This is a genomic window from Chryseobacterium sp. JJR-5R (genome assembly GCF_034047335.1).
In the GTDB taxonomy this organism is placed as follows: domain Bacteria; phylum Bacteroidota; class Bacteroidia; order Flavobacteriales; family Weeksellaceae; genus Chryseobacterium.
Genome location: NZ_CP139137.1, coordinates 346,027 through 403,697 on the forward strand (window position 1 = coordinate 346,027; position 57,671 = coordinate 403,697).

Annotated in this window: 51 protein-coding genes and 3 tRNA genes (2 of these 54 only partly in view); 22 read left to right on the forward strand and 32 right to left on the reverse strand. The window is 38.6% G+C overall.

Annotated features, from left to right (window positions below; genetic code table 11):
• The 4 genes in view from SD427_RS01605 to SD427_RS01620 are tightly spaced (at most 8 nt apart) and all read right to left on the reverse strand, a layout consistent with a single transcriptional unit that may run on beyond the window.
• Positions 1–238, reverse strand: partial view of a glycosyltransferase gene (locus tag SD427_RS01605; RefSeq protein WP_320559582.1) — the beginning only. 914 nt of this gene lie to the left of the window's left edge; 238 of the gene's 1,152 nt are visible here — the first part of the coding sequence; its start codon is at positions 236–238; its stop codon lies beyond the left edge, outside the window.
• Between the two features lie 8 nt (positions 239–246).
• The gene (locus tag SD427_RS01610; RefSeq protein WP_320559583.1) at positions 247–810 is read right to left on the reverse strand and encodes an acyltransferase; all 564 of its coding nucleotides are present in this window, start codon (positions 808–810) and stop codon (positions 247–249) included.
• Between the two features lie 2 nt (positions 811–812).
• The gene (locus SD427_RS01615; RefSeq protein WP_320559584.1) at positions 813–1,970 is read right to left on the reverse strand and encodes a glycosyltransferase; all 1,158 of its coding nucleotides are present in this window, start codon (positions 1,968–1,970) and stop codon (positions 813–815) included.
• A complete protein-coding gene (locus SD427_RS01620; protein ID WP_320559585.1) occupies positions 1,970–2,809 on the reverse strand; it encodes a glycosyltransferase family 2 protein in 840 nt (279 codons plus the stop codon). Before SD427_RS01620 ends, SD427_RS01615 begins: the two co-directional genes overlap by 1 nt.
• A 156-nt stretch (positions 2,810–2,965) precedes the next feature.
• On the opposite strand from SD427_RS01620, the gene SD427_RS01625 reads away from it, so the two are divergent.
• Positions 2,966–4,009, forward strand: a complete 1,044-nt coding sequence (locus SD427_RS01625) for an acyltransferase (protein WP_320559586.1) — start codon at positions 2,966–2,968, stop codon at positions 4,007–4,009.
• Between the two features lie 94 nt (positions 4,010–4,103).
• The gene (locus tag SD427_RS01630; protein WP_320559587.1) at positions 4,104–4,991 is read left to right on the forward strand and encodes a glycosyltransferase family 2 protein; all 888 of its coding nucleotides are present in this window, start codon (positions 4,104–4,106) and stop codon (positions 4,989–4,991) included.
• On the opposite strand, the gene SD427_RS01635 is transcribed toward SD427_RS01630, so the two are convergent.
• The 21 genes from SD427_RS01635 to SD427_RS01735 all read right to left on the reverse strand — a co-directional run bounded on the left by SD427_RS01635 (position 4,983) and on the right by SD427_RS01735 (position 26,361).
• The gene (locus tag SD427_RS01635) at positions 4,983–5,927 is read right to left on the reverse strand and encodes a glycosyltransferase family 2 protein (RefSeq protein ID WP_320559588.1); all 945 of its coding nucleotides are present in this window, start codon (positions 5,925–5,927) and stop codon (positions 4,983–4,985) included. The two genes, SD427_RS01630 and SD427_RS01635, sit on opposite strands and share 9 nt — an antisense overlap.
• Before the next feature lie 4 nt (positions 5,928–5,931).
• Positions 5,932–6,882 carry a glycosyltransferase family 2 protein gene (locus SD427_RS01640; protein WP_320559589.1) on the reverse strand — a complete coding sequence of 317 codons (951 nt, stop codon included), beginning with the start codon at positions 6,880–6,882 and terminating at the stop codon, positions 5,932–5,934.
• Complete coding sequence (gene asnB / locus SD427_RS01645; RefSeq protein WP_320559590.1) at positions 6,879–8,675, reverse strand: asparagine synthase (glutamine-hydrolyzing); 1,797 nt, start codon at positions 8,673–8,675, stop codon at positions 6,879–6,881. Before asnB ends, SD427_RS01640 begins: the two co-directional genes overlap by 4 nt.
• Before the next feature lie 121 nt (positions 8,676–8,796).
• Positions 8,797–9,756: a glycosyltransferase family 2 protein gene (locus tag SD427_RS01650; protein ID WP_320559591.1), complete on the reverse strand. Its 960-nt coding sequence runs from the start codon at positions 9,754–9,756 to the stop codon at positions 8,797–8,799.
• 20 nt (positions 9,757–9,776) lie between these two features.
• Positions 9,777–10,718: a glycosyltransferase family 2 protein gene (locus SD427_RS01655; protein WP_320559592.1), complete on the reverse strand. Its 942-nt coding sequence runs from the start codon at positions 10,716–10,718 to the stop codon at positions 9,777–9,779.
• The gene (locus SD427_RS01660) at positions 10,715–11,518 is read right to left on the reverse strand and encodes a glycosyltransferase (protein WP_320559593.1); all 804 of its coding nucleotides are present in this window, start codon (positions 11,516–11,518) and stop codon (positions 10,715–10,717) included. The genes SD427_RS01655 and SD427_RS01660 overlap by 4 nt, the downstream gene beginning before the upstream one ends.
• Before the next feature lie 14 nt (positions 11,519–11,532).
• Positions 11,533–12,201 carry an NAD(P)-dependent oxidoreductase gene (locus SD427_RS01665; RefSeq protein ID WP_320559594.1) on the reverse strand — a complete coding sequence of 223 codons (669 nt, stop codon included), beginning with the start codon at positions 12,199–12,201 and terminating at the stop codon, positions 11,533–11,535.
• Between the two features lie 65 nt (positions 12,202–12,266).
• Entirely contained in the window at positions 12,267–13,082 is an 816-nt protein-coding gene (locus tag SD427_RS01670; protein WP_320559595.1) for a hypothetical protein, read from the reverse strand.
• On the reverse strand, positions 13,079–13,981 hold the full coding sequence (locus SD427_RS01675; RefSeq protein WP_320559596.1) for a glycosyltransferase family 2 protein: 903 nt from the start codon (positions 13,979–13,981) through the stop codon (positions 13,079–13,081). The genes SD427_RS01670 and SD427_RS01675 overlap by 4 nt, the downstream gene beginning before the upstream one ends.
• A complete protein-coding gene (locus tag SD427_RS01680) occupies positions 13,974–14,849 on the reverse strand; it encodes a glycosyltransferase (RefSeq protein ID WP_320559597.1) in 876 nt (291 codons plus the stop codon). Before SD427_RS01680 ends, SD427_RS01675 begins: the two co-directional genes overlap by 8 nt.
• Positions 14,849–15,685: a glycosyltransferase family A protein gene (locus SD427_RS01685; protein ID WP_320559598.1), complete on the reverse strand. Its 837-nt coding sequence runs from the start codon at positions 15,683–15,685 to the stop codon at positions 14,849–14,851. The genes SD427_RS01680 and SD427_RS01685 overlap by 1 nt, the downstream gene beginning before the upstream one ends.
• A complete protein-coding gene (locus tag SD427_RS01690) occupies positions 15,686–16,810 on the reverse strand; it encodes a glycoside hydrolase family 99-like domain-containing protein (protein ID WP_320559599.1) in 1,125 nt (374 codons plus the stop codon).
• A gap of 37 nt (positions 16,811–16,847) precedes the next feature.
• Positions 16,848–17,726, reverse strand: coding sequence for a glycosyltransferase family 2 protein (locus SD427_RS01695; RefSeq protein ID WP_320559600.1), 879 nt, complete (start codon positions 17,724–17,726; stop codon positions 16,848–16,850).
• A 9-nt stretch (positions 17,727–17,735) separates the two neighbouring features.
• Positions 17,736–18,416, reverse strand: a complete 681-nt coding sequence (locus SD427_RS01700) for a dTDP-4-amino-4,6-dideoxyglucose formyltransferase (RefSeq protein WP_320559601.1) — start codon at positions 18,414–18,416, stop codon at positions 17,736–17,738.
• A 68-nt stretch (positions 18,417–18,484) separates the two neighbouring features.
• Complete coding sequence (locus tag SD427_RS01705; RefSeq protein WP_320559602.1) at positions 18,485–19,567, reverse strand: DegT/DnrJ/EryC1/StrS family aminotransferase; 1,083 nt, start codon at positions 19,565–19,567, stop codon at positions 18,485–18,487.
• Complete coding sequence (locus SD427_RS01710) at positions 19,551–20,834, reverse strand: glycosyltransferase family 4 protein (protein WP_320559603.1); 1,284 nt, start codon at positions 20,832–20,834, stop codon at positions 19,551–19,553. The genes SD427_RS01705 and SD427_RS01710 overlap by 17 nt, the downstream gene beginning before the upstream one ends.
• 49 nt (positions 20,835–20,883) lie before the next feature.
• On the reverse strand, positions 20,884–22,080 hold the full coding sequence (locus SD427_RS01715; RefSeq protein WP_320559604.1) for an ABC transporter ATP-binding protein: 1,197 nt from the start codon (positions 22,078–22,080) through the stop codon (positions 20,884–20,886).
• 1 nt (position 22,081) lies between these two features.
• Positions 22,082–22,921, reverse strand: coding sequence for an ABC transporter permease (locus SD427_RS01720; RefSeq protein WP_320559605.1), 840 nt, complete (start codon positions 22,919–22,921; stop codon positions 22,082–22,084).
• A gap of 160 nt (positions 22,922–23,081) precedes the next feature.
• Entirely contained in the window at positions 23,082–23,945 is an 864-nt protein-coding gene (gene rfbA, locus SD427_RS01725; RefSeq protein WP_320559606.1) for a glucose-1-phosphate thymidylyltransferase RfbA, read from the reverse strand.
• 16 nt (positions 23,946–23,961) lie between these two features.
• Complete coding sequence (gene rfbB, locus SD427_RS01730) at positions 23,962–25,041, reverse strand: dTDP-glucose 4,6-dehydratase (RefSeq protein WP_320559607.1); 1,080 nt, start codon at positions 25,039–25,041, stop codon at positions 23,962–23,964.
• Between the two features lie 6 nt (positions 25,042–25,047).
• Positions 25,048–26,361, reverse strand: coding sequence for a UDP-glucose/GDP-mannose dehydrogenase family protein (locus tag SD427_RS01735; RefSeq protein WP_320559608.1), 1,314 nt, complete (start codon positions 26,359–26,361; stop codon positions 25,048–25,050).
• A 219-nt stretch (positions 26,362–26,580) separates the two neighbouring features.
• On the opposite strand from SD427_RS01735, the gene rimP reads away from it, so the two are divergent.
• The 11 genes from rimP (at position 26,581) to pckA (ending at position 45,427) form a co-directional block, all read left to right on the forward strand.
• Complete coding sequence (rimP, locus tag SD427_RS01740) at positions 26,581–27,048, forward strand: ribosome assembly cofactor RimP (protein WP_320559609.1); 468 nt, start codon at positions 26,581–26,583, stop codon at positions 27,046–27,048.
• Between the two features lie 15 nt (positions 27,049–27,063).
• Complete coding sequence (nusA, locus tag SD427_RS01745) at positions 27,064–28,299, forward strand: transcription termination factor NusA (RefSeq protein ID WP_320559610.1); 1,236 nt, start codon at positions 27,064–27,066, stop codon at positions 28,297–28,299.
• A 76-nt stretch (positions 28,300–28,375) separates the two neighbouring features.
• Positions 28,376–31,420 (forward strand): translation initiation factor IF-2, encoded by a 3,045-nt coding sequence (infB, locus tag SD427_RS01750; RefSeq protein WP_320559611.1) that lies wholly within the window; start codon positions 28,376–28,378, stop codon positions 31,418–31,420.
• Between the two features lie 302 nt (positions 31,421–31,722).
• A complete protein-coding gene (locus SD427_RS01755) occupies positions 31,723–34,572 on the forward strand; it encodes a SusC/RagA family TonB-linked outer membrane protein (RefSeq protein WP_320559612.1) in 2,850 nt (949 codons plus the stop codon).
• Positions 34,573–34,584: 12 nt separating this feature from the next.
• The gene (locus tag SD427_RS01760) at positions 34,585–36,156 is read left to right on the forward strand and encodes a RagB/SusD family nutrient uptake outer membrane protein (RefSeq protein ID WP_320559613.1); all 1,572 of its coding nucleotides are present in this window, start codon (positions 34,585–34,587) and stop codon (positions 36,154–36,156) included.
• A gap of 141 nt (positions 36,157–36,297) precedes the next feature.
• Positions 36,298–38,229: a putative porin gene (locus SD427_RS01765; protein ID WP_320559614.1), complete on the forward strand. Its 1,932-nt coding sequence runs from the start codon at positions 36,298–36,300 to the stop codon at positions 38,227–38,229.
• 12 nt (positions 38,230–38,241) lie between these two features.
• Positions 38,242–39,828, forward strand: coding sequence for a bacillithiol biosynthesis cysteine-adding enzyme BshC (bshC, locus tag SD427_RS01770; protein WP_320559615.1), 1,587 nt, complete (start codon positions 38,242–38,244; stop codon positions 39,826–39,828).
• A 37-nt stretch (positions 39,829–39,865) separates the two neighbouring features.
• The gene (locus SD427_RS01775) at positions 39,866–41,818 is read left to right on the forward strand and encodes a LysM peptidoglycan-binding domain-containing protein (protein WP_320559616.1); all 1,953 of its coding nucleotides are present in this window, start codon (positions 39,866–39,868) and stop codon (positions 41,816–41,818) included.
• A 64-nt stretch (positions 41,819–41,882) separates the two neighbouring features.
• Positions 41,883–42,758, forward strand: a complete 876-nt coding sequence (fabD, locus tag SD427_RS01780; RefSeq protein ID WP_320559617.1) for an ACP S-malonyltransferase — start codon at positions 41,883–41,885, stop codon at positions 42,756–42,758.
• Positions 42,759–42,773: 15 nt separating this feature from the next.
• Positions 42,774–43,679 carry a GYDIA family GHMP kinase gene (locus SD427_RS01785; protein WP_320559618.1) on the forward strand — a complete coding sequence of 302 codons (906 nt, stop codon included), beginning with the start codon at positions 42,774–42,776 and terminating at the stop codon, positions 43,677–43,679.
• A 128-nt stretch (positions 43,680–43,807) separates the two neighbouring features.
• Positions 43,808–45,427: a phosphoenolpyruvate carboxykinase (ATP) gene (gene pckA, locus SD427_RS01790; protein WP_320559619.1), complete on the forward strand. Its 1,620-nt coding sequence runs from the start codon at positions 43,808–43,810 to the stop codon at positions 45,425–45,427.
• A 91-nt stretch (positions 45,428–45,518) separates the two neighbouring features.
• On the opposite strand, the gene SD427_RS01795 is transcribed toward pckA, so the two are convergent.
• Positions 45,519–45,929: a type II 3-dehydroquinate dehydratase gene (locus SD427_RS01795; protein ID WP_320559620.1), complete on the reverse strand. Its 411-nt coding sequence runs from the start codon at positions 45,927–45,929 to the stop codon at positions 45,519–45,521.
• Positions 45,930–46,026: 97 nt separating this feature from the next.
• On the opposite strand from SD427_RS01795, the gene SD427_RS01800 reads away from it, so the two are divergent.
• The 6 genes from SD427_RS01800 to SD427_RS01825 all read left to right on the forward strand — a co-directional run bounded on the left by SD427_RS01800 (position 46,027) and on the right by SD427_RS01825 (position 50,958).
• Positions 46,027–46,446 carry a Fur family transcriptional regulator gene (locus SD427_RS01800; protein WP_320559621.1) on the forward strand — a complete coding sequence of 140 codons (420 nt, stop codon included), beginning with the start codon at positions 46,027–46,029 and terminating at the stop codon, positions 46,444–46,446.
• Between the two features lie 45 nt (positions 46,447–46,491).
• Complete coding sequence (locus SD427_RS01805; RefSeq protein ID WP_320559622.1) at positions 46,492–48,459, forward strand: heavy metal translocating P-type ATPase; 1,968 nt, start codon at positions 46,492–46,494, stop codon at positions 48,457–48,459.
• Between the two features lie 183 nt (positions 48,460–48,642).
• Positions 48,643–49,005 carry a hypothetical protein gene (locus tag SD427_RS01810; protein WP_320559623.1) on the forward strand — a complete coding sequence of 121 codons (363 nt, stop codon included), beginning with the start codon at positions 48,643–48,645 and terminating at the stop codon, positions 49,003–49,005.
• Between the two features lie 230 nt (positions 49,006–49,235).
• Positions 49,236–49,511 carry a YHS domain-containing protein gene (locus SD427_RS01815; RefSeq protein WP_320559624.1) on the forward strand — a complete coding sequence of 92 codons (276 nt, stop codon included), beginning with the start codon at positions 49,236–49,238 and terminating at the stop codon, positions 49,509–49,511.
• Positions 49,498–50,178 carry an SCO family protein gene (locus SD427_RS01820; RefSeq protein WP_320559625.1) on the forward strand — a complete coding sequence of 227 codons (681 nt, stop codon included), beginning with the start codon at positions 49,498–49,500 and terminating at the stop codon, positions 50,176–50,178. The genes SD427_RS01815 and SD427_RS01820 overlap by 14 nt, the downstream gene beginning before the upstream one ends.
• 105 nt (positions 50,179–50,283) lie before the next feature.
• The gene (locus SD427_RS01825; protein ID WP_320559626.1) at positions 50,284–50,958 is read left to right on the forward strand and encodes a superoxide dismutase; all 675 of its coding nucleotides are present in this window, start codon (positions 50,284–50,286) and stop codon (positions 50,956–50,958) included.
• A 792-nt stretch (positions 50,959–51,750) separates the two neighbouring features.
• On the opposite strand, the gene SD427_RS01830 is transcribed toward SD427_RS01825, so the two are convergent.
• The 6 genes from SD427_RS01830 to SD427_RS01855 form a co-directional block, all read right to left on the reverse strand.
• Positions 51,751–51,822: transfer RNA gene (locus SD427_RS01830), tRNA-Glu, on the reverse strand.
• Positions 51,823–51,920: 98 nt separating this feature from the next.
• Positions 51,921–51,992, reverse strand: a tRNA-Glu gene (locus tag SD427_RS01835).
• Between the two features lie 11 nt (positions 51,993–52,003).
• Positions 52,004–52,258, reverse strand: coding sequence for a 30S ribosomal protein S20 (rpsT, locus tag SD427_RS01840; protein WP_027387243.1), 255 nt, complete (start codon positions 52,256–52,258; stop codon positions 52,004–52,006).
• Between the two features lie 66 nt (positions 52,259–52,324).
• On the reverse strand, positions 52,325–52,645 hold the full coding sequence (locus SD427_RS01845; protein WP_320559627.1) for a hypothetical protein: 321 nt from the start codon (positions 52,643–52,645) through the stop codon (positions 52,325–52,327).
• Positions 52,646–52,984: 339 nt separating this feature from the next.
• Positions 52,985–53,056: transfer RNA gene (locus SD427_RS01850), tRNA-Glu, on the reverse strand.
• Positions 53,057–53,112: 56 nt separating this feature from the next.
• On the reverse strand, positions 53,113–54,399 hold the full coding sequence (locus tag SD427_RS01855; RefSeq protein WP_320559628.1) for an N-acetylmuramoyl-L-alanine amidase: 1,287 nt from the start codon (positions 54,397–54,399) through the stop codon (positions 53,113–53,115).
• A 66-nt stretch (positions 54,400–54,465) separates the two neighbouring features.
• On the opposite strand from SD427_RS01855, the gene SD427_RS01860 reads away from it, so the two are divergent.
• The 3 genes from SD427_RS01860 to SD427_RS01870 form a co-directional block, all read left to right on the forward strand.
• Positions 54,466–57,054: a putative LPS assembly protein LptD gene (locus tag SD427_RS01860; protein WP_320559629.1), complete on the forward strand. Its 2,589-nt coding sequence runs from the start codon at positions 54,466–54,468 to the stop codon at positions 57,052–57,054.
• 67 nt (positions 57,055–57,121) lie between these two features.
• Complete coding sequence (locus SD427_RS01865; RefSeq protein WP_320559630.1) at positions 57,122–57,502, forward strand: RidA family protein; 381 nt, start codon at positions 57,122–57,124, stop codon at positions 57,500–57,502.
• Positions 57,502–57,671, forward strand: partial view of a hypothetical protein gene (locus SD427_RS01870; RefSeq protein ID WP_320559631.1) — the start only. The gene runs 280 nt beyond the window's last position; only the first 170 of its 450 coding nucleotides appear in the window; it begins with the start codon at positions 57,502–57,504; its stop codon lies off the right edge, out of view. The genes SD427_RS01865 and SD427_RS01870 overlap by 1 nt, the downstream gene beginning before the upstream one ends.

Below are 57,671 nucleotides of genomic sequence, written 5' to 3' on the forward strand. Positions count from 1 at the left end.
CCGCCTTTTTCGGGATTTCATGGGGGCGATTCGTGGTAATCATCTCGCCTTTATGCAGATACAGGATATTAATCCATTTCGGAACTTCAGGTAAGTATTTTCCGGAGTATAGGTTGAGCAGCAGATCGATTTCATACTGATCTTCCGGAAGGTTTTTTAAGAATGTGACCAGAACTTTCTCTGCACCTCCATGCCGGAGGGACCCGATGCGGATAAGTAATTTCTTCTTCTCAGCCATGCCATTCATTACTTTTTTACCGGTTTATACGTATGCGGAAGATGTTCGCTGATGTATGCTTCAAGCTTAGGCCTGTCCTGTTCCAGTTCACGTGGATACATTACATTGTTTGCCAGTAGTTTATCTCCGTATTCTTTAACTGTACAGATATATTTTGCAGGGACCCCGGCGTATACCGTTCCGGCCGGCATCGAAGTCGTCAGGATGGAACCTGCTCCCAGTACACAGTTATCACCCATTTCCACGCCCAGCATAATAATGGTGTCAGCCCCGATCAGGCACTGCCTGCCGATCTTTATTCTTCCGAAAGTCCGGACATCTTTATATTCATCAAAAAAATGCAGTGCGTTCTGCCCGCCGTCATGATTGACAAATCTTACATTGTTTGAAAATGTGGATTCATCACCGATCTCAATCAGGAAACATTCCGTTCCGAACTGTGGGACTTCTACAAAACGGACGTTTCTGCCCACTTTCAGGCCTTTGGATAGACAGATTTTAAGGTAAATCTGCTGTATCATAAAATGATACATGGTATGGATTTTAAGGATTGCCCGGTATAATAGAATCATGTTTATTTTTTTGATAGTTTAGTGATAATATCTTCAACAGCATTAAAAATCTTCTGATTGTCGAACTGCCTGTCAATATCTTTCAGGTTTTCTTTTATATCTGAAACCAATTCACGGTTAGTAATAAACAGTTTCATGGCTTCATACATTTCATCGGTTTCATAGTTGATCAGATATCCGTTCTCTTCATGGATAATCATTTCAGGAACGCCTCCGACATTGGTGGCAATAATAGGCTTCTGAAGGATAAGTGTATCGGCAATAATTAATGGCCAGCCCTCTGATTCCGAAGGAAGGATATAGTAGTCGGCATTTTTCACATATGGATAAGGGTTTATGAGAGAACCTAAAAACTCAAAACTGCCGGTAACGCTCAGCTTTTCAGCCTGTTTTTTAAGATTTTCTCTTTCTTCCCCGTCACCGATAACCACAACATGGTGGTCAAAGCCTTCTTTTATCAGTCTTGCATGGGCATCCATCAATTTATGGAAACCTTTCCTGGTGTGTAACCTGGCAACGGAAGCAAAGACAGGCTTATCCGGGAAATCAGGTTTAAAAGCCTCTGCTTTCTGTCTTATTTCATCAATCGGGATCGCATTGAGGATTACCTGGTTTTCCGGTAATTTCAGGTCAGGATAAGTCTTTACCAGGATGTCTTTGGTCTGCTGGGAACCGAAAATAAAATAATCAAACTGAGGGATCTGTTTCAGAATGGCAGGAATTAGCGGTTTGAATTTGGGAACCGTAATATCAGAATGGAACCATCCTATCTTTTTGGAGTTCCGGTTGCCGGAATTTAAAACAGGGGCAAAAACAGAGTAGGTTGGGGCAATTTCCACATCATAGGTTTCCTGAAGAATTTTATCCGAAATTTTCGGATTGGTTTCAGACCGCTTGAGCTTCAGCCTTCTTTTTGCAAGCTGGAGTTTTTTAATGACTGCGTTTTTTGATAAATCTTCTTTTCCTTCCGTAAGATAAACCTTGCGGACATGGGAAGGGATTTCATTACGGAGTTCTCCCTGGTTCATATTAAGGCAGACCGTAAGATCAAACTTTTGGCGGTCCAGATGGTTAAGCATGCTTAGAACTACTTTTTCAACACCACCCATTTCCATGGAACGGTGCCTGAAGAGAACTTTTATTTTTTTGTTGTCTGGCATTAATTAAAAATTTTCTGTACAAAGATGATCAGCTTTTTATTCACTTTAAATAAAAACCTATTCTGGTATTCCAACAGATCATAGATTTCTTCCGGATTGGTATATACCTTCGGTATTGTTTTTCCGTTTATGATTTTCAGATTTCTGCGCCTGAATGCATTAAAGATAACCTGTGCAAAATATTCTTTTGATTTCGGTTTATTGCTATTCTGCGAGATACCTCCAGAATGCAGCCTGTACAGATAATGAACTTTATTAATAAACTGGACTTTTCCTCTCTCATACATTTTAAGGTAAAGATCCTGATCCTCCGCTATTTTCATTTCCGTATTCATTTTTTCGGTTTTCTCATACACTTCTTTTCTGAAAGATACGAAATGTACAATGTTTACCGGACAATTAAAAAAAAAAGGTGAGCTGTTAACAACCTGATCAGTCATTTTGGAAATTTCGATTGGTTTTAGATATTCATCACATTTTGCAAACTTACTATAGGTAAGAACAATATCTTTTTTCTGTTTGAAAATCGCCACGGCGGATGAGAGTGCGTCAGAAGCCACAGCGTCATCAGGATCTACAAAACCGCAGATCTCTCCATCTGCAATTTCTATCAACTTACTTTTAGTGATTCCGACACCGCTGTTTTCAGCATTTTCAAAAATTCTGAAACGGGGATCACTTCCAATGATTTCCCGGATTATTTCCAATGAGTTATCTGTAGAAACATCATCCAGAATAACAGCCTCCCAGTTGCTGTATTCCTGGGCAATAATAGACATGTAGCAGTCCTTAAAGAATCTGCCATTGTTGTAATTGGCAATTAAAATGGAAAATTTCATCTTATTTGTGTTAATAAATTTCCACAAAGATAATTATATCCTGAAAATAATTGAAAAATCTTTATTTTTGTGCACTAAATTTAACACAGTGGCCAAAGTATGTATGTCGTATGCAGGTATTGATCCGGATCCGGTAAGAAAAATCATTGTATTTCTGTGAAAATTCCCCAGATCACTTTTACCCGGTTTATCGCTGCATTAGCGATTGTTGTTTCTCATTTTAAAAAAGATTTATTTTTATATAAAATCAATTACCTCTCCGATATTTTCCTCAGGGCAAATGTGGGCGTAAGTTACTTCTTTATCCTTTCCGGATTTATTATGATTGTCGCTTATCATAAAAGAGAAAAAATTAGCTACGCCGATTTTTATAAGAACAGGTTTGCAAGAATTTATCCTCTGTATATTGCGGGGATGCTTCTGCTTCTTTTTACCAAGTATTCCGGGTTCAGTTTTTACAATATATTCCTGTATCTGTCCGGGCTTCAAAGCTGGGTTCCGGGCGATGCCATGGTCTTGAACTTTCCCGGATGGTCTATTTCTGTGGAATTTCTGTTCTACCTTCTTTTTCCTTTCCTGTACAATTACCTTTATATAAAAGGGAATAAGCATATTTGGGTAATCGTTATTCTGATCTGGCTGGGAACGCAGGTTTTTTCAAATCTTTATATCAGTTCCTCAGCATATAAAGGGCCTCATACGGTAAGTTATGAGTTTATCCATTATTTTCCGTTGTTGCATCTTAATGAATTTTTGGTGGGTAACCTTGCGGGAATCCTGTTTATGAAAAATTTCAGGCCAGGGAATTACGACGGCATGATCATCTTACTGTTTACAGCCGTTTTATTGTCTTTAATCTTTATTCCCTTAAACTTTCACAATGGTCTGATGGCTGTTTTATTCATCCCTGTAATTTATCTGATTTCATGCAATAACGGGGTCCTGACAAAACTCTTCTCCTGGAAGCCGCTGGAATATTTAGGCGAAATCAGTTATGCCGTATATATTGTACATATTCCCGTTCTGTATATTTTAAGAAAGATATTATGGGAAAGTCTGGAAATTTATAGGAGTGATATTGTCTTTCTGATCTATATTCCGTGCCTGCTGCTGGTTTCTGCATTCCTGTACGAAGCTGCGGAAAAACCATTGCGGAATTATTTAAAGAAGGTAAAAATCAGAAAAAAGCCTTACTTTTGACCCCATGTAAAAACATAAACAGTGAAGCGTCTAAAATGTTGAGATACAAAAGTTTCACTAATTGAAATTAATTTATTAACAGAACCAATCTATAATGACAAAGCCCTTAGTGAGTGTTTGTACCCTGACATATAACCAAAAGGATTATATAAAACAGACCGTAGAAAGCCTGCTTATGCAGGAAACTTCTTTTGAATATGAGGTGGTGATTTCAGATGACGGATCTACAGACGGTACTGTGGAAATTATTGAGGAGATCATAAAAAACAATGAGAACGGACACCGGATCAGGCTCTTGGCACATGCAAACATGGGTGTTTTACCGAATTACATCTATACTTTTCCGCAATGCCACGGTAAATATATTGCTTTTTGTGAAGGGGATGATTATTGGACAGATCCTAAAAAACTGGAAACCCAGGCCCGTTTTCTGGAAGAAAATCCGGATTTTTCCATCTGTTTCCATCAGGTAAACAGAATTCTTGATGATAAAATATTAGGCCAAGGACCCAAAGAGAATGAAGAGGCTACCTATACGCTTTCAGATATTGCAAAAGGACCTCTTATGTATACGCCCTCTGTTATGATGAGAGCAGAGCATATGAACCTTCCGGATTGGTATGTTGAAAGCCCTCTTTTCGATTATCCGCTGCAGATGATGGTCGCCAGGAAGGGCAAAATAAAATATCTGCCCATTAATATGGCTGACTACAGGGTAGGGACGGGAATCTGGACTACGGATAACGGGACGGCACAAATAAAGAAACTGGAAAAACTGCTGTCGCTGCTCCAAAAAGAATTTGCAGGCTATGATGAAGTGTATGAGACGCTTACCCGCAGGAAAAATGAATATACCTTCGTTATTACCGAGCATGAATTTTATATCCGCCTGTATAACCAGACCATAGATTTCTCCAAAATCAGTTTTTCAACCACGCTGAAGCTCGTGGTTAATAAATTAAAATCAAAACTGCTAAAATAAATATTTCCTGAAATTAATATTGTAAAGTCCTGATCTGATACTAGGATAATCCGTAACCAGGTATTTTATAATCATCTGCCATTTCTTTACCGGAGCGGCCAAGGCAATTTCATAGCTGCGGAGCATTCTCCGGATATGCAGTTTTACCTCTTCGGGAATGGTATTTTCGCTCTGTGCCCAGGTATTTACCTCTCTCCATAACAGGACTCTGCTGGCAGCCGGATTTACTTTTTTTGAATCTACGGCTGTAATTCTGTTGCTCTCATGCACTCCTCTCACTGCCACAGCCTGATCAAGAATGCCCGGATACAGGTTAAGATAATAGGACAGCCTGAACAGGAATTCCGTATCCTGGTGCAGCCTGAGATGGGTTTTGAAAAGAGGGTTCAGTTTTTTTACCATAGCTCCCCGTCTTACGGTCAGGCAGTCAATACTGAAAAGGCCGAAGCTGCCTCTCATGTTAAGCTGCCCCGGAAAAACATCTTTTGGGTCATGCCTTTTGTAAACAGTTGTCAGGCGGTCGCCGAAGATATAATAATATTGCTCTTTCGCTTTGTCAGAATAGTAATGAACACCTAATGCACCGTATATCCCTTCTATATCAGGATTTTTGAACAATTCTTTTTCCGCATCAAAACGGTTGGGCAGGTAATAATCATCGGCATCAAGAAATGCGATAAAATCACCGGTGGCTTTTTCCAGTCCTAAATTCCTGGTCGGGCCAGCTCCGTGATTTCCTTTGTCAGGATGCTGAAAGAGCTTTACCCTTTCATGCTTCATTTCAAGGTTCCGACAGACTTCAAGGGCATTATCCGGAGACTGGTCTTCAATCAGGATCACCTCGCTTACTTCCTCAAACTGCAAGGCGGATTCTACAGCCTGGGTAACAAATTTTTCAGCATTATAGACCGGAATTATTACGGAAATGTTCATCATTTTATTAAGATTGATTAGTATGGCTAAAAGTAAACCGGTACTTTGTTTTTAATATTTTAGGATTTTTCATTACTGCTGAAACTAATCCTATCAGTTTTTTTAAACCCTGTTTCTGGGAGAGTTCGAAAGCTTTTCTTTCCAAATAAAATTTTTCTTTTTCGTCAGATTTTAAAGGTAAATTTTCAGACCATCTGTACAGAGAATCCCAAAGCAGGTATTGACGCTCATTGTATTTTTTTGAATACCGGATAATCTTTGTGATCCTGTTATTGTCATGAACGCCTCTTATTGCAATGGCCTTATCAATAATCCCTGATCTCAGATGGCAGAAATAGGCGAGTTTAATGATAAAATCAGAATCCTGGTGTACTCGGAGGTCAGGATTGAAGCGGAGTTTGTATTGAACGACTGCAGATTTTCGGACGGTAAGTGTATTCAAATGAAAAAAAGTACCGAACGTTTTAGGGGTAAGGCCCAGCAGCCCTCTGAAAACTTCTTCTCCTTGCGCAGTATACTGCACGGTGGTAAGTAATGAACTGTTAAATTTAGCTTCGTATTCCTGCTTTCCTTTTTCAGAAAGGTATTCCACGCCCAGAGCACCGAAAATACCGTCAGTTTCCGGATCTTCAAGCAATTTTTTTTCAGCATCGAAACGGTTGGGCAGGTAATGGTCATCAGAATCCAGGAATGCAATAAATGCTGATGAAGCCTTTTCCATGCCTAAGTTTCTGGTAGCCCCTGCACCGTGATTGCCGTTGTCCGCATGGCGGTACAGCCTGATCTTCGAATTTTGGGAAACCAGTTTTTTACAAAGTTCCAGTGACTGATCTGTTGATCCGTCTTCAGCCAGGATAATCTCTTTCACATCATCAAACTGAAGAGCAGACAGTACGGCTTTTTCCAGGAATTCAGCAGCATTATATACGGGAATGATAACCGATATTTCCAGCATCATAAAACAGTTTGGTTGTTATGCGCCCAAAGTGACAGCTGCAACAGGTTCCAGTGCTTATGGTCTTTATTCAGGAATTTCTGTGCAGATGAAAAATCAATATAATCAAAGATTTTCTGATTTCTGTCTTTAAGGAGATCATTGGATAAAGTCATCAGGCTTTCCTCTTCGAACCAGCTTTCAACACTCATCCCGAAGCCCTGCTTATTACGGTTCCTGATGGTTTCCGTCCAGTATGACTGCATGGATTCACGAAGGATGATTTTATCATGGCTGTTATCCAGTTTCAGCTGTTCAGGAAGCTGGATACAGAATTCTGCAAAATCAACATCCAGGAAAGGGGTCCTTACTTCCAGCGAATTGGCCATGGCCATCCGGTCGGATTTCACCATCATATTGCCCGGAACAAATTTTTCCAGGTCTACCCTCATAATATCATTCAGGGAATCCGGATCCGGCGTAAAGCTGTAAGGCTGCTGATAATTTTCAAAAATGCCCAACCTGTTTCTCTCCTCTTTGCTGAATGTATTCCGCACAAAATTCTGATGAAAATCCAGGATATTTTTATGCCGGATGTTCTTCTGGGTGATGAATGAGGTCTCTTTCATTTTATGATAGAGCTTCATCCCGAATTGAGCAATTATATTTTTATAGCTGAAATGGTTTCTCAGCTGGTTTTCAATCTGATAGAAATTATATCCGCCAAAGAGCTCATCACCCGCATCGCCGGATAGCACAACCGTAAGGTTTTCCCCGGCCGCTTTACAGATTTCATAGTGAGGAATAAAAGAGCGGTCTGCAAAAGGCTCATCAAGAAAAGGCGTTACCTGAAGAAGGGAGGCTGACAGGTCTTTCTTCTGTTCGTTAATTTCTATGTGGTTGGTTTTGTACTTATCCGCTATTTCTTTAGCATACTTAAGTTCGCTGTCTTTATGATCATACCCGAAGCTGATGGTGGTCTGGTTCGGCAGAAATTCCGCAACCAGTGCTACAATGGATGAAGAATCCAGGCCGCCGCTCAGAAAGCTTCCTACTTCTACATCGGCCACAAGCTGCTTCCGGACTGCTTTTTTAAGAAGATAAGTGAATTCTTCTTTGGCATCAGACAGGCTGACTACCCGGTCTTTCTGAGGCAGGCTGTAATATCTTGATACGGAAAAGCTTCCGTCTTTCCAGATCAGCTGATGTGCAGGTGGGAGGGTATGGATATTTTCATAAATGCTATGGTAAGTGCTTACATACCCGTATTGCAGGTAATGGGAAAGCGCTTCCTTGTTCACTTTCGGGCGGATCAGCCCTGAGGCTAAAATCGATTTTATTTCAGAGGCAAAAATAAATTCGTTATTGCTGCCGATGGCATAGAAAAATGGTTTCTCCCCGAAACGGTCCCTGGCGCAGAAAAGTTCCTGCTTTTCATCATTCCAGATGGCAAAGGCAAACATTCCCGGCAGGTCATGAATAAGCTTTTCCTGCTTTCTCTGGTACATGGCCAGAATCACTTCCGTATCTGAGCTTCCCTGATAAGGGTAGTCAGAATAATCTGTTTTTATGCTTTGGTAACCGTAAATTTCACCGTTCAGAACGATGCATTCATTGCGCGTACCGGAAAACATCGGCTGTTTACCGTTTTCGGAAAGATCAATAATGGACAGCCTCCGATGGCCTAGAGCTGCGTTCTCGTAATACTCGGTATGGGCAGCATCCGGACCGCGGTGTGCCAGTGAATCGGTCATTTTTTTCAATGCTTCTTGGTAATTCCGGGCATTATCGGCTATAATTCCTGCTATTCCGCACATAATATTTTATTTTTCATCACTTGCTGTATATTGTATTTGCTTATTTCTTCCTGATCAGGTCCTTCTAGGGACGTATAAATTTATAAAATAATAAGCAGAAGTTCAGTATGCTTTCTTGGCTTTAAGTTCTGTGAATACTATATTTCACAATCTTTAATAACTGAACTAAACATGTTTTAAGGTTTTTTGAAATTAAAAAACGGTTATATATTGCTGAATATAGCTTTTTATTGATTACAGGTATTTTAAATTCTTTTTTATAGTAGTATATATTAATAAGCTGATCCATATCTTTAAGTATCTGTTCATCAGCCCTTCCATCATTGTTTACATTTTTGATGTTTGTAAAAATGCCTATCGATGTCAGGTATTTATGTTCATTTTCAAGAGAACTGAACACACCACCGTCATGAAGGCGATACACTCCGATTACTTTATTGTAGCATCTGCCTCTACCTAATTCAAGAAGGTGATAGAAATAGTACAGATCCCTGTAATCAGGATAGATATCTATCCATTTTTCATCCAGCCACTTTTTCCTGATCAGATAAGTAAAAGTCTGGGTAGGCCTCTGCCTGAAGAAAGTATCCAGCGTATAATCTATATATTCTTTACCGTGGAACATATATTCTTTGCCGTCATTGGTAATTTTATGGTCATTCTGATAAAGAAGAAGATTTCTGGCAGTCACCATACTGTATTCAGGGTTTTTTTCCAGAAAGTCAAACTGAAACTGTAACTTATTTTCATCGGTCCAGTAGTCGTCTCCTTCACAGTAGGCGATATAATTTCCCCGTACTTTAGAAAATGCAAATCTCTGGTTTTCTACAAAGCCGATATTCTTCTCATGTTTAAAATAACGAATGATATCAGGATACGCTTTTGCCAGTTCATTAATTACGTCATCGGAATGATCTGGAGAGTGGTCATTGCATATAATCAGCTCAATATTAAAATCTGTTTTCTGAGCGAGTATGCCTTCAATAGCCTGTTTTAAATAATCAGCATGATTATAGGTAAGCATGATGACAGAAATTTCTGTTATGCCGGGACTTACGCTTTTAACTTCCTGTGTATTCATGTTGGTAAAGTTATCATGGATTAATAATTATTTTTTAAAGCATAATACCTGTACCTTGTCTTAAGAAGCTTGGGATTGAATAAAGAATACCGGATAAAATTAAAATATTTTAACAGCCCTTTATCACTTGCCACTTTAGAAGAAAGGGATTTGTACTTAAAAAGTTCCCTGGCTTCTTCTGGAATATCTCTGTGCTTTTTAGCCCATTGGTATAGAGAAGAATACAACAAATAATTATGATGGAAGAATGCTCCCGAATTATTCTTTATTTTGGTGATGGTATTGTTTTCATGCCCTGTACGTATAGCTACCGGAACATTAATTAATCCGGATTTCAGATGGGTATGATAAGATAATTTTATGATAAATTCCTTATCTTCGCCGATCTTCATCTTTTCACTGAGCCGGAGGCTGTATCTGTCCAATGCTGATTTTCTTACGGTAAGTGCAATCATAGAAAAAAAGGTCCCGAAATCTTTAGTAATTCCTGTCAGCCCAAGAAATATTTCTTTCCCTTCACCTTCTTTACGAACGGTTGTAAGGCCGTCTGTTGCAAATTTTTCCATGTACTGCCTTCTGCCTTCATCACTGATGAATTCTGTGGCCAGAGCCCCGAATACCCCGTCAATCCCCGGGTTTTTTAAATATTCCTTTTCTGCATCAAAACGGTTGGGAAGGTAATAATCATCTGCATCCAGAAAGGAAATGAACTCCTGGGAAGCCAGATCAATCCCCAAGTTTCTCGTAGCGGAAACCCCATGGTTCTTTTTGTCAGGATGCTGCATAAACTTTATCCGGGAATCTGTTGCTGCGATAGTTTTGCATATTTCAGCAGAATTATCTTGAGACCCGTCATCTATTAGCAGTATTTCTTTTACAATATCAAACTGCAGGACAGAACGTACCGATTTTTCTACATATTCAGCAGCATTATATACGGGGATAATTACGGAGATATTCATGATCTTTTCGGGATTATAAAATTGAGGTATCTTTTTAGATTGTAGGTAAGTGTTTTGAAAAAAGATATTTTAAAATGATTTTCGCCTTTCAGCCCATAATCATTAAAGTTGATATTATAAAACCGTTTATTATTAAACGTCTTATTGGCCAGATTATTCTGATGGATAAACTGAATGTAAAGCGGTTTCTCATCAAAAACAGCAATATCTTTAAAATTGCGGTACTGATGATGAAAATGATGGGTAACCGTTTTGAAATCCTGTACACTTTCCACCAGGCTTACAAAAGGATTGGCCACGGAATAATATTCGGTGATGAATGCTTTATTTCCTGAAGTGTGGGTAAGTTGAAGGCCTCTTCTAAGGTCAATCACAAGATTATCTACAGGTTGATATAAACGCTGGATGGTCTCTACATACTCCATATGAAGAATATCATCGTTATCAACATCTGTCGTGATCAGGAAGTCTGAATTTCCTGTATATTCCAGGATTATTTCAGGAAGCCTTGCATTTTTTTCGTCATGATCATTTACAAAATAAGGTTTGAACCTGGGAAATTCTTTTTCAATTTCCTTGATTCGCTCTTTATAAAATTCCGGCGTATTGACATCAAAAAATACGATCCACCAGAAATTTTTGTTGGTCTGGTTTTTAAATGACGGCAGGCAGTATTTGTCAAAAATATCAATCCTGTCCATAAACCATTCGTTAGTGAGGGTATTTTTCCCGTCCCGGGTCTGTTTCCAGCTCACAGAAGGAACATTGAATGAGGTCGTGATAATGTGGGTAAAGCTCATCTTGATTTATGTTTTTAAAGGTATTTTTTAATCAGCAGTTTTAAATAATCAGCCGCATTTATCTCTGAGTAATACTGAGTCACGGAGTCGTCAAACGCTACCGGATAGAAATCGCCTTCTTCCTTTTCCTGATAGATGGCTGCCGTGCCCAGTTGTTCTTCCATGGCTTCTATAATTTCATTCATGCTGTAATAATACGGATAAGAAAAATTAACCGTCCGGTTGTTCAGATGTTTGTACTCCGATTTAAAAATCCGGGATATGTCATCAATATCCACCAGGATTCTTCTCGCTTTTTTATGCAGGGTAAAAAGGGTTTTGCCTGAGATTCTGTTTTTCAGGAAGTTAAACAGGGTATTGGGATTCCCTCCTGGTCCTACAATATTCCCGATTCTAAGGATCAGGTAATTTTCCGAAATATTTTTTATTAAATCTTCTGCCTGCAGTTTATGTAGCACATACGGACTGGTCTGCTTAGACTGGTCATGAACGCTCAGGGTTGAAAAATAAACCAACCTGGAATTTTTATTGTTCTGAACCGTTGTTCTAAGCAGCGATAATTCCCTTTCAAATTCTGAATTTCTTGTTTCCAGGGAATTGGAAACGCCGGAAGCAAAGTATACCGTGTTTTCGGTATCCAGATGCTGTAATGATTTTGCAATAAGTCCGCTTCCTATAATCATCCTTTTCTTTTATAATTTATTTTCTCTGATTTCACTGCCTGAACTAAACGCTTAAAAATAAGGGTTTAATTATAATCTGCCTGGCCTTTATTGTCATGTTTACCCTGCTCATCAAGCTTCCATGTGCTGGATTTCCCTACGGATTTAATGTAATGCAGGTTTTCTTCCGTAAACTGTTCAGGATTGATGTACCATCCCCCGTGAACAGCAGTGAAATTACCGGCAATGCGTAATGCTTTAAGAAAACTCTGGGTATTGAAATGCTGTGGGTATCCGGGCTTGTATAGTGCAAAAGTAGTGTCCAGGTTTGCTTTATACAGGTCTTTTTCCACTTCGGCGGCCCAGAATTGCTTTTCCCAATCAATTACTTTTTCTTTCATCGGATAAAAATCGGGAATGGTGTTAAGGTCCAAGGCAAAACCTACCTTGGTCACATTTCTGAAATAGGTATGTATAAGTTTCAGAAGGGTATCCATAAAATCTTCCGGTAAAGACGGATTGGGGATGATATCGGCATCGGTTAGGATAAAAAAGCCTTTTCCGTATTTATGCTGAAGCTCTTTCCGCTCAAAAAAAACCATGTGGCCGTAATTTTCGGGCAGCAGCTCAACGGTTACTTCATCTTTAATCGCTCTGTAGTATTCAAGAAGAGGCGGGTAGTCTGAATGGTTGTCTAAAATGACGATATTCTTAAACTGTCGGCTGATCAGGAAGCCTATCAGTTGCTTCAGGTCATGCAGCTGGTTGTAATTAACGATAATTACAGGGATGGTCAGCGGATCCTGCAGCTGCTTTTTCAGCAGCGGGCTGGTCTTCAGCAGGTACAGGTACCGCAGATAATGGCCGTAAGCTTTTATTTTTGAGGGAATGGGAATGGTCATTTCTTTTTTTCAGCTAAATAATAATAGGTTTTAGGAAGTTCCAGAAGTTTCTTATAATCCTTCAGGTATAAATACAGTCTGGCCAGGTTGATCTTTAATTTTTGTTTATTTTTATATGCATAGCTGATTTGCTGGTTAATGAGTTTCCGAAGATACTGCTTTGGAAGCCGGGCATAAAATTTCCGGATGACATATTGCTCAAAAAGATAAATGGCAAATAGTTTTTCCGGCATATTTTCCTGCTGACCGCTGATGCTTTCCCCGCTTACCCTTACCAGAACTTTTGCTTCATCTATATAATAAATAGCTTTCCCTTCACTGAATTCCAGGATGGCAAGGTCATCGGCAGCCCATGCCAGAGGAAACTTTTTAAATCCATACAGGTCAAATTTACTTTTCCTGAAAATATGTTCGCTCAGGCTGTTCAGTTTTCCTTCTGTGAATTTTCCCATAAAATTATCAATGGGATCGGTCAGCTTTGTAAACACGGGTCCTTTATCTATAATTTTCCCTTCGTTATCAATCCGTGAAAGGGCATATTTAACAACGTTGCAGCCGTTTTTCTCAATATCTTTAATGGATGTATAGAACTGTTCCACAAAGTTCTTACTGATCACATCATCGTCACCGAGGATATGAAACCATTCTTCACTAACATTTTCCAGAATTCTTTCCCACTGCAGGGCAAGGTTTTTACCTCCCAGGTTATCAGCATAATTAAAATATTGAAAAGGAATATCCTGCAGAATCTCTCCGATGAGGTTTTCAGGATTATCGGGGCTTGCATCATTGCCGATGTATAAAGAGAACCTTCTGTCGGTCTGGTTTTCCAGGGACAGCAGTGTTTCTTTGAAGAAGGTAATTTTATAATAGGGGACAATGATGGCCAGCTTATTCATTCGTGAATTTTTTATTGTATGATTTGGAATACCTTATATAATAAAAATAACTTTTAAGAATCTCTGTTTTATCTCTGAAATTTAATCTTTTCGGGAAAAACCGTAAAGTCTCTCTAATTGTCCTTGTACTGATGAGATGATAAGAAAAGTACTTTTTCATGAACTCTAAAAAAGCTTTTTTTTCAACATTCATGTCAGCTGTCTGGTTAAAATCCGGGAGTATATTTTTTCTTATTTCTGTTATATTATCAAACCATTTCTGATCAGGATTGCCTTCTGAAAAATGTTCAATCAGGATGTCACCAATCACAAAGTTTTTAAATTTCTTTGCCATTCTCAGGCTGAAATCAAGATCATATCCATGAAATCCGGTAAGATTTTCATTGAATAGGATTTCCTTATAGTTTTTCTTTCCGGTGGCAATAAAGACACCATCCAATGCAAAAGCCCTTTTTTCTGTTTCTCCGCTTTGAAAGGTAGAAATCAGAGAAGGAGCGTTTTTTTTGCTGTTCTGAATGCAGTAAATATGATTGTATGAAGAATTATTAATGTACCATCCGCAGGGAGCAGACGGAACATATGAAGATCCTGCAATTCCTATCGCACCGGTATCAGGGTGATCCAGATGACTGATAAGCTTCAATCCCCAGTCCTGAGTCTTAAACAGGACATCTTCATGTAAAAACAGAAAATAATCATACATTGCTTTCAGGGCACCCTCATTATAAGCTCTGGTAATACCCATTATATTGGGATTTTGGATCTGTACAATTTCGTACACAAAATCATTACCGATGGTCTCATTAATATTTTTAACAAGCTGATCGTAATAATGGGGCTGATATGAGGAAATGATGATGGAAAGCATTATTTAAATAACTTTCTTTTTATTTTTACTACAATGGATTCATTGGCCAGATCATTCAATCTTCTATTATTCTGCATTAATCTCATCTGTTCATATTCCAATGTTAATATCTTCCTTTGTATTTCAAAAAAATTACCGAATTCTTTTGTGTATTTTTCAAAATGTTTTTTATAAATATAGTTTTCCGAATAATTTATTTTTTCCTTGTCTGCATTTATGGCAGTATCCCGTGACTCATCTTTACGTCTGTAATAAAATCCTGTATAGTCTAACTTATAGACTTTTTTATCAGGGCCTAAAAGAGAAATCCAAAAGTCCCAGTCTTCCAGTCCATAATATAAGTTTTTATCATAACCGCCTGTATCCGTAAAATCAGCTTTTTTAAAAAGAGCTGAACAAAATATCACGTTATTAAAGAGTATTTCCCTAAAGCTATATTCTGGTAAATTCCATTTTTCTGAAACAGTACCAAAAAACTCAGATTCACAGTAAATCAAAGTATAATTTTCATTAAATTTTTCTGCAGCCAACTCCAGATATTGCCCAGCTATTTTATCGTCACCATCCAAAGGCAATATCCATTTACCTTTAGCTTTTTCAATTCCCATATTTCTTGCTGAAGCGACGCCGCCGTTTTCCTTTCGGAAATATCTGAAGCGTGAATCTGTATCAATCCATTTTTTTATGGTTTGTTCTGTATTGTCAGAAGAACCGTCATTAATAATAATACATTCCCAATTCTGATAGGTTTGATCCATAACAGATTGCAGGCATTCATTAAGGTATTGTGCTTGGTTATAGCAGGGGACTATTATAGAAACTACCGGATACAGCATTTATTTACTTAGTATTTTTTTTACTTCTGCCAGATAAGCAAAGCCATTTTTTAGATCAGGTTCTAGAATGTTGCCCTCAGCCCATTCATTCCAGGATTTCAAAATGATAAAACTTTCCGTGTGTTCTTTTTCATTTAAAAATGTAATTGCCTTTTCTAACTGCTTTCTAAAAATCTCAGGACTGTTATTTACTAAAATCACTCCATTATAGCCACTTCTGGGTGTATTGTCCCATGTTGATAATACCATTGGATAGGTCTCTACATTGGCATGTATAAATTTTACTTCATTTACTACAATTCCTGCATCTTGAGTCCGCACACTTTTTTCTGCTTTTATTTTCTGTTTTTTCTTTTCCTTAATTCCCAAAAGAGTTTTTATTCTTCTTTTATAATATTCTTTTCCAGAAATAAATTCTTTACCCTCCATATAAGGAACCCATGCTTTCTGAAATGCATTTGATATTTTGCCATTGTATCCCATGCCTGCATAATCTAAGCCATCACTTAATTTATTGCTTCCGATAATAAATAGATCATCAAATCCGTTTTCTTTTGCCAGAGCCCGGAATTTTGAAATATAATCAGGGGCCTTTTTATTAAGGTGGGAAGGATCATAAATGATGAGAAGAGGCTTATTAGCTACTTTTATATACCTTTTGTCTTTAAAGAACGGTAAAAGATAATCAAAATGTGCGGTCAGGTCTTCATCACCAGGATACACCTGTTCCACTAATATTTTTTTTTCAAGACCATGCCAGATTCCGGACCAGGTTTCATTGGCCCAGCAAAAACAAAATGGAAAATCCGGTTTGCCTGATTCCAAAACTTCATTGGCGATACGTTCTAATAGCTGCTTTCCATTTCCAAACCAATAGTGGTAATAAATAAATCCATGAACTCCGTAATCTTTAGCCATCTGAGCTTGATGTTCTCTTACTTCCGGAACACGCAGATCATAATAGCCCAGTTCGCCGGGACAAATCGGCTGTTCGTGGCCTTTAAAAAGAGGCTTAGCTTTACCAACATTGGTCCATTCGGTAAAACCTTTTCCCCACCATTCATCATTCTCTGGGATAGGATGATACTGAGGTAAATAGAAGGCAAGAGGTTTTATTTTTTTCATATGGCACTAATATTTATTTAATAAGGTTTGAATAATGTTATCTCTTTATAAATCTATATAATTTTTCAATAATTTTATGTCTTCGTGTTGTCAGAAGCTTATTTTCATTAGTCAGATCATTGTTTATTTTCTGTATATTTTCCAGAATACCTAAAATATTTTTATAAAAAATATTTTTAGCTGCCAAATCTTTTTCAAAAGAATATAAATTAATGAATAACTGTAAATCTGCTTTCATCATTTTCATTTTATCCAATGAACTGTATATGCCTACACCGTGTCTATAAACACACATTACTTCATCTATATAACCAATTTTGCCGTAATTGGTCAAAGCCAGATACAGAAAGTAATCCCCGATAGGCGTCTTCTGAAACTCTAAGCTGTGATATTCATTAAGATTAATATTTCTAAAGACGACACTAGGGGTATGAATATAATTTGAACTTTCTACTAAAGTTTTTCTTAATTCATAGTTCTTCGGTATTTTCGTGATAAAATCGTCAATAATATCTCCCGCTGGGGTAAGAATCTTAACTTTATGGAAACATAAAATATAGTCATTGTTATTTTCTAAAAAATCGATCTGCTTCTGCAGTTTTAAAGGGTCAGTCCAGTAATCATCACCTTCACATGCGGCAATATATTTACCTTTTGCTTGGGAAAGCGTCCATACAAAATTAGGAATTGCTCCTTTGTTTTTAGCATGTTTTATATATTTTATCCAATGTCCGTTAGGATGCGTCCGGATAATATGCTGAACAATGTCCTCAGTGTGATCCGGTGAGCAGTCATCAGCAACAATAAGTTCAATTTCAAAATTTGCCTGTTGGGATAATACACCGAGTATAGCTTCTGAGATAAATTCTGCCTGGCCATAATTCGGCATTGCGACACTTACTAAAATATCTTTCATCTTCTTGTTTTAATCTTTAGAAGGTTCTATCTGCAATGAGATAAACACTTTTTTACCGGTCTCGGGATCATTAAAATAAGCGTTTTTGAAATCTTTATGGCTAAGTGCCCTCAGTTTGTCAATAAATTTTCCGGCTGTTGTTTCTTCCTGCAGATCAATATGGCACAGATCATTGAAATCTTTTTTCAGGAAGAGATTTCCTTCATTTTCAGGTAAGAAAGTGGTATAGTTGTCATTTAGGATAGCATCTGCATTTTTACGGAACAGTTCAATCTCTTTATCTAAAATTTTATCGTATAATATTCCGGAAGTATCATAGGCCTCTTTTTTTATAAATTCCCGGTCTATGATCGGGCCGTGATCCAGATCATTATCAATTTCATGAATGGTAGCACCCACAGGAAGATCATGATATATGGAGAAAACCTGTGGGTACCAACCCCTGTTTATGGGATTGTATCCGGGATGAATATTAATGCACCTCACATTTTTTACCAGCTTTTCAGGGAAAAACTGTTTACAGTGTATAGACAGGATTAAATCATAATGACCAATAATGTAATCGATATTTTCTTCATTTTTTAAATCCAATACTAAAATCTCAGATGAAATGAACTTTTTAAAGGCGCCTATTTCAGAAAAAGGGCTTATTGAAAATGCAATTTTCTGTTCTGCATTTATTTTATCCATTACAATGCTTTCTAATTTACGGCATAAAAAAGGATTATCTGAAATAACTAAAATATTATTAAACATATCTAATTGTTTTGGATTCTTAACATTAGTCTTGTCACAAATTCTACCTCTTCAAATGTAAGGTCATAATACAGAGGCAGGCACAAAACTCTTTTGGAAATATCTTCCGTTACCGGCAGTTCCAGTTTTGGCAGATAGGGCAGGGCTGAGGCAAGGCTTGGGTAAAAATACCTTCTCGTAAATACTTCATATTTATCCATTTCAGCTTTTAAACGGAGAAGAAGCTCTTCGCTTTCCAGTACAATGGCATAGTACGCATAATTCTCACTGGCACTCTGATGCCAAAACGGTTTTACGCTTTTAAGGTTTTTCAGTCTGTCATCATATAGCTCTGCCAGCGCCTTTCTTTTCTCATGGATCCGGGTAATATATTTCAGGTTGGCCAGCCCCATTGCGGCATGGAACTCAGAATTTTTACCGTTAATGCCCAATTCCGAAAAAGAGTTAAAACCGGAGATCCCGAAATTTCTTATGGAAGCAAGCTTTTTGAGCAGCTCAGGATCTTTTGTGATAATCAATCCTCCTTCAATGGAATGATAGAGTTTCGTAGCATGCAGGGAACAGGTGGAAATATCACCGTATTCAAAAACAGATTTCCCATTAACCTCCACACCGAAGGCATGCGCTGCATCATAGATTACTTTTAAATTATGCTTTTCAGCAATAACTTCAATAGCTTCTACATCACAAGGATTACCGTATACGTGTGTGGCAAGAATAGCTGTTGTATTTTCGGTAATGGCATCTTCAATTTTTTTGGCATCAATGCACAGGCTGTCAGGATCTATATCTACGAAAACAGGTGTGCAGCCTTCCCAGACGATAGAACTGGTAGTTGCTATAAAGGAAAAAGGGGTCGTAATAATTTCACCCTTTATATCCAGGGCTTTTATGGCCATCTGGATGGCAACGGTCCCATTGGTCACGAAAAGCAGATGATTAACATTTAAATGATCTTTCAGTTCCATTTCCAGCTGGCTGGCCAAAGGCCCCATGTTTGTTAACCACTGTCGCTTCCAGATGTTATCTAAGTACTCCTGGTATTCTGTTTGGGGTGGCAGAAACGGTTTAGTTACGGGTATCATATAAATGTTTTTTTATAAAGTCAATTCTTTTGTCTAACTGGTAGGCATCACAATAAATTTCACCAAATCTTTTTTGTGCTTTTTCAGAAATTAAATTTAACAATTCCGGATTATCTATCAGGCGTTCAATTTTTGCTGCTATTTCTTCTGCATCAGGCCTCACGATAATTGCTTCGTCTTCACCGAAAACAATATTTTGTTTCAGCTCGTCTGTTACAACTGGAACAGCCCCGTTTAAAGCAGCCTCAACAACTGTTCCGAGCGGGAAGCCGTCGAAACTTCCTATACTAAGAATAAAAGGTCTGTTTGGGGATAATATTATATCTTGTTCCAAAAATATCGGCTTTAATTCTTCAAACTTTTGTAAACCGTGAAAAGTAAAGAATTCTTCAAAACCTTCGATGCTGATGACCTTGCTGTCAAAGCCGCCTACAACATTAAAATGAATATTATGACCTTTTGAAGCTAATATCTTAGCAGTTTCTATAAAGATGTCATATCCTTTATCTGCTCCAATTGCAGTATATTTTGCTGCACAAAAGCAAACCTGTAATGTCATCGACTTATTAAAGCGTCTTAACCTGACTGTATTAATTGAATTCTGAGGGACGAGACATCCAAAAATATTTAATATTTTATCTTTAGGACAGTTGTATTCCTTTACGATAAAATCTTCTGTAAACTGTTGTGTGACAATTACACCTTTAAAATATTCCGAAGATAATACCGCCTTCAGTTTTTTCAATGCCACTTCATCCTTTGTATCAAAACCACCGCCGGGATATAACGTAAAAACAAAATTTATTTTATTTTTTTCAACATAGGGCAGGCTTTTGTACATGTTATTCAAAAATATACAATAAAAAAGTTTGGTGTTTTTAATATCATGCACACTTCCGGCAAATGTCTTTCTATAGGATATCGGATGTGTTTTCTTTAAAATAATTATATCTCTTTTATGTGCTTCTTTTGCTTCAGGTTGAGGATAATCTGTAGGATCTACAATTACTTTTACATTGTCAAATGCCTTTAATAGAGCATTAAACTCTGCAAACCTGAAGCCTGAAATTGTGTTTGGGAATGCCGTATCATATATTAAAAGATCAAAATACTTTATTTCCCTGTTATATATATGTCTAGGTTTCAACCTCTCATAATCAATTGTTTTAAAATGCTTATTCAACGTATATCTAAAATGATATACGGGTTTCAATTTAGAAATTGATGAGGCAGGGAGAATTGATATTAATAATCTTTTAATTGTCATTCTTTGAGCAAACTATAAAAAATTAAGTGCTAAAAATTAATAAATTATTTTAATCTCTATCTACAAGTTTCAAGTCCCATTTCGATTCTAAATAAAACGATTCCCAAGTTATTAAGCCTTCTTGTACAGAGAAAGTAAATATATTGGAAATTCTGCAGAGGGGTCCCTTAAACAGCGTTTCATAAATACCTAAATCAACATTATAAGAGCCGTTCGTTAATTCAATTTTCGGTATTACCACATTATACTCTAAATTATGTTCCTTGTAATTTATTTCTATTGAATCATGACAGATGAAACTGGCTATCCCTCTCTGTTCTTTGTCTTTTATTACAAAATAAATAGAAGGTGTTTTCTGTAAGTTCTTAACGGTCAGCCCAAGGTTTACTTTCATTTCCTGGCCCCATATACAAATTTTATCGGTATTCACTTTAACATTTGTAATGGTACTGCTTTCCATTACGGTAGCAGTTGACATGTCATCAAAGTGATCATAGTACTGTGCAATCCCTTGAGAAATATTATCACCCTGATACTTGACCATCCCATGATCCATAAGAATGATCTGATTGCAGATTCTGGAAATCATCGGCATGCTGTGCGAAACGAAAATCAATGCGGTATTCGGAAGAAGTTCATCAATTTTTTTAAAACATTTTAATACAAACCCCAAATCACCAACTGCCAGGACTTCATCAATAATCAGAATATCAGGCTCAAGATGTGCAGCAATGGCAAAACCCAGCCTTACTTTCATTCCGGACGAATAATTCTGAATCGGCATATCAATAAACTGTTCAATCTCAGAAAACTCAATAATGGAATCAATTTTATCTTCAACTTCTTTTTTGGTAAAGCCTAGTATGGATGCATTGTTATAAATGTTTTCACGTCCGGTAAGAATAGGGTTGAAACCAGCTCCCAGTTCAATAAGGGCCCCGATTTTTCCTTTCATAACAATCTGTCCTTTATCCGGTGCATAAAGTCCGTTTAAAACTTTCAGAAGTGAGCTCTTGCCTGCACCGTTATGGCCGATCAGACCGATACATTCCCCTCTTCTGAGCTTGAAACTGATGTCATTCACTGCCCAGAATTCTTTAGGACGCAGGTCTTTGTTTATTTTTATGCCTAACGTACTTTTGATAATATCTAAAGCGCCGTACTTCAGAGAAGATTTCATATCTATCGAAAACTTCTTGGAAACATTCTGTACAGATACCAATATTTCTTTTTCCTGGTCTTTCATATTATCCTATTTTTTCAATAACTATTGGCATTGATTTCCTGAACACTACCAGCCCCACCAGCATGACAAAAAAACTGATTACTGCTGCTGCAATTAAAAAAGCGGTATTATTAAACGGCAGATCAATCAGGCTGTTTCTGGCATCATTAAACATGTATGTTAAGGGGTTGACCTGAAAAAGTTTTTTAAACAACCCTTGTCTAGGAACAGCATATACAACCGGCGTGATATACATGATGAATGATACTGCAGTATTCAATAATTTACTGATGTCAGTATAAATAAGACCTATGGGGGTAAAAAGCAGTCCGATGCAAAAAGAGAAAATAGTGATGACAAGCAATATGAAAGGGAATAACAAGATTCCGCTTCCCGGCTTTATCCCAAAAATTACTAAAATAACGGCGACGAGGATCAGCTTGAGTACCAGATTGAATAACATTTTATAAAATCCGGATATCAAAAGTGCTTCTTTTGGGAAGTTAATCTTAGAAAGGATTGATCTGGCTCCGTTTACGGAAGTGAGCGGGATCAGAAGGGCTTCGGTAAAAATACTCCATAAAGTTGTACCGATTACCACAAATACAATATAAGGAATACTGCTGTCCGCATTTACGTTTACCGTCCCTGAACTGCTTAGGAAGATCCAGACCAGCGAGTTGGTAATAATAGGTGCAAATGCCCAGAAAAAACCTAAAAAAGACTGCCTGTATTGTGACTGCAGGTCTCTCTTTGCCATTTGGTAAGCCAGGAAATTAGAAGACCTGATGTCTCTGTAAATGGCTTTAAGTTCCTGAAAAAAGTGGGTCTTTTTTTCGGAGGTATAAACTGTCGTTTTCAAAATAAATTTTTTGCAAATTTAAAGTAAAATAAATAACCATCGTTTTTTCCAGGAAAATGAATGTGATTTTCCTGATGCGTAATATAATATGGAGATAGGTATTTATAAGATTGGTTTCAGATAAAGCTGTTGCCCTATTCAGGTCTCAGATAAAAGCGGACTATTCATTAACCAGCTGTTTCAGGTATTCACCATACCCGCTCTTACCATATTTGGCAGCCGTTTCCAGCAGTTTTTCCTCATCGATGAATTTATTCCTGAAGGCAATTTCCTCAATACACCCGATTTTAAATGCCTGCCTTTTCTCAATTACCCTTACAAATTCCGAAGCGTCGTTAAGGGAATCAAACGTTCCGGTATCCAGCCAGGCAGTCCCACGGTCCAAGACCCCAACTTCCAGCTTTCCCTTTTGAAGGTAGACATTGTTGACATCGGTAATCTCCAGTTCCCCTCTTGGAGAAGGCTTGATGTTCTTTGCGATTTCCACCACTTCGTTATCATAAAAATAAAGTCCGGGAACAGCATAACTGGATTTAGGCTGTGCCGGTTTTTCCTCAATGGATACGGCTTTAAAATCATTATCAAATTCCACTACGCCGTATCTTTCAGGATCGGAGACGTGATAAGCGAACACAACGCCTCCGTCCGGATTGGTTTTATTTTTAAGCAGCGTGCCCATTTCTGAACCGTAGAAGATATTGTCACCCAGAACCAATGCCGCAGCATCACTGCCGATGAACTGTTCACCCAGGATAAAAGCCTGTGCCAGACCGTCCGGGCTTGGTTGTACCATATATTCAATGTTACAGCCGATCTGCGATCCGTCTCCTAAGAGTTTAATAAAACCGGACTGGTCATGAGGCGTGGTAATAATAAGGATATCTTTAATCCCGGCCAGCAGCAGAGTGGACAGGGGATAATAAATCATCGGTTTGTCATAAACAGGCATAAGCTGTTTGCTGACTGCAATGGTGAGGGGAAAAAGTCGGGTACCGGAACCTCCGGCTAAAATGATACCTTTCATCGTATGGTGTATTGTGTTAGTTGTACTGTTTTTCGTAATATTTCTGGTAATCACCGCTGGTTACGTGCTCCAGCCACTCCTTGTTTTCAAGATACCAGTCGATGGTTTTTCCCAAGCCTTCTTCAAAGGTTACCGACGGTTTCCAGCCCAGCTCAGTATTCAGCTTTGCAGCATCAATGGCATACCGCTTGTCATGGCCCGGCCTGTCTTTAACATAAGTAATTAACTTTTCAGAATGGCCTGCAGGATTTCCTAGCTTTTCATCCATCTGTCTGATGAGTTCTTTAACCAGGTCAATATTCTGCCACTCGTTGAATCCTCCTATATTGTACGTTTCACCGGTTTTTGCCTCATTGAAGATCTGATGGATTGCTTTTGCATGATCAATAACAAATAACCAGTCTCTTGTATATTTCCCGTCACCGTAAATCGGCAGTGGCCTCTCATTGATAATATTTGAAATACAGAGCGGGATCAGTTTTTCGGGGAAATGATTCGGCCCGTAATTGTTTGAGCAGTTGGAAACAATAAAAGGCATTCCGTACGTATTTCCGTAAGCCCTGACCAAATGGTCAGATGCTGCTTTTGAAGCGGAATACGGAGACTGCGGATCATAAGGGGTAGTTTCTAAAAAGAATCCGGTTTCGCCTAAGCTTCCGTATACTTCATCTGTAGAAACATGGTAGAACAGATGGTTTCTTTTCTCATCCGGGAATCTTCCGTGGGTATGGTCGGGATTCAGGGTCCAGAACTCTTTGCAGAGGTTCAAGAGATTGGCTGTTCCGTTAACATTCGTATTAATAAACGCCATCGGATCCGTAATGCTTCTGTCTACGTGGCTTTCTGCAGCCAGATGGACCACGGCATCAGGATTGTATTTTTCAAATATAGTTCTTAACTGTTCAGGCTCTGTAATGTCTGCCTTTTCGAAAACATAATTTGGCTCGTTTTCAATATCTGTCAGGTTTTCCAGGTTCCCTGCATAGGTAAGGGCATCAAGATTAATGATCATTGAGTCCGGATTGTTCTTTACAAATTCTCTTACCACATGGGAACCGATGAATCCTGCACCGCCGGTAATAATTATATTTTTCATCTTTTTTTAATTTACAATTGTTTTACGTCCGATACTTTTATAATAGAAGCCGTTCTGTTCAGGAATTTCCAGTGGATACATATTTCTTCCGTCGAAAATAACCTTATTATTCATTTTCCGGCCCATCAATTCAAAATTAGGATTCTTAAATTCAGGCCATTCTGTGGCAATGAACAGGGCATCTGCATCTTCCAGCGCTTCATACATGCTTTTTGCATACTGGATTTTATCTCCTAACACTTTCCGGACATTATCTTCTGCAATGGCATCATAAGCTATTATGCGTGCACCTTTTTCCAAAAGCAATGCAATGTTGTCCAGGGACGAAGCTTCCCGGATGTCATCGGTATTCGCTTTGAAAGCAAGTCCCCACATGGCGATGGTCCTGCCTTCGATGCTTCCGCCGAAATATTTCTCAATTTCTGAAACCAGGATTACTTTCTGGGCTATATTTACGTTTTCTGTCGCTTCCAGGATCCGGAAATTAAAATCTTCCTGTTTCCCTGAATTGATTAATGCTTTCACATCTTTCGGAAAGCAGCTTCCTCCGTAACCGATTCCCGGGAACAGGAACCTTTGTCCGATCCGGTCATCACTTCCCATACCTAATCTTACTTTGTCTACGTCTGCGCCCACCTTTTCACAATAGTTGGCAATTTCATTCATAAACGTAATTTTTACCGCTAAAAATGAATTGGCGGCATATTTCGTTAGTTCGGAAGACTTTTCGTCCATGAAAATAATAGGGATTCCGGTATTGGTAAAAGGCTGGTAAATTTTAGCCATAATCTCTTTGGCTTTATCTGAGCTCGATCCTACCACGACCCGTGCAGGATTCATGGAATCTTCAACAGCAAACCCTTCTCTTAAAAACTCAGGGTTGGAAACCACGTCAAAAGGAATCTGTGTTTTGGAAGCAATCACCTCCCTTACTTTATCGGCAGTACCTACGGGAACGGTACTTTTGTTAACGATAACCTTATATTCCGTCATCATTTCTCCCAGGTCATTTGCTACCTTCAATACATAGGAAAGGTCTGCGGATCCGTCTTCTCCCGGAGGAGTGGGCAGGGCAAGATAAATGACTTCGCTTTTATCCAGTGCTTCCTTTAAGTCAGTAGTGAAAAATAATCTTTCCGACTGGATATTTCTCAGGAACATTTCTTCAAGATTCGGCTCATAGATGGGAACTGCGCCGTTTTTCATGCCCTCTACTTTTTTTTCATCAATATCCACACAGTATACTGAATTTCCAAGTTCTGCTAAGGTGGTCCCTGTAACCAGTCCTACATAACCTGTTCCTACAATAGTAATATTCAAAATGTATGTTTTTAAAAATTCAGTCACAAAAGTAATAAAAATACCATCATAACGCCTTTTAAATTAGTGTAAATAAAATTTAACTTATTAACCTGATAATAAGATATTTGCTTTTTTAATAAAAATTTGTATATTTGCAGTGGATTTACAGGAAAAACATGGGAAGGCCTTCGGAAGAAAGCCTTTTTTCGTACGGGTAAATCAAGATTTAAATAACGTATGGAGTTTAGAAAGAAAATTGAAGAATTATTGAATGAATTCCTGGCGGCAAGAACAGATTTATTTCTTATCGATCTGAAATTTTATGCGGGAGATGATATCACCGTAATCCTGGATGGTGATAACGGAGTTTCATTGCAGGATTGTCTGGATGCAAGCCGTGCCATAGAATTCAATATGGATCGTGAAGAACACGATTTCAGCCTGCAGGTAATGTCTGCCGGATTAAGCGAGCCTTTGGTAACCCCAAGACAGTTCGCGAAGAACATAGGAAGAGAAATTGACGTTTTGCTGAATGATGCAGCACATGTGGAGGGGGAACTGGCAAAAGTGGATGAAGAAAAAATTACATTGATCTTACGTTACCGCAAGCCGAAAGAGGTGGGTAAAGGAAAGGTAGATGTGGAGGAGGAAAAAGAAATTCCATACTCTGAGATTAAGAAAGCATTAGTAACGATTAAATTTTAAAAGAAAAAAGAATAAATGGACAATATAGCGTTGATTGAATCCTTTGGTGATTTTAAAGACGAGAAAGGGATCAGTAAGATTGACCTTATGGCAATTATTGAGGATTCTCTGAAGACACTTCTGAGAAAAAGATATGATTCGGATGATCATTTTGATGTCATTGTAAACCCTGACAAAGGAGATTTTCAGATATTTTTAAACAAAACCATTGTTGAAGACGATATGTCTGAAGATGATGACCTGGAAATTGAAATCTCTGATGCAAAAAAAATTGACCCTACCTTCGAAGTGGGAGAAGATTTTACCATGGAGATTCCTGTTGCCCAGCTGGGAAGAAGAAATATCCTTACCCTGAAACAGATTTTGGCTACGAAATTGCAGGAACACAACAATGCCATGCTGTACGAGCAGTTTAAAGATAAAATCGGGGAAATTGTAGTAGGGGAAATCCACCATATCCGTCATAAGCACGTGATTTTGCTGGATGATGAAGAGAATGAATTCATTCTGCCTAAAGAAAATCAGATCCCGTCAGACTTCTTTAAAAAGGGTGAGAATATCAGAGCTATTGTTGAAACGGTAGATTTCAAAGGTTCAAAGCCGCAGATTATTATTTCCAGGACTGCACCTAAATTCTTAGAGAAATTATTGGAGCTGGAGATCCCTGAAATTCAGGACGGAACCATTATGCTGAAGAAAGCGGTAAGGATTCCGGGAGAGAAAGCGAAAATTGCAGTAGATGCTTACGATGACAGAATTGACCCTGTAGGTGCCTGTGTGGGCGTTAAAGGTTCAAGGATCCATGGCGTGGTAAGAGAGTTGAGAAATGAAAACATCGATGTGATCCAGTGGTCTAAAAACCCTGAGATCTTAGTGAAGAGAGCATTAGGAAATGTGACGATCAATAAAATTGATATTAACGAGGAAGCCAATTATGCATTGGTATATACTCCGGTTGAAGAAATTTCCAAAGTAATCGGTAAACAGGGGCAGAATATCAGACTGGCTTCCTGGTTATCAGGATATGAAATTGATGTATACAGAGAAGCCAGTGAAGATGACGATGTGGATTTGAGAGAATTCAATGACGATATCGAACAGTGGATTCTGGATGAATTTAAGAAAGTAGGCCTTACAACTGCAAAATCAGTACTGGATAAGGAAACCGAGAGTCTTTTGAATATGGTGGATCTTGAAGAAGAAACCATTGAAGATGTGAAACGGATTCTGAGAGAAGAATTTGAAGATTAAAATTTTAAATAATTTTAATAAACAGTAAAAAGGAAATACTTTAATTTTAAGAATTAAAAAACAGTAAATAATATAAATGCCAAAAATTAGATTAAATAAAGCGGTTAAGGAATTCAACATTTCGATGTCCAGGTTAGTAGAGTTTTTACAGGCTAAAGGTATCGAGGTTGAAAGCAATCCTAACGCTCAATTAGAAGAAGCGGCATATTCTGCATTGGAGGCTGAGTTTGCCAAGGACGGCGAACAGCGTAAGGCTTCCCATGAGGTGGTGATCACAAAAGTTCCGGAAGAAAAACTGGAAATTGAAGAAAAGAAAACCCCTGAAGTAATAAGAGCTAAAGCTAATAAACCGGAAACTAAAATCTTAGGTAAAATAGACCTGGAGCCTAAAAAGCCTGAGATTGAAGAAACTCCTGCTCCGAAACCGGAACCTGTGGTGGAAGAGAAAAAAGAAGAAGCTGTTCCTGCACCTGCCCCGGTACCCGTACCTGAGGTAAAGGCAACTCCTGAAAAACAGGAATTTAAAGTTCTGGATAAAATAGATTTGTCCCAGATCGAGTCTAGAAACAGACCTGCGAAAAAAGACAAACCGAAAATGGAGGAGAAAAAAGCAGAGGAAAAGCCTGTACAGAAACCGGCTGAGCCTGTAAAAGAAGCTCCGAAACCTGTAGCTGAAAAACCGGCTGAAGTAAAACCGGCTGAACCGGTAAAGGCCCAGGAAGAATCCCAGCCTCAGGAATCTCAGAAAATCGAAACGGTTTACCAGAAACTTGACGGACCAAAAATCGTAGGAGAAAAGATCGATTTAACGCAGTTTGCCCCTAAAGGAGCAGGTGCTAAAAAGAAGAGGAAGAGAATTGAGAAGCCGGGAGGACAGAATCCTCAGGGCGGAAACAACAATCAGCAGGGAGGTAATAATAATAATCAACAAGGCAATCAGCAGGGGAACCGTCCTCAGGGTCAAGGCCAGGGGAACCGTCCTGCAGGCCAGGGCGGACAAGGCGGAAACCGCTTTGGGAATAATACCCAGGGAGGTGCTCAGGGCAATCGCCCACCTGGCCAGGCCGGGCCGGGCGGAAACCGTTTTGGAAACAATGCCCAAGGGAACCGTCCACCGGGCCAGGGTGGTGTCAATCGTCCTGCAGGTCAGGGTGCACAAGGCGGAAACCGTTTCGGAAACAACAGACCGGGACAGCGTACCATGCCTGTGGAATTAACGGATGAACAGGTTAAAAACCAGATCAAGGAAACCCTTGAGAAACTGACCAATAAAGGAGGTAAATCTAAATCTGCGAAACACAGAAAAGATAAGAGGAATTACCGTAGAGAACAGGATGAACGTCAGCAGGAGATCGATGCACAAGATAGGACATTAAAAGTTACAGAATTCATCACGGTTGGTGAATTGGCAAGTTTGATGAATGTTTCTCCTACAGAAGTAATTTCTGCCTGTTTCTCATTAGGGGTAATGGTAACCATGAACCAAAGGCTGGAAGCTGATACTTTATTATTGGTAGCTGATGAATTCGGATACAAGATCGAATTCTCTGACGCTGATCTTGAAGAAGCAGATTCTGAAGACGATATCGATACGGAAGACAGCCTTTTATCAAGAGCGCCTATCGTAACCGTAATGGGACACGTAGACCACGGTAAAACTTCATTACTGGATTATGTAAGAAAAACCAATGTGATTGCAGGTGAATCTGGAGGGATTACGCAGCACATCGGTGCCTATAACGTGCAGCTTGAAAACGGTCAGAGAATAACATTCCTGGATACACCGGGTCACGAAGCCTTTACGGCGATGAGGGCAAGAGGTGCGCAGGTTACAGATATTGCTATTATTGTAATTGCAGCGGACGATGATGTGATGCCTCAGACAAAAGAAGCCATTTCCCATGCCCAGGCAGCAGGTGTTCCGATGATTATTGCAATCAATAAAGTAGATAAGCCGAATGCCAATCCGGATAACATCCGCCAGCAGCTTTCGGGAATGAATATCCTGGTAGAAGAATGGGGAGGAAGCGTGCAGGCTCAGGAAATTTCGGCGAAATTCGGTAACAATGTAGATACCTTGCTGGAAAAAGTATTGCTTCAGGCTGAGATGCTTGAATTGAAAGCGAATCCTGAACGTGCCGCACAAGGTGTTGTGATTGAAGCATCCTTAGATAAGGGTAGAGGATATGTTTCCACTATGCTGGTACAGACAGGAACTTTAAAAGTCGGTGATTATGTAGTAGCGGGTAAAAACCATGGTAAAGTAAAAGCTTTGCTTGATGAAAGAGGAAAAAACCTTGAAGAGGCAGGCCCATCAATTCCGGCAACCATTTTAGGTTTGGACGGTGCGCCTACAGCGGGTGATAAATTCCGTGTATATGCCGACGAAAGTGAAGGTAAAGCAATTGCCAATAAGAGGGAACAGCTTCAGAGAGAACTTTCGATCAGGACTAAAAAACATACGACGCTTGAAGAACTGGGCAGACGTATTGCTTTAGGTGAATTTAAAGAACTGAACATTATCCTTAAAGGTGACGTTGATGGTTCCGTGGAAGCACTTTCTGATCAATTACAGAGGTTATCAACCGAAGAAATCAGTGTTAACATCCTGCACTCAGGTGTCGGGCAGATCACTGAATCCGATATCAACTTAGCAGCAGCTTCCGATGCCATCATTATCGGATTTAATGTAAGAGCAGGCGCGAATGCCAAAGATCTTGCAGACCGTGAAGAAATTGAAATCAGAACCTATTCAATTATCTACAAAGCGATTGACGAAGTTAAGGAAGCGATGGAAGGAATGCTTTCTCCGGAAATTCAGGAACAGGTAATCGGGAATGTTGAGATCAGGGAAGTCTTTAAGATTTCTAAGGTGGGAACAATTGCCGGTTGTATGGTTCTTTCAGGAAAAGTGACCCGAAACTCCAAAGTACGCCTATTAAGAGACGGTATCGTGAAATTCGACGGAGAGCTTGAAAGCTTGAAGCGTTTCAAAGATGACGTCAAAGAAGTCACCAAAGGCTACGAGTGCGGACTGAACCTTAAAGGGTACAATGATATCGAACAGGGAGACATCCTTGAAGTATATGAAGAAGTTTCCGTGAAGAAGAAATTGAAATAATTTATCATTTTGAGATAATAATCAAAGCCTGCTTTTTAAAGAGCAGGCTTTTTTTATATATTAATTTATAATAATTCTAAATAATTTTCGTGGTATTATATTAAAAGTGTTAAAGATAATATTAACAGTTATTATTTAGTACTTATAAAGTTATTTAACGATATATAAACCTAGAAAAATATGTAAAGCATATTATATTAGAGATTTAAGATGGTTTTTATATAATCATATATTTATAAGAAGTTTGTTAGTGTTAATATTTATTAACATATTTGTCATCTTAAATATTAAAATTTGTTAATATGAATGTGAGATTACGTGTATTGAGTGCTGGAGTTTTGTTTTTCACAGGGCAGGCATTTTTTGCTCAAACAAAGCCAGTTGATTCAACTAAAGAAACTAAAATTGAAACAGTTGTTGTACAAGGGTATAGAACTATTAGTAAAAAAACGGCAGTAACTTCTACTGCGTCTGTAACAAGTGAAACTATTGAGGGCAGACCAAATGCAAATGTGATGAACGTAGTACAAGGTCAATTAGCTGGAGTGAATATCACTGCCAGTACAGGACAGCCAGGTGCAAAATCACAAGTTATAATTAGAGGTGTTGGGACTTTTCAAGGTAATACTGATCCTCTATACGTAATTGATGGCTTTCCATCCAATAGTGATACTTTTAGATCTATAAATCCTAATGATATTGAGAGCCTGCAAGTATTGAAAGATGCTACATCTATAGCAGAATATGGAAATAGGGGTTCTAATGGTGTTGTTGTTATTAAAACAAAACAGGGAAGGTATGGTTCAGGAAAATTAAACTTTACATATTCCAGTCAATATGGTGTTTCATATCTGCAAAGACAAAGATATAACTATGCAAATTCCAATCAGTTACTAACATTAGAGAAAAGATATGGTATTGGTCAAGGGGCTACTATGTCGGATAATGATATAGCGAATTATGGAATAAATACAGATTGGGTTGATTATTTCTTGAGGCCTGCCGTTTTATCTAGCCATACGTTAGGCATTGAAACAGGAGGGGAAAATTTTAATTCGTACACTTCAGTAGGATACTTAGATCAGGACGGTATACTTGCCTCTACGGGAATAAAAAGATTTAATATCCGATCAAACATTAATGGTAAATCTGAAAATAATAAATTTAGATATTATGTAGGTATTGCAGCTGGTTTCTCTAAAAACCGGGAAGCTACAAATTTAGGAGAAGGAGCAATTAATCGTAATTATATTTTGGGTGCTTATGCAGGAGCTCCCTATGTTTCACCATTAGAATATCAAAATTCAAGTCAATTATTTAGCTTATATCAATCCAGCGGAACATTATTATATACACCACTTTTTCTAATAGATAAATTGAATCAATATAATAATGTCACTGATGAAACTAGATTAGACTTAACATCCGAAGTGTCTTATAAAATTTTGCCTGAGTTAACAGCACGGTTGAGAACTAATGCACAATTATTAAATACACGATTTACTCAAGCAGAATATCCCAATTCATTTAATGCATTGCTATTCCAGGCTGCAGGCCAGGAATTTACTGGTTTTGAAGATATCAATAACAGAAGAGAATTTACCTATAATAATTTATTAGGACTTGAATATTCTAAAAAACTGGGGGATCACACATTTAATCTGGCTGGTAATTTTGAATATAACTTTGCTAATCTCGAGGCAAATAATATGAGGCAGAGAGGCCTGAATCCTAAAACTTTTATACCTAATACTGGTGCTGGTTATGTAGGTGATCTATCTACAAATGACTTTTATGCTCCTCAGATTTCAGCTTCACAACTAAGATATAATTTAGTGTCTTATTTTGGGAATTTTGATTACGATTATAAAAAGAGATATGGTTTTGTAGCTACTGCCAGAAGAGATGGAACAAGCAGGTTTATTGGAGATTTACAATGGGGAACATTCTGGTCTTTAGGAGCAAGATGGAATATTAATGAAGAAAATTTTTTGAAAGATGTTTCTTTTATTAATGATTTGAAAATTAGAGGTTCTTGGGGAACAGTAGGAAATCAAAGGGTAATTGACGGAACTGTTTTTGCAGGCCTTAATCCCCCTCGATTTGCAGATATATATTCAATTCCTGCAGCAGCAGCAAGCTCATATAATGGAGGCCAAATTTATAATATTAATTTTGGAGATCCACAATTGCGTTGGGAAACTACAAAAACATATAATATTGGTTTAGATTGGGAGTTATTTAACAGACGTTTCAGAGGATCTTTTGACCATTATAATAAAAAGACAATAGATCTTTTTATGCCGGATCCTACAGCTCCAATACTCGGAACTATTAATATTGTTAGAAATACCAATGCAACATTAGTAAATAAAGGACTTGAGTTAAACTTGGCATATGATGTAATAAAAAGTGAAAATACCAGATTTACTTTAAGAGCTAATGCTGCAAGAAATGAACAAACATTTGATAATTATCCACTTGGTTTAGTAGATCAACTCCAAAATCCAACATACAGATCAATAAATGGAAATATGCTAAATTTACCATATGTATATCATTATATAGGAGTAAATCCGGCTAATGGAAATTTATTATTTGAGGATATTAATGGTAATCCTACAGAAAATCCAACCAATGCAGACAGAAAAGTTTATAAGTATAATAATTTTCCAAAATATCAGGGCGGTTTTGGTTTCGATTTAGAATGGAAAGGATTTTTTGCATCAACGACATTCACTTTTGTATCTAGTTTTGCAAGATATGATTATGACTTAGCAAATTCTTTAGATCCATCTAATTTAGGTACTTTTAATGTATCAAGTGATTTATTAAATGCGTGGACAAGCACAAATACCAATACTAACATACCATCATTAAATGCAGCTAATTTTGCAGCTCAGGATAATTCTGACCGTTTTTTGGTAGATGGATCATATGTTAGGCTTAGAAATGCTCAATTAGGATACAGACTACCAAAAAGTCTCATTCAGAATACTTTTGTAAGAGATCTTACTATTACTTTGCAGGGTGAGAATTTATATACTTGGACAGATTGGAAAGGTTTTGATCCTGAAAGTAATAGGACAAATGATGTCTATCAATATCCGACACCTAGAACATTTACATTAGGCCTTATGGTTAAATTTTAAAGATTAAAAAAAATGAAAAAAATAATAAATGCTATAATTTTAACAAGCAGCTTGTTTTTAGTATCATGTAGTGAAGATGTATTGGATCCTTATACACCAGGTTCACTAACAGAAGAAGTAGCTTTAACGACCAGCAGTGACATAGAAAAAGTAATGAACGCTGCATACTTACAACTTACAAGTAGGACAGAATCAGTTTTTACATCAGTTTTTACAGATGAAGTTGGCATAGGATATGCAAATGGTGGTCAGGGACTTAATACTGAATATGTCTTCTTTATGAACCCCAGCCAGATAAGTCCTATTAACTTATGGAACGGTACATACTTTGCGCTTGCAAGAATTAATAGAGTTTTAGTATATGCAGATAAAATTACGCCTGTTAATAATGATGATGCAAAAAAACTTGCAAATTTAAAAGCACAGGCGCTAACACTGAGAGCTTACTGCCATTTAAAATTAATGGCCTACTTCTCAACTAATTTAAAAGATGATAATGCACTAGCCGCTGTTTTAGCAGACAGAGTCTTTTTGCCAGATGAAAAACAGAATTTAAGAGCTACGAACGGAGTGTTTTATTCAAGTATTCAGGCGGATCTGAATAGTGCTATTTCAATCTTTACCAATAATAGTATTGCTTTTTCAAGTGTCTATGCAAATGCAACATTTGCGCGAGGACTAAAAGCAAGAGCCTATGCATTTAAGGGAGATTATACTAATGCTGAAATATGGGCAAATAACGTAATAACCAGTTCAGGTTTAACTTTAGCAACTCCAGCTGAATATCGTGCTTTGTTTTTCACAGATTCTCAGCCATTAACTTCAGAAGTGATTTTTAAGTTTAAAAGAACCAATAATCAGAATTCTCAGGATACTAATCTTCATAATGGATGGGTTTCCGTTAGACCTAATTTAGCAGGTTCTCCTTTTTATGAGGTAAGTAGATCGTTACATAATTTATTGAACCCAGCTAATTTGCCTGCCGGATCATTGGCTACATTGGGAGATGTAAGAGCAAATGTAATCATTGCACCTTCTTCTTTGATTGATGCAAATTATGCTACATCCACTGATTATAGAAATACAGATCGTCTTATTATAAATAAGCATGGAGGAGTTGTTTCTGGTACAGCTACTGCTGCAGTAACTGCTGGAAATGGATTCAACAATGATATTAAGGTTATGAGACTGTCAGAAATGTATATGATTAAAGCAGAAGCAAGAACTGCAGCTAATGATTTAGCAGGTGCTGCTACAGCTATTAAAAGCTTATTAGATGCCCGTTTCTCTACGCCTCAAGCTCTGCCTTCATTCACAAATGCAACTCAGGCTTGGGCTGAAATTCTTAAACAGAGAAGAATTGAATTTGCATATGAAGGTTATAGATATGTAGATTTAAAAAGATTGGGAAGCCTTGCTGGCGTTGGGATAAATAGAGATCCGGCTGATTATTCATCGAGTTCAGCAAATTATCCGGCTGCAAATCCATCTAACTTACCTCTTAACAGTAATAAATGGACTCTGCCGATTCCACAAGATGAAATAAATGTTAATAAAGCAATCCAGCAAAACCCTGGCTATTAATCAAACATTTTAAATTGAATATTTTTTTATCAACCCCGCATATTTATGCGGGGTTTTTTATTCCCTATTATTTCTTATTTTTGCGTTACAAAATCTGACAGTTAGATTTGCTGTATAAAATTTTGTATAACCAACAATCAAATGAAATACATCCTTTCCATCATACTTTTCCTCAGCCTCACTGCGCAAGCCCAGGTCGTCAATAAAACAGACGCCAATCAGCTTCCGAAAGACGATACCCTGGTTATTGATTCCGGGAAGAAAGATTCCCTGAAAATATTCAAGCCGACCATCAATGATTATCTGTACCAGACCCAGTTTTCGGAGAAGAAAGTCTTTGATACGGTAATGACCTTTAACAAGACCTATATTTTCTCGCAGTATAACAACAGGGATAATTTCGGACGGGTACAGGTGGCCAACATCGGGGCAGGGTTTAACCCTCTGTCTTATGAAGTCAATCCGGAACAGAACCTGTCACTGCTGCCTGCTCATAAATCTTATGGGATTTTAGGAGTCAATGACATCCGTTATTATGATGTAAAAACGCCGACTGCCACTTTCGTCTATCATAATGCCATGAAAAACGGTGCTGCTTTACATTCTACCTATACGCAGAATATCGGGAAACGGTTCAACTTTGCACTGGAGTATACCGGGCTGCGTTCGCAGGGAATGTACAGGAACTCTTTAGCAGCCAATAACAATACTCTGTTTTCCGGTCATTACGTGTCAAAAAGCGGAAACTATGAATTGTTTGCCCATTATCTGCACCAGAATGTAAACAACCAGGAAAGCGGGGGAATTGCAGTGGACAGTCTTTTCCAGAATGGCAACAGCGATTCCAGGAACCGGCAGAATATGCAGGTGAACCTGGCTTCGTCAAGCTCACAGTTTTCTTACAGGAGATATTACCTGACGCATCAGTTTGCGCCTTTCAATTCAGATAAGATTCCCTTTAAAATAAGACATACCCTATCGCATCAGGGAAATAAATACTACTATACCCAGGGTTCAGCGGAAGGCTATTGGTTTGATACAGTAGTAGACTTGGTAAACGGAGCGTCGCTTACTTCAAAAAAATATTCCGATAATTTCAGCAATACCGTAAGCCTGGTTTGGGACAATGAAAAATTTAAGCTTGATGCAGGAGCCCGCTATCAGATGATCGAATTCGGGACCTTAGAAATTATTTCGCCTGATTTCAGCCTTTCGGGTGAAATAAAAGAAGCCAGAATCGGAGCCGTAGGGAATTTACAGATCAGGCTTTTCGATAAAGTTCAGGTCAATTCATTCCTGGAGTTTTCAAACGGAAGCCGGTTCGGGACATATCTCAGAACGGCAAACAATTTAAAATTCGAGCCTGTTAAAGATTATTTTGTCAATGCGAAAGTAAATTTCCAGAGTGCCTATCCTTCATTTAATTATCTGGTGAATACTTCAGTCTACAGGAACTTTAATTATTACTTACCCGATGCAAAAAACCAGTCGGTTATGGAAATCGGGGGGAACATCAACCTGAAATGGTTCAAAACAGAACTGTTTGCCAGTTATTTCAGAATTGAAAACTATACCTATTTTGATGCTGCTGCCATGCCGAGGCAAAGTGAGAGCCCGGTAAATATTTCGCAGATCGGGGGTGATGCCACTTTCAGCTACGGGAAGTTCCATTTGAATACAAGGCTGCAGTTCCAGAATGTATTAACCAACAAAGATCTTTTGCCTCTGCCGGGATTTATCGGCCGAGCCAATTTCTTTTTCCAGTCCAAAGCATTTAAAAACGCCGCAGAAATCCAGGCGGGACTTAAAGTATATTATTTTTCAAAATTTGCATCAAGGGAATATTTCCCGGTTCTTAATGAATATATTCTGCCTGATGCCAATTCATTTTCCATTGGCGGACAGCCGATTGCTGATATCTACTTTAATATGAAGGTTAAAAAAATGTTCTTCTTTATTGAAGGCCAGCAGATCAGTACCGTAATTTCACATAACAAAGCGTATGCATTTCCAAGTTATCCGGTCTATGATTTCAGGCTGAATCTAGGGATTGTATGGTATTTGTTCAACTAAAACGTATCACAGTTGAAAACTATTCACAAAATATCATTCCAAGAGATAGAAAGCATTCCCCAGTTGGTAAAAGACTTTCTGAATCATAAAATTGAGGGATTTGAAGAATATACATTCTCTTTAGACCATTTTAAAAATCAGATTCATTTAAAGCAGGGCTCTTTTACTCCGGTTCAGAGAAAAGTACTTGCGGAAACGCTGGAAAACCAGATGTCAGGCCTTGAGCTTTCTGCAAAACAGAGCGAAAACCTTGAAAACCTGAAACAGATCAATACGTTCACAATTACCACCGGTCATCAGCTGAATCTTTTTTCGGGACCTGCTTTTTTTGTGTACAAAATCCTGCAGACCATTAAAACCTGCTCTTATTTAAAAGAAAACTTTCCGGATTTTAATTTTGTTCCCGTATACTGGATGGCTTCCGAAGACCACGATTTTGCAGAAATCAACCATTTTAAAACGGAAAACGGTTATTATGAGATTAATGAAAGACCGGGCGGTGCAGTCGGAAGAATAAAAATCAATGACACCTTCTTTATTTCAGAATTTGAAAAGGAATTTAAAGACTGTGTATTCGGGACTGAGCTGATCCTGATGCTGAAAGAAGCATACAGATCCGGGAATACATTAACAAAAGCTATTAAAACGTTGGTTAACCGTCTGTTTTCGGAATTTGGATTGCTGATGATTGACGGGGATTCAAAGGAATTGAAAAATCAGGTTAAGGAAACATTCAGGGATGAACTTCTTAACTTCAGCTTATACAAAACATCAAAAGAAAAAGTAAATTTCTTAACGGAAAAATACGGAAAAGTTCAGGTAAACCCCCGTGAAATTAATTTATTCTACCTTTCCGAAACCCGGGACCGAATTGAATTTGACGGTCAGAAGTACGTGGTTATAGATACCGATATTCAGTTTACCAAAGCAGAAATCATGGCTGAGCTGGACAGCCATCCTGAAAAATTCAGTCCGAACGCCCTGATGCGTCCGGTATACCAAGAAACCATGCTGCCGAATCTGGCCTATATCGGAGGCAATGCTGAAATCATGTACTGGCTGGAACTCAAAGATTATTTTACACAAATAAATATCCCTTTTCCTGTGTTGATCCCGAGGAACTCCATGCTCTTTATAAAGGAAAAAACGCGGGGTAAAATTGAAAAACTGGGTCTCAGGACTGAAGATTTTTTTCAGAACTTTACAGCGATTACCAATAATAAAATACTGGATAATAATGCTGTCCTTTCCCTGTTGGAGCAAAAAGAAAATATGCTGATCAGCCAGTTTTCAGAATTAAAAGACGCAGCCGAAACTACTGAACAATCTTTCGGGAATATGGTGAAAGCGGAAGAAGTAAGACAGCTGAAATCATTCCGGAGAATGAAAAAACGCCTTCTCCATGCAGAAAAAATTAAGAAAAGTGAACTGCTGGAAAGACTGGAAAAACTCTTTTTAGAAGTACATCCTTCTAAAAACTGGCAGGAAAGGATATATAATTTCAGTGTCTTCTTTGCAGACCACGGCTATTCCTGGATAGAGACTTGTTTAGAAGAAATGCAAATAGATGAGTCAAAACTAATAATTGTTGCCATTTAATTTTAAAGAAGTATTTTTGTACTTATAATGATCCAATATGATAAAGAGGTTTTTTATTCTGTCCAGTTTATGTATGGTTTTGGGAGTGTCTGCTCAGAAATCGCACACCGTTATAAAAGGCGATACCCCTTATAATATTGCAAAAAAATACGGGCTGACTGTAGATGAGCTCCTAAAGCTTAACCCGTCTGTGAAAGATGGCAAACTGGCCATCGGGGAAGTTTTAAAGCTTAATAATGATAAAATGGCTGCGCCGGCACCGAAAACGGTATCCGCACCCAAATCGGTGAACAATGCCAAGACAGGAAAAATTGTCCTTCAGCCGAAACAGACCATTTACGGAATCACAAAACAGTACCGGATTTCGGAAACCGACCTCAGGAAACTTAATCCCGAGCTGGATTCCCACATGAAAATCGGTGATGAAATTTCCCTGCCTTTTGAAAGCATTAAAAAATATGGCGGGAACCAGCAGCAGACAGTTGCGGTAACAGCTACGGCGGTTGTAAAGCCGGTAGAGTCTGCCACTGAGACCCCTGTTACAAAAGTTTCAGAAGGAGAATATATTGTTCAGCAAAAAGATAACTATTACAGGATTTCAAGGCAGTTCAATATCACCAGAGAAGAACTTTTCGCCTTAAACCCAGGCCTGGAAGAAAAAGGGCTGAAACCCGGCGAAACAATTAAAGTTGCAAAATCCGGTGTAAAAACAAATACAGGAGCGGATGTTTTTGAAGAAACAGCCAACCCAAAAACGAAGGTAGACTCCGGAAACGAAAGATCTTCCTCTACTATTACCACGGGAACAGCTGATGATTATGTCACCTATACCGTTCTGCAGGGTGATACCGTTTTCTCTATCGTAAATAAATTTGGAATTACCATTGATGAGCTGATCGCTCTGAATCCTGAGCTTTCCAACGGTTTAAAAAGCGGAATGGTCTTGAAGATCAAAAAGCTTGATCCTGCTTATGTAAAGAAAAACGGTGATGCGCTGAGCGTAGTTTTAATGCTGCCTTTCGGGTACAGCACCAATGAAACCCAGTACAGAACCATGGCCATGGATTTCCTGACGGGCGCAAAGCTTGCTATTGAAAGAAACGCCAGAAACGGGCAGAAATTGGATATCAAAATAGTGGATTCAGGAAATGAAGGATCTTTCCGCAATTCACTGACACAGATCAACCCTGATAATACAGATTTGATTATCGGGCCGTTTTTTAAGTCGAATGTCGTTGATGTTTTAGACTTTACAAAAAACCAGAAGATCCCTATTGTTGCGCCTTTTGCAAATTCCCCGGAATTGTATAATTACAACAGCCTGATTATTATTGAAACCAATGACCAGACGTATGCGGATAAAATTGTGGATGAAGTGAAATCTGCATTTTCAGACCAGAAGATCTATATCGTATCCGGTGCTAAAAAGGAAAATGCGAACTATATCAAGTCAGGTCTTGAAAAAAATCTGAAAAATGCCAATATTACAGTGGTATCTTCTCCTGCGGATATTCAGCTGGACCAGAATATGATGACCGGCCAGTCGGCTCCCGTAATTGCTATTCTTGCAAGTGATAGCGATGCAACAGGAGAGGCTTTTGCCAACAGAGTGATTGCCTTATCCAAAGAAGTGCAGGGTGTAAAAGCATTCAGCATGAATTATTTTCCTGTCTTTGAAAAGAAAGTGGATGATCTGAGCCAGGCCAATCTGGTATACCTTATGGACCGCAAAATCAATACAGAAGGAAGCTTTGAAAGAGAGATTCTTGCTGCCTATAAAAGCAAATACTGTAAAACGCCTCCTAAATATGCCATTATCGGTTTTGATGTGGTTAATGACATGCTGACCAGAGAGAACCGTAAAGGGGAAATCTTCAGGCAGATCAACAAAGTCCAGACCCAGTTGGCTACAAAATTTGAGTTTGTAAAATCAAAAGCAAACGGTGCTTATATCAATACAGGCTATCGTGTGATCCGGTTAGTTCCATAAATCAATTGAGTTGGTTTTAAAGTATATTATTAACATTATATTTGCAAAATATTTAAATTAATACATGAAAGCACTTGTATTTCCCGGCCAGGGGTCTCAGTTCGTAGGAATGGGAAAAGAACTGTATGATTCCAGAAAAGATATTAAAGATCTGATGGAATCTGCCAATGAAATTTTAGGGTTTGATATCCTTTCAATGATGTTCAGCGGAACGGATGAGGATCTTAAGAAAACTGAAGTTACCCAGCCTTCTATTTTTATCCACTCGGTAGCTGCGCTTAAAGCGGTAAACGGCCTAGGAGCTGAAATGGTAGCAGGGCATTCACTGGGGGAATTCTCAGCACTGGTTGCTAACGGCGTTTTATCTTTTACCGATGGCCTGAAACTGGTTTCAGAGAGAGCAAAAGCCATGCAGGCAGCCTGTGATGCAAATCCTAGCTCAATGGCCGCTATTTTGGGATTGGATGATGCTAAAGTAGAGGAAATCTGCGCATCCGTTAACGGAATCGTAGTTCCTGCTAATTATAATTGCCCCGGGCAGCTTGTGATTTCCGGAGAAACGGCAGCTGTTGAAGAGGCTTGTGCCAAAATGAAGGAAGCAGGTGCCAAAAGGGCTCTGTTACTGCCGGTAAACGGCGCGTTTCATTCTCCGCTGATGCAGCCTGCACAGGAAAGGCTGGCCGCAGCCATCGAGCAGACAAAATTCAGGAAAGCAACTATTCCGGTATACCAGAACATAACCACCACTTCAGTTTCTGATCCTGATGAAATCAAGAAAAACCTGATTGCCCAGTTGACAGGACCTGTAAAGTGGACGCAGTCGGTTCAGAACATGATTAAAGACGGAGCCTCTAATTTCGTAGAAGTAGGGCCCGGGAAAACATTACAGGGGCTGATCAGAAAAATAGATCCCTCTGTAGCTATTGCTTCTGCAATCTAAAATAAAAAATAAATAATGAGCGGAATATTTTCACCGGGAAAGCTGATGCTTACTTCAGAATATTTCGCCATGGATGGAGCTCTTGTCCTGGCGGTACCTACCAGGCTCGGACAAGAGTTTTATTTCCGGGAAACAGATAACGGAGAATCCCTGATCTTTTGGGAGGCTTATCATCAAAACAAATTATGGTTGAGGGCTGTCATTAATTATAAAAACTGGCAGGTCAGAGAAACCAATATTCCTTCAGGTGCTGAATTCATTTTAAAAACCTTACAGAATGTTCAGTTACTTTCTGAAATTAAATTCAAAAATAATTTTACCTATCACCTGAAAACAAATCTTCAGTTTCCTGCAGACTTCGGGCTGGGCAGCAGCTCTACGTTAATGACCAACCTAGGGGAATGGGCTGACGTGGATTCTTTTCATTTAAATAAGATAAGTCTGGGCGGAAGTGGTTATGATATAGCAGTAGCCAAAGAGAAATCAGCTGTACTGTACCAGAGTGTACCTGAAATAAAATACGATAAGGTAAATTTTAACCCTCCTTTTAAAAATGAGCTTATTTTTATCCACCTGAACCAGAAGCAGGACAGCCGTGAAGGAATCAGTCTTTATAAGTCTAAAAATAAGTCTAAAAAACAGGTAAGTGAATTTTCGGATCTTACAAGAAAAATTTTACTATGTAACGAATTGGAAAATTTTTCTGAGCTAATGGTTATTCATGAGCAAAAAATATCAGATTTCATTGAAATTCCCGCAGTTAAGAGCCGCCTTTTCATGGATTGCCCGGTTTTTGTGAAAAGTCTGGGGGCATGGGGAGGAGATTTTGTCATGAGCTCAAAATTTGATGGGTTTAAGGACTATTTTTGGGGAAAAGGTTTTAATACAATTTTTGAATGGTCAGAGATAATAAATTCATAGTCAGCAGGTTATAAACTTGTATTTTTATTTGCCATTTTGACTTATATCATTATATTTAAACCACTTTTAACAATTAATTAATATTAATTTTGTTGAAGATCCAAAAAGAAATAGAAAATATAAGTAAAATGAAACACGCTAAAATCATCCGGGATTTAGAGAAATCAGGGATTAAGGGAAATTTTGAGGTTGTTTATAATCCTTCGTACGAAGAATTATACCAGGCTGAAACGGATCCTGAAAATCAGGGCTTTGAAAAAGCTGAGCTTACGGAATCTGGTGCAGTATCAGTAAAAACAGGAATTTTCACTGGTCGTTCGCCTAAAGACAGATACATTGTTCAGGATGAGGTTACAAAAGACACGATTTTCTGGGACGGTAAAGTGAATTTGCCTACCACTCCGGAGATTTTCGGATCTTGTAAGGAATTAGTGCTGAAGCAGCTTGCCGAATCCAGGAAAATTTATGTGGTAGACACTTTCTGCGGAACCAATACCGATACAAGGTTAAAAGTAAGGTTCATCGTTGAAGTGGCATGGCAGGCGCATTTCGTTACCAATATGTTCATCCGCCCTTCTCATTATGAACTTGAAAACTTCGGAGAGCCGGATTTCACGGTAATCAACGGTTCCAAAACAACCAATCCGAATTGGGAAGCCCAGGAACTGAATTCCGAAAACTTTGTGATGTTCAACCTTACAGAAAAACTGCAGATCATCGGGGGAACCTGGTATGGTGGAGAAATGAAGAAGGGGATGTTTGCCATGATGAATTATTACCTTCCGTTAAAAGGCATGGCTTCCATGCACTGTTCTGCAAACGTAGGCGAGGAAGGGGATGTTGCCCTTTTCTTCGGACTTTCAGGAACCGGGAAAACAACTTTGTCCGCAGATCCGAAAAGATACCTGATCGGTGATGACGAACACGGTTGGGACAACAACGGGGTATTCAACTATGAGGGAGGCTGCTATGCAAAAGTAATCGATCTTTCTGCTGAAAAAGAACCGGATATCTTCAGAGCCATCAAGAGGGACGCCCTTCTGGAAAATGTTGTTGTGAACAATGGGATTGCAGACTATACGGATGGTTCCATTACAGAAAACACAAGAGTTTCTTATCCGATTTACCATATCAATAAAATTGTTCTGCCTTCAAAAGCAGGCCATGCAAGCAAGATTGTTTATCTTTCCGCAGATGCATTCGGGGTATTGCCCCCGGTTTCTGTACTGGACGAAAATCAGGCGCAATATCATTTCCTTTGCGGGTATACTTCAAAGCTGGCAGGAACTGAGAGGGGAATCACAGAACCTGAACCGTCTTTTTCTCCGGCATTCGGTGAAGCGTTCCTTACTTTGCACCCAACCATGTATTCTAAAACATTGATCGGAAAAATGAAAGAGCACGGCGCAAAAGCATACTTGGTCAACACTGGCTGGAACGGTACCGGAAAAAGGATTTCTCTGAAAGATACAAGAGCCATTATTGATGCCATTATCGACGGATCCATTGAAGATGCTCCGAAAACAAGGATCCCGATCATGAATCTGGAAGTTCCTACAGAACTGCCTAACGTTTCAGAAGGGATTTTAGATCCAAGGGATACCTATAATGATGTTTCCGAGTGGGAAGAAAAAGCAAAAGATCTTGCGGCAAAATATATCAGGAACTTTGAGCAGTACTGCAATACCGACGAAGGTAAAAAGCTGATTGCTTCAGGTCCGCAATTGCAGGAAGAAACCATCAACTGATACAGAAACCTCATCAACCGATGAGGTTTTTTATTTATATTTTCTATCGATTTACAGACCGGGAATGTATTCAGGCGTCTGTATCAATTATTTAAGATGTAAAACTCAGGATAGCCAGTCGATAACCGTCCATTCCAAAACCGGACAAAACCGCATCGGTATTGGCAGCCGTCACAGATTTCTGCCGGAATTCTTCTCTTTTGTAAATATTACTGATATGAACTTCAACCGCAGGCTTTCGGATATTTTTTAAGCAATCTGCAATGGCATAAGAATAGTGGGTAAAAGCTCCGGGATTGATGACTAGCGCATCAAAATCATCTTCCTGAAGCCTGTTGATCAGTTCGCCTTCAATATTGGACTGGTAATAATGCAGTTCATGAGGCATGAATTCAGATTTTAATTTTTCCAAATAATCCTCCATAGAAACAGTTCCATAGATTTCAGGCTCTCTTGTGCCTAAAAGGTTCAGGTTCGGGCCGTTTACAATTAAAACTTTCATAGCATAAAAGTAAGAATTCTTTTTGTTTTAAACCTGAAAGATGAAGTCTGAAAGTTTTTCACTAACTTATAATTAGAAAAGCCCGATTTGGTTTATTATGAAAAAAGACATCGAAAATAAATTAACAGATAAAAATACCAGACCTACCGGCATGAGGATTTTGGTATATGATTTTCTGAGTTCCCAGCAGGCGGCTTTGTCCTTGTCTGAAATTGAAGATCATTTTGAAAATGCAGACCGGACCACCATTTACAGAACCTTGAAAACTTTTGAAGAAAAAGGTATTGTTCACAGCATCCAGGAAAACACAACAACCAAATATAAGCTTTGCCACGATGGCTGCAATGAAATAACCCATCAGGACAGGCATCTTCATTTTTATTGTAAAATATGTAAACAGACGACCTGCAAAGAGGAAATTTCCTTTCCGGAAAATGTTCAGGGCAATTTCAGGATTGATGAAATACGTCTTTTCGCTAAAGGGATATGTGAAAACTGTCTGGAAAGTTTGCAATAGTATTGCATCGGATTTAAGCTTAATTTTGATTAAAATTATTCAGTTATGGAAGAATGCTGCAATGCAAAACCGAAAAAAGAACCCCAACAAGACAGTCATGGTCATGAAGGTCATGACCACGATAATAACCATGCTCATGATACGGGAGATCAATCAGCCTTTCAGATGTTTCTGCCTGCACTGATTTCATTTACCTTACTGCTGATCGGAATTGTACTGGATTATTACGTGAAACCCGATTGGTTTAAAGGCTTCATCCGTCTTGCATGGTATTTAATTGCTTACGTTCCGGTTGGGTTACCGGTATTAAAGGAAGCTTACGGAAGTATAAAGAACGGTGATGTTTTTTCTGAGTTTTTCCTGATGGGGATTGCAACCGTCGGTGCTTTTTGTATCGGAGAATATCCGGAAGGTGTTGCCGTAATGCTGTTCTATTCAGTGGGCGAAGTTTTTCAGGCAATAGCCGTAACGAGAGCAAAAAGTAATATCAAAACCCTGCTCGACCAGCGCCCGGATGAGGTAACGATCCTGAAAGACGGAAAACCGCAGACCCTAAAAGCCGGGAAAGTAAATATCGGGGAAATCATTCAGTTGAAATCAGGGGAAAAATTAGGTCTGGACGGCGAACTATTATCAGAAACGGCTTCATTCAATACTTCAGCATTAACAGGTGAAAGTAAACCGGATACTAAAATAAAAGGTGAAACCGTCTTAGCCGGAATGATTAATCTGAACACCGTAAGCCAGGTAAAAGTAACCGCAGCATACAAAGACAGCAAGCTGAGTAAAATCCTGGAAATGGTTCAGAATGCAACGGCACAGAAAGCTCCTACAGAACTCTTTATCAGGAAATTTGCAAAAATATATACCCCGATTATTGTATTTCTGGCCATCGGAATTACGGTGTTGCCTTATTTTTTTGTCGAAGATTATTTATTCAGAGATTGGCTGTACAGGGCATTGGTATTCCTTGTGATTTCCTGCCCCTGTGCTTTGGTGATTTCCATTCCGCTGGGGTATTTCGGGGGAATCGGTGCAGGAAGCCGTCATGGGATTTTATTCAAGGGAAGCAACTTTTTAGATGTCCTGGCAAAGGTCCGGCATGTGGTAATGGATAAAACCGGAACGATGACGGAAGGTGTTTTCAAAGTACAGGAAGTTAATTTTAAAAATGATTTTAACAAAGATGAAATTCTAAAGTTCATCAATGCGTTGGAAAGTAAAAGTTCGCATCCCGTTGCTACGGCCATTCACGAATATGCCGGTGAAATCGATCATAATGTAAAATTGGAAAATGTAGAGGAAATTGCCGGCCATGGATTAAGAGCTGACGTTAACGCAAAAGAATTATTAGTCGGGAATTTTAAGCTGCTGGACAGATTCAGTATCCGTTATGATATCAAACCTGAAAATATCGTCTACACTTTAATTGCCGTTGCGTACGATAGAAAGTTTGTCGGCTACCTGACGATTGCAGATTCTGTTAAAACAGATGTACAGCTAACAATCAATAAATTAAATGCATTACATGTAAAAACGACTATGCTCAGCGGCGATAAAACTTCCGTTGTACAATTTGTTGCAGACAAACTGGGAATTCAGAATGCCTACGGAGACCTTCTTCCGGAAGATAAAGTAAATAAAGTCAAAGAAATTAAAGCGGAAAGCCAAACCGTGGCTTTCGTCGGCGATGGCGTAAACGATGCTCCGGTTGTTGCGCTAAGCGATGTGGGAATTGCGATGGGCGGACTGGGAAGCGATGCAACCATTGAAACTGCCGATGTTGTCATCCAGGATGACAGGCCGAGCAAAATCCCGATGGCCATCAATATCGGGAAACAGACAAAAAAAATCGTCTGGCAGAATATTATTTTGGCTTTTTCTGTAAAAGCGGTGGTCCTGGTTCTGGGTGCCGGAGGTATAGCAACAATGTGGGAAGCTGTTTTTGCCGATGTGGGGGTGGCATTATTGGCTATTTTAAATGCCGTCAGAATTCAGCGGATGAAGTTTTAAAATAAATCTCCTGCGGATTGCATATAATTTCAAAATAATTAAATATCTGTGCAGTCTGTGGGAGCAAAGGCACTTTATTAACATCAGCAATCAATTAAAATAATATCATTTAAGAACTGACTTTCATCATGAGTGCGTCATAAAAGCCATTTCTGCAGTATATTTGTAAGACAGAATTGACAATTGAGGTTTTTCATTTCCATATTCATCATTTTTACCATTGCAGTCCGTCCGGTTCTGCCATTGGTAAATTATGCGGTGAATTATAAATACATCGTAAAAAGCCTTTGTGAAAAAAGAGGTATTCCGCAATCTGACTGTAAAGGAAGATGCTATGTGGAAAAAGAACTTGCCAAAACAGAGAAGCAGTCCAGTAATCATCAGGATATCAAAATTTCAGGATTGGATGTGTTTGTATCGAATGAAATCCTTTCCTGTTCTGGTACAGTTCACTCTGATGCTTCAGTAAAAAATCCTGATTCGGCTTATACCGGTTTTCATGCCTCGGAATATTTTTCCAGGATATTCCATCCTCCTTTAACTTAAATTTATTTTTAAACTGATTTATTTTTATTTTAATTATTGGATCTTACTAAATTTTTAAGATATGCTTTGCTAACATCTAGAGTTTAAAAAATGTTTTGATTTCAATTAATCTTAACAGCTTGCATCGCATCTTAATGGTTCAAAATTAATTCACCTGTATTAAGTTTAGTTTAAAAATCCAGTCAGTTTCTATTCAATACCATTATTAATTTCAATTTAATTTAATTCAAATGAAGTCCAAAATTATCATAACGGCATTATTGTCGGTTTCATTGATGGCGTGTGCCCAGGAAATACCTAAAGTGAAGCATAAGAAAAGCAGTAAAGCTTTAAAATCCCAAGTCCAGAAAGTGAAATTTGCCAATGCAGAAGATCCGATCTGCCATATGCCTGCGGAGCCCGATATGAAAGATACGGCAGTGTATAAAAATAAAACGTACGGTTTTTGCAGTGTATACTGCAGAGACGAGTTTAAAAAAGATCCGGCAAAATATGTCCAGAAGTAAAAAAGGAAATAATACCAGAAGCAGAGTGATTATTCCTGTTGTCATTATTGCTTTATTGTTTTTAGGGATCGGTATCGGAATGGGTTATTTTAAAAAAAATCTATACACGGTGATGAAAGTCCCGGATTTTGAACTTACCGATCAGAATAACAAAAAAATTACCAATAAAGATATGCTGGGGAAGGTTTATCTGGTGGAGTTTTTCTTCAGCAGGTGTCCTACGATCTGTCCTGTAATGAATACGAATATGAGAGCCATTGAGAATAGGATCAATAACCCAGATTTCGGAATTATTTCGATTAGCATCGATCCGGAAAATGATACTCCGGAATTATTGAAGGAACATGCTCGGAAAATCGGTGTCAAATCCCCGAACTGGCATTTTTTGACAGGGAACAGAGATGATATCGGCAAAATAGCAGACCAGTTTAATATTTATGTTGGGGATAAAGAAGATGAAAGCGAAAGCCTGAACCACAGCGGTATGATTGCACTTGTTGACCAGGAAGGAAATGTCCGCTGCAGATACAACCAGGATAATATACCGGTTCTGTACTATTCAGGGCTGAATTATGAAGATGCAAAAGGAAAAATACCGAAACTGACCGGGAAATACCATCCTGACAGAGAACTATTAATTGAAGATATTAAGAAATTATTGAAATAAGGGCTGAAAGCCGGGAAAAGGAAGTATTGCGAGCGCTATGCAGACCTTCAGCTTCAAACTCCCATCTTCCAGTCAAAACATAAATCATACAAAAAACAAAACATTATGAAGATTATGAAAGTAGCTGCTCTGAGTGCAGTATTTGCGGCGCAGTTTGCATTCGCACAGTTTAAGCAGACGGCCCTGCCTTATGCATACAATGCATTGGAAGGGAATATTGATGCACAGACTATGGAGATCCATTACTCCAAACATGCTGCCGCCTATGTTGCCAACCTGAATAAAGCCATTGCAGGGACGCCGCAGGAAAAGCAGACTTTGTTTCAGATTATGTCCAATGCTTCAAAATTGAGCCCGGCTGTCAGGAACAACGCGGGAGGCCATTACAACCACGAACTGTTCTGGACTGTTCTTACCCCTGAAAAAAATACGCAGCCGTCAGCAAAGCTTACCAAGGCTATCAATGATGCATTCGGAAGCATGGATGGTTTTAAAGAGAAGATGAGCAAAGCAGGAGCAGACCGCTTCGGGTCAGGATGGGCATGGCTCTCTGTGGATAAATCCGGGAAACTTTTCGTTTCTTCAACACCCAACCAGGATAATCCTTTAATGGATGTAGTAGATCAGAGAGGAGCACCTATTTTCGGGATCGATGTCTGGGAACATGCATATTACCTGAAATACCAGAACAAAAGAGCAGATTATTTAACAGCCATCTGGAACGTAACCAACTGGAAAGAGATCAGCAGAAGGTACGAAGAAGCAATTGCTAAAAAATAACAGTAATTTAAACTGCAGCATATTCCTCACCTTATTTGTGGTATTCAGCCTTCTGGCACTCTTGGGGAATATGCTGTATATTATGACTGCACTTACGAAGTTTCGTTCATCAATAAAACAATCCGGGATTTTACTGTAACGGAAATGTTGTCTTAGGAAAAATTTTCCAAGAGCCAACGATACCAATTTTCTTCCTTTCAGTAAAACAAAAAGTTCAGAACAGAAATTCTCTATTTATATTTTTCCTGATCGTACAGAAATTAAAATACATAGAAATTCTTATCTGTAAGCAGGATAGATTTTCTGTCTTAAATCCTTTCATCTTATCAGTTTTTTAAAGTCTTTATGCAGAGCTGTTATTCCGTAGGAATCTCAACATCGTATTTCACATAAAAATTTTTAAACTTCGCTCAGATTCCTGAGGAAGGTCAAAATAGAATGGAACACCACGTTACAGAACTTTTACAGTTTTAAATTGAATATTTACTTTTCAATTGATATACATGAAACGCTGCGGTATGATTATAATCTGAGGGAAAGCAACCTTATGAAATAGAAATAATACATTATGACTGATCCTTTTTATACGCACGGAGTTCCGGCAAATAATTATTATAATCTCAAAGCCTACATCTGATTCAGCAGATATACTTGTAATTGACAAAATAAGGAAGATATTGATACATATATTGCTCAGAAAAAAGAAAACCATCAGGGGAAATTTGAACTGATCGATTGATAAGATGAAATGACAGCAATAAAAAAAGAGATCCAAAAATGGATCTCTTTAAGTAGCCCGTAGGGGAGTCGAACCCCTCTTACCAGAATGAAAATCTGAGGTCCTAACCGATAGACGAACGGGCCATCTACCAAACTGTAAATAATTTACAGGGTTAGTGTTTTTGTTTTTATAAGTTTACAACTCTTATTTAATTACCCGGTTAGCAGTAATTAAAATTAAGTAGCCCGTAGGGGAGTCGAACCCCTCTTACCAGAATGAAAATCTGAGGTCCTAACCGATAGACGAACGGGCCAGCTATATTGATTAAGCCAGTTTGTTAACGTGCTTAGTTAATTTGCTTTTTAAGTTAGCCGCTTTGTTTTTGTGGATAATATTTCTCTTAGCTAATTTATCCAATAAAGCGATAACCTTTGGCAGTTGTTCTGCAGCAACAGTTTTATCCTCTTCATTTCTTAACCCCTTAATTGCTGTTCTGGCAGTTTTGTGGTAATATCTGTTACGAACTTTTCTTACTTCGTTTTGTCTGATTCTTTTTAATGCTGATTTATGATTTGCCATATCGTTCAAATGTGAGTGCAAAAGTAAAAACTTTTTTTTTATCTACCAAATTATTTTTTAAAAAAATTAATTTTCGTTTGATAAATATTTTCTGAGTTTATCGATCGCCTGTTCTATTTTAATATTCTCTTCTTCTCTTTCTAATTTTTTGATGGTGCTTTTCAGCATAACCATCGCATTGTTCCATTCTCCGGTAGTATTGGTAAAGGTAAATTCGTCAATTGTTACTTCAAAATCGACTCTTTCACCTATCCTGTAAAGCCTGAAACTTATTTTATCATCACTGCCTGTTATCCCGTCTTCATTGATCTTTAAATCGTAACTTTTTGGGTTAGAGTGGATTTTCTTAAAAAGAAGCTTGGCTTCCTGTATTTTTAAATCCGGCATGATCTGAAATTTGGTGTCTGCAGAAATCAGGTTTATTAAATACGCATGTATTTTCTGTCACTGATGACTCTTTCAGACGGTGCAAATATAATATTTTTCTGATATTAAAAAAAGATTATTCACCAAAATCATATCAATTTTTGATCAATAGTTTTGAAATTAAGGTTCATTATCCGGCAATAATTGCTGCATCTGCTGCTTAAATTATTTATTAACAATTCATTAAGCTGAAGTTTCAGGATTTTATTACTTATGTATTAATTTACAAATACATTGGCCGGTCGGTCAGACTTAAAAACAAAAAAGCTCTGTAAAAGAGCTTTTAGGTATTGCTTCACGTAGCCTATAGGGGAATCGAACCCCTGTTGCAAGAATGAAAATCTTGAGTCCTGACCACTAGACGAATAGGCCAAATTTTGAGGTCGCAAAAGTAGCCATTAACTTTTTAACTTCAAAATTATTTCTTATTATTTGAAAACTTTTTGGATCACCGTATTCTTAATGCCTTTAGCTTCAATATCTTTCTGAAGCTTCACTGCATCTTCCAGGGTATATGCTTTTCCGTAAGTATAATAAAAAACGCCGTTTTCTTTATTTCTTTCCACATCTTTAAGGGTCTGCATGATGAATGAATTACCGTTCAGTTTATCGCCGCTGTATACTTCCAAAGTATAATATCCGGCATTCATCTTCTGATTAGGCATAAACCCGACTGCATACGCATTCCTGAAGCCTGCATCTTTAGCGGTCTTGATATTGACATCCCTTACCGAAGCCAGATTCGTTACGCCGTAATAATATTTATACTGTCCGTTTTCTTTAATCGGCAATATATAGTTGAGTCCTTTTAAAGCCGGGTCGCCGTCATTATATTTTGTTGGGGAGCTCAACAGTAAAATCCTGAAATCATTCTTTAATGCAACTTCTGCCAGCCTGTCAGGCTCGGGCTTCTTTACAACATAAGAATTGCCGGATTTTCTGTCAACCGCTTTTTTATAATCAAGAATTGCTTTGTAAATACTTTCCGAAATTTCATCCTGCCCTTTTTCCGAGGCTAAATAATGGCTTTCCTCCGGATGGTTGATAAACCCGGTTTCTATAAGCACGGAAGGCATGGCGTTCATACGGAGAACGTGAAGGTTTTTCTGGAATACCCCTCTTGAAGTTCTTTTATCCTTATTTACAAAATTGTTTTCCACCAGTCCTCCCAGCAGCAGGCTTGATTCAAGATACCGGCTTTGCTGAAGCTTTAGGGCAATTAAAGATTCCGGGGAACCCGGATCATAAGAACCGAAGGTCTGCTTGTCTTTTTCATCCAGGAAAATTACGTCATTTTCCCTTTTGGCCACTTCCAGGTTGGTGTCATTCTGGTCCGGCCCCTGTACAAAAGTTTCCGTTCCGTAAGCCGTCGGTCTTTTTGACGAGTTGCAGTGGATGGAAACGAAAAGGTCTGCTTTACTCCTGTTGGCAAGATTGGTCCTGTCTGATAAAGAAGGGTATTCATCAATCTTCCGGGTGTAGATTATCTTAAAATCTTTATTTTTCTCAAGCATTTCGCCCACCTTCAGGGTAATGGCAAGGGTAACATCCTTTTCTGCGATCCTTCCGATATCGGAGTAGGTTCTGTTGGCCCCGTGATCACTTCCTCCGTGTCCGGCATCTAAAACAACGATAAATTTTTTCTGTGAAAAAATAAAGTTACTGAACAGAATAAGGAGAAATGATAAAATTATTTTAAAATTTACTTTGTGCATCTTACAGTGTTAAAAATTATATTAATTTTGGGCCTTAATTGCATATCATAAATATAACAAAATAAATTGGCCAAAACCGTCTTCAAAAATATATTACAAATTTTAATTATCCTAATTTTTAACAATTTTTTAGCACAGCAAACGCCTGAAAAATTGCCCGAAAATGTGGCTAACGATACTATTGCAAAGCAAGATACTGTTGTTTTAAAAAAAGAAGCCCTTGATGATGTCATGCAGACAAAAGCAGACTATAACAGGAGGGATTTTCAGAAAAAAATGATTTATCTGAATAAAAATGCGCAGGTAAAATACCAGGATGTGCAGATTGACGCAGATTATATCTCTATCGATGAAGAAAAAAGCCTGATGTTTGCGCGCGGCAAGCAGGATTCATCAGGCAGGTTTATAGAGCCTGCGGTAATTACCCAGGCCGGCAAAAAATATGAAACTGACCAGTTTCAGTACAATACCAAAACCAGGCAGGCCATTGCTTTCAATGCAAGGACAGAAGAAAGCGAAGGCGTAATTGTAGCCGAAAAAACAAAAAAGTATAATGATTCCGTCTTTGCCATGAGGCGTGCTAATTATACCACTGACGATTATTTCATTAAGAAAAAAGATACGGCAGCAGATTACCACCTGCGGGCTTCCAATATCAAACTGGTTAAAACAAGAAATAAATCTTCAATCATTTCAGGACCGATTCAGATGTATATTGAGCAGGTTCCGACTCCTCTGGTGATGCCTTTTGCCATTCTGCCCTTTTCAGATAAAAGGTCTGCCGGGATCCTGATCCCGAGTTTCGGGGAAAGGCAGGATGTAGGGTTCTTCCTGAACGGGCTGGGTTACTATCAGCCGATCGGGGAACATTTTGACCTTAAAATCCTTGCCGATATTTATACAAAAGGAAGCTGGAACCTGAGGCCCGAAATGAATTATATAAAAAAATACCGGTACTCAGGTAATTTCTCTGCAGATGTGGGAACTGCAGTGCGCGGTATCAAAGGGCTGGATGATTACGGAAAGACCAGCACCTACAGGATTGCCTGGAGGCATACCCAGGATACAAAAGCCAATCCTTTTCTTACATTCTCCGCTTCGGTAGATATTGTAAGTACAAAATTTTATAACAATACTTTAAATAACAATTACATCCTTAACCAGAATGTTTTGAATACCCAGCAGAACTCTACGGTTACCATCACCAAAAGATTTTTGAAACTGCCGGCAACCATTACCGGTACCGCTTCTTACTCGCAGAACTTTGCAACGGGGCTGTCAGATCTGCGTCTGCCACAGATGAATGTAGCCATCAACCAGTTTTACCTGTTCGGTTCCAAAACAGGAGTGCGCCAGGGTTTACTGGAAAATATTACGGTAAATACAGGATTGAACTTGACGAATTTTGTACAGACTGATGAAGGCGAGTTGTTTACTGCGGCCATGTGGGAAAAAATGCAGACCGGCCTGAGGAACAATATTGCTTTGGGAACCAACACAACCCTGGCCAAATATTTTACATTCAGTTTAGGAGCTAATATTGATAATGCCTTAACGACAAAAACACTGAAAAAATACTATGATCCCATAAGGAATGCTACTGTAAACGAAGTGGATAAAGGGATTTCCGGATACTCAACGTTTTCCACCACGGCAAGTCTCCAGACTACCTTATACGGCATGAAAAACTTTAAAAAGGGATCTGCCATTGAGGCTATCAGGCATATGATGACCCCAAGTATAGGATTTACCTATTCCCCTGATTTCGGAGGATCCGGTTTCGGGTATTTCAGGAATTATTATGATGCAAGCGGTGCTTTAACGCCGTATTCCATTTTTGAAGGAGGGATTGTAGGAAGCCCGAGCAGCGGAATGGTAGGGGCATTGGGCTTCAACATCGGGAATAATATCGAAATGAAGGTAAGGTCCAAAAGTGATTCCACAGGAGTGAAAAAACTGAAGATTTTTGAATCCTTAAACCTTTCCGGAAGCTATAATTTTGCAGCAAAAGACCATCCGTGGTCCATCATCACGATTAACGGGCAGTCTTCTTTCTTCGATAATAAATTAAGTGTCAACACAAGCTTATCTTTAGACCCGTATAAGGTAATTTACCTTCCCGGCCAGGAAACCGGGATCAGGACGGAAGATTTCGGAGGGTTCGGGATACAGGGATTCAACGTGCAGATGTCTTACCCTCTGAGCAGCGAAATATTCGGGGAGAAGACCGAGTATTCTAAAAAATACCAGGCCAAAGGAGAAGTCAGAAATGAAAATTATTATTTTGATGATGACAATTACGCCCATTTTGATCAGGCTTGGACTTTAAATATCAATGCCAATTACGCTTTCACTAAAAGCTCAGCATCAAGGACGCCTACCAGGCTGGCTTCAGTGGGGCTGGACGGAAGCCTGAAACTTACGCCTTTTTGGAATATCAACGGCAGTACCCATTATGATATGGTGACCAAACAGCTGGCTTATACCAGAATCGGCTTTGCCAGAGACCAGCGAAGCTTTACCATTAACTTCAACTGGGTTCCCTTCGGCCAGTATAAAGTTTATGATTTCTTTATCGGGATCAAAGCCAACATCTTAAGTGATGCATTAAAATACAAGGACAGAAGTTTTACCCAGCCTAATGCGCCGTTCTAGCATCAGATTTGATATCTGTTATGGAAATAGAATATAAATTTTATATTTGCACCCAAAATAAATTCTAATGAAAAAAATAATCAACACCGTTAATGCTCCCGCAGCAATCGGGCCTTATTCACAAGCCAATATGGCAAACGGCGTATTATACATTTCCGGGCAGATTCCTGTAGATCCTGCAACCGGTAAACTGGTGGAAGGTATTGAAAAGGAAACGCATCAGGTGATGAAAAACCTTGAAGCTGTGCTTACGGAAGCCGGCATGACTTTTAGAAATGTGGTGAAAGCAACTATTTTTCTTAAAAGCATGGATGATTTTGCGGTAATGAATGATATCTATGCTTCATACCTGGATGCTGAAAGCTATCCGGCCCGTGAGACTGTACAGGTTTCATGCCTGCCAAAAAATGTTGATATCGAAATTTCCATGATCGCACATCAGGATTAATGAACTTCTTAAGAAATACAATTGCGGTTATCGTAGGTCTGGGAATCGCCGGGCTTATTATCACTCTTGGCATAAGGGTATTCCCGCAATGGGTTACTTTTGAAGCTTTTGCTCCGTTTGAGCACTGGCAGAAGTTTATTCAGAGCATGCAGAATGATGATGCCTTTTT

Excerpts from the sequence above, each read along its gene's own strand:
- SD427_RS01855 (WP_320559628.1), bottom strand. The coding sequence starts at position 54,399 with ATGCACAAAGTAAATTTTAAAATAATTTTATCATTTCTCCTTATTCTG.
- SD427_RS01680 (WP_320559597.1), bottom strand. The coding sequence starts at position 14,849 with ATGCTTTCCATCATCATTTCCTCATATCAGCCCCATTATTACGATCAG.
- SD427_RS01695 (WP_320559600.1), bottom strand. The coding sequence starts at position 17,726 with ATGAAAGATATTTTAGTAAGTGTCGCAATGCCGAATTATGGCCAGGCA.
- rimP (WP_320559609.1), top strand. The coding sequence starts at position 26,581 with ATGGAGTTTAGAAAGAAAATTGAAGAATTATTGAATGAATTCCTGGCG.
- SD427_RS01755 (WP_320559612.1), top strand. The coding sequence starts at position 31,723 with ATGAATGTGAGATTACGTGTATTGAGTGCTGGAGTTTTGTTTTTCACA.
- SD427_RS01760 (WP_320559613.1), top strand. The coding sequence starts at position 34,585 with ATGAAAAAAATAATAAATGCTATAATTTTAACAAGCAGCTTGTTTTTA.
- pckA (WP_320559619.1), top strand. The coding sequence starts at position 43,808 with ATGAAACACGCTAAAATCATCCGGGATTTAGAGAAATCAGGGATTAAG.
- SD427_RS01715 (WP_320559604.1), bottom strand. The coding sequence starts at position 22,080 with ATGAAAGACCAGGAAAAAGAAATATTGGTATCTGTACAGAATGTTTCC.
- SD427_RS01820 (WP_320559625.1), top strand. The coding sequence starts at position 49,498 with ATGTCCAGAAGTAAAAAAGGAAATAATACCAGAAGCAGAGTGATTATT.
- SD427_RS01815 (WP_320559624.1), top strand. The coding sequence starts at position 49,236 with ATGAAGTCCAAAATTATCATAACGGCATTATTGTCGGTTTCATTGATG.
- SD427_RS01685 (WP_320559598.1), bottom strand. The coding sequence starts at position 15,685 with ATGCTGTATCCGGTAGTTTCTATAATAGTCCCCTGCTATAACCAAGCA.
- SD427_RS01700 (WP_320559601.1), bottom strand. The coding sequence starts at position 18,416 with ATGGATAAAATAAATGCAGAACAGAAAATTGCATTTTCAATAAGCCCT.
- SD427_RS01610 (WP_320559583.1), bottom strand. The coding sequence starts at position 810 with ATGATTCTATTATACCGGGCAATCCTTAAAATCCATACCATGTATCAT.
- SD427_RS01865 (WP_320559630.1), top strand. The coding sequence starts at position 57,122 with ATGAAAAAAATAATCAACACCGTTAATGCTCCCGCAGCAATCGGGCCT.
- SD427_RS01690 (WP_320559599.1), bottom strand. The coding sequence starts at position 16,810 with ATGAAAAAAATAAAACCTCTTGCCTTCTATTTACCTCAGTATCATCCT.
- SD427_RS01805 (WP_320559622.1), top strand. The coding sequence starts at position 46,492 with ATGGAAGAATGCTGCAATGCAAAACCGAAAAAAGAACCCCAACAAGAC.
- SD427_RS01825 (WP_320559626.1), top strand. The coding sequence starts at position 50,284 with ATGAAGATTATGAAAGTAGCTGCTCTGAGTGCAGTATTTGCGGCGCAG.
- SD427_RS01675 (WP_320559596.1), bottom strand. The coding sequence starts at position 13,981 with ATGAATAAGCTGGCCATCATTGTCCCCTATTATAAAATTACCTTCTTC.
- rfbB (WP_320559607.1), bottom strand. The coding sequence starts at position 25,041 with ATGAAAAATATAATTATTACCGGCGGTGCAGGATTCATCGGTTCCCAT.
- SD427_RS01620 (WP_320559585.1), bottom strand. The coding sequence starts at position 2,809 with ATGAAATTTTCCATTTTAATTGCCAATTACAACAATGGCAGATTCTTT.
- SD427_RS01665 (WP_320559594.1), bottom strand. The coding sequence starts at position 12,201 with ATGATTATAGGAAGCGGACTTATTGCAAAATCATTACAGCATCTGGAT.
- infB (WP_320559611.1), top strand. The coding sequence starts at position 28,376 with ATGCCAAAAATTAGATTAAATAAAGCGGTTAAGGAATTCAACATTTCG.
- SD427_RS01845 (WP_320559627.1), bottom strand. The coding sequence starts at position 52,645 with ATGCCGGATTTAAAAATACAGGAAGCCAAGCTTCTTTTTAAGAAAATC.
- SD427_RS01775 (WP_320559616.1), top strand. The coding sequence starts at position 39,866 with ATGATAAAGAGGTTTTTTATTCTGTCCAGTTTATGTATGGTTTTGGGA.
- SD427_RS01630 (WP_320559587.1), top strand. The coding sequence starts at position 4,104 with ATGACAAAGCCCTTAGTGAGTGTTTGTACCCTGACATATAACCAAAAG.
- fabD (WP_320559617.1), top strand. The coding sequence starts at position 41,883 with ATGAAAGCACTTGTATTTCCCGGCCAGGGGTCTCAGTTCGTAGGAATG.
- SD427_RS01660 (WP_320559593.1), bottom strand. The coding sequence starts at position 11,518 with ATGAGCTTTACCCACATTATCACGACCTCATTCAATGTTCCTTCTGTG.
- SD427_RS01795 (WP_320559620.1), bottom strand. The coding sequence starts at position 45,929 with ATGAAAGTTTTAATTGTAAACGGCCCGAACCTGAACCTTTTAGGCACA.
- rpsT (WP_027387243.1), bottom strand. The coding sequence starts at position 52,258 with ATGGCAAATCATAAATCAGCATTAAAAAGAATCAGACAAAACGAAGTA.
- SD427_RS01650 (WP_320559591.1), bottom strand. The coding sequence starts at position 9,756 with ATGAATACACAGGAAGTTAAAAGCGTAAGTCCCGGCATAACAGAAATT.
- SD427_RS01640 (WP_320559589.1), bottom strand. The coding sequence starts at position 6,882 with ATGATGCTGGAAATATCGGTTATCATTCCCGTATATAATGCTGCTGAA.
- SD427_RS01765 (WP_320559614.1), top strand. The coding sequence starts at position 36,298 with ATGAAATACATCCTTTCCATCATACTTTTCCTCAGCCTCACTGCGCAA.
- rfbA (WP_320559606.1), bottom strand. The coding sequence starts at position 23,945 with ATGAAAGGTATCATTTTAGCCGGAGGTTCCGGTACCCGACTTTTTCCC.
- SD427_RS01705 (WP_320559602.1), bottom strand. The coding sequence starts at position 19,567 with ATGATACCCGTAACTAAACCGTTTCTGCCACCCCAAACAGAATACCAG.
- SD427_RS01670 (WP_320559595.1), bottom strand. The coding sequence starts at position 13,082 with ATGACCATTCCCATTCCCTCAAAAATAAAAGCTTACGGCCATTATCTG.
- SD427_RS01655 (WP_320559592.1), bottom strand. The coding sequence starts at position 10,718 with ATGAATATCTCCGTAATTATCCCCGTATATAATGCTGCTGAATATGTA.
- SD427_RS01615 (WP_320559584.1), bottom strand. The coding sequence starts at position 1,970 with ATGCCAGACAACAAAAAAATAAAAGTTCTCTTCAGGCACCGTTCCATG.
- SD427_RS01785 (WP_320559618.1), top strand. The coding sequence starts at position 42,774 with ATGAGCGGAATATTTTCACCGGGAAAGCTGATGCTTACTTCAGAATAT.
- SD427_RS01800 (WP_320559621.1), top strand. The coding sequence starts at position 46,027 with ATGAAAAAAGACATCGAAAATAAATTAACAGATAAAAATACCAGACCT.
- SD427_RS01710 (WP_320559603.1), bottom strand. The coding sequence starts at position 20,834 with ATGACAATTAAAAGATTATTAATATCAATTCTCCCTGCCTCATCAATT.
- nusA (WP_320559610.1), top strand. The coding sequence starts at position 27,064 with ATGGACAATATAGCGTTGATTGAATCCTTTGGTGATTTTAAAGACGAG.
- asnB (WP_320559590.1), bottom strand. The coding sequence starts at position 8,675 with ATGTGCGGAATAGCAGGAATTATAGCCGATAATGCCCGGAATTACCAA.
- SD427_RS01635 (WP_320559588.1), bottom strand. The coding sequence starts at position 5,927 with ATGATGAACATTTCCGTAATAATTCCGGTCTATAATGCTGAAAAATTT.